35 protein-coding genes (2 of these 35 running past the window's edge) are annotated in these 57,671 nt (G+C 54.3%); 25 read left to right on the top strand and 10 right to left on the bottom strand.

Features of this window, described 5'->3' with window-relative positions; genetic code table 11:
- From OEV49_10055 to OEV49_10040, 4 genes are all read left to right on the top strand, one after another.
- Window positions 1-1,411 carry the 3' portion of a TolC family protein gene (locus OEV49_10055; protein MDH3891415.1) on the top strand. It extends 29 nt beyond the left edge of the window, so 1,411 of the gene's 1,440 nt are visible here — the last part of the coding sequence; the start codon falls outside the window, past its left edge; its stop codon occupies window positions 1,409-1,411.
- A complete protein-coding gene (locus tag OEV49_10050; protein MDH3891414.1) occupies window positions 1,411-4,494 on the top strand; it encodes an efflux RND transporter permease subunit in 3,084 nt (1,027 codons plus the stop codon). Before OEV49_10055 ends, OEV49_10050 begins: the two co-directional genes overlap by 1 nt.
- A gap of 308 nt (window positions 4,495-4,802) precedes the next feature.
- Complete coding sequence (locus OEV49_10045) at window positions 4,803-5,438, top strand: hypothetical protein (GenBank protein MDH3891413.1); 636 nt, start codon at window positions 4,803-4,805, stop codon at window positions 5,436-5,438.
- A gap of 265 nt (window positions 5,439-5,703) precedes the next feature.
- Complete coding sequence (locus tag OEV49_10040) at window positions 5,704-7,083, top strand: sigma-54 dependent transcriptional regulator (GenBank protein MDH3891412.1); 1,380 nt, start codon at window positions 5,704-5,706, stop codon at window positions 7,081-7,083.
- 372 nt (window positions 7,084-7,455) lie between these two features.
- Here OEV49_10040 and OEV49_10035 read toward each other — a convergent pair whose 3' ends face one another.
- From OEV49_10035 to OEV49_10025, 3 genes are all read right to left on the bottom strand, one after another.
- Window positions 7,456-8,013 carry a hypothetical protein gene (locus OEV49_10035; GenBank protein ID MDH3891411.1) on the bottom strand — a complete coding sequence of 186 codons (558 nt, stop codon included), beginning with the start codon at window positions 8,011-8,013 and terminating at the stop codon, window positions 7,456-7,458.
- 21 nt (window positions 8,014-8,034) lie between these two features.
- Window positions 8,035-11,388 carry a tail fiber domain-containing protein gene (locus OEV49_10030; GenBank protein ID MDH3891410.1) on the bottom strand — a complete coding sequence of 1,118 codons (3,354 nt, stop codon included), beginning with the start codon at window positions 11,386-11,388 and terminating at the stop codon, window positions 8,035-8,037.
- 293 nt (window positions 11,389-11,681) lie between these two features.
- Entirely contained in the window at window positions 11,682-13,793 is a 2,112-nt protein-coding gene (locus OEV49_10025; GenBank protein MDH3891409.1) for a hypothetical protein, read from the bottom strand.
- A gap of 341 nt (window positions 13,794-14,134) precedes the next feature.
- On the opposite strand from OEV49_10025, the gene OEV49_10020 reads away from it, so the two are divergent.
- Window positions 14,135-14,656 (top strand): HNH endonuclease, encoded by a 522-nt coding sequence (locus OEV49_10020; protein ID MDH3891408.1) that lies wholly within the window; start codon window positions 14,135-14,137, stop codon window positions 14,654-14,656.
- 532 nt (window positions 14,657-15,188) lie between these two features.
- Here OEV49_10020 and OEV49_10015 read toward each other — a convergent pair.
- On the bottom strand, window positions 15,189-17,915 hold the full coding sequence (locus OEV49_10015) for a MopE-related protein (GenBank protein MDH3891407.1): 2,727 nt from the start codon (window positions 17,913-17,915) through the stop codon (window positions 15,189-15,191).
- A 294-nt stretch (window positions 17,916-18,209) separates the two neighbouring features.
- Complete coding sequence (locus tag OEV49_10010) at window positions 18,210-18,857, bottom strand: hypothetical protein (GenBank protein MDH3891406.1); 648 nt, start codon at window positions 18,855-18,857, stop codon at window positions 18,210-18,212.
- A 312-nt stretch (window positions 18,858-19,169) separates the two neighbouring features.
- Between OEV49_10010 and trpS the strand changes: the two genes are divergently transcribed.
- The 5 genes from trpS (at window position 19,170) to OEV49_09985 (ending at window position 23,934) form a co-directional block, all read left to right on the top strand.
- Window positions 19,170-20,201, top strand: coding sequence for a tryptophan--tRNA ligase (gene trpS / locus OEV49_10005; GenBank protein MDH3891405.1), 1,032 nt, complete (start codon window positions 19,170-19,172; stop codon window positions 20,199-20,201).
- Window positions 20,201-20,998, top strand: coding sequence for a segregation/condensation protein A (locus OEV49_10000; protein MDH3891404.1), 798 nt, complete (start codon window positions 20,201-20,203; stop codon window positions 20,996-20,998). The genes trpS and OEV49_10000 overlap by 1 nt, the downstream gene beginning before the upstream one ends.
- A gap of 2 nt (window positions 20,999-21,000) precedes the next feature.
- On the top strand, window positions 21,001-21,990 hold the full coding sequence (gene scpB, locus OEV49_09995) for an SMC-Scp complex subunit ScpB (GenBank protein ID MDH3891403.1): 990 nt from the start codon (window positions 21,001-21,003) through the stop codon (window positions 21,988-21,990).
- 311 nt (window positions 21,991-22,301) lie between these two features.
- Window positions 22,302-23,039 (top strand): rRNA pseudouridine synthase, encoded by a 738-nt coding sequence (locus OEV49_09990; protein ID MDH3891402.1) that lies wholly within the window; start codon window positions 22,302-22,304, stop codon window positions 23,037-23,039.
- A 424-nt stretch (window positions 23,040-23,463) separates the two neighbouring features.
- Window positions 23,464-23,934, top strand: coding sequence for a hypothetical protein (locus OEV49_09985; GenBank protein MDH3891401.1), 471 nt, complete (start codon window positions 23,464-23,466; stop codon window positions 23,932-23,934).
- Here the strand turns inward: OEV49_09985 and OEV49_09980 are convergent.
- Window positions 23,836-24,738 carry a YihY/virulence factor BrkB family protein gene (locus OEV49_09980; GenBank protein ID MDH3891400.1) on the bottom strand — a complete coding sequence of 301 codons (903 nt, stop codon included), beginning with the start codon at window positions 24,736-24,738 and terminating at the stop codon, window positions 23,836-23,838. The genes OEV49_09985 and OEV49_09980 overlap by 99 nt on opposite strands.
- 331 nt (window positions 24,739-25,069) lie before the next feature.
- Entirely contained in the window at window positions 25,070-25,558 is a 489-nt protein-coding gene (locus OEV49_09975; GenBank protein ID MDH3891399.1) for a ferritin family protein, read from the bottom strand.
- A gap of 223 nt (window positions 25,559-25,781) precedes the next feature.
- Here OEV49_09975 and OEV49_09970 point away from each other — a divergent pair, with 223 nt between their 5' ends.
- The 10 genes from OEV49_09970 to OEV49_09925 all read left to right on the top strand — a co-directional run bounded on the left by OEV49_09970 (window position 25,782) and on the right by OEV49_09925 (window position 39,008).
- A complete protein-coding gene (locus tag OEV49_09970) occupies window positions 25,782-26,777 on the top strand; it encodes a DNA methyltransferase (protein MDH3891398.1) in 996 nt (331 codons plus the stop codon).
- Window positions 26,774-27,442, top strand: a complete 669-nt coding sequence (locus OEV49_09965) for a hypothetical protein (protein MDH3891397.1) — start codon at window positions 26,774-26,776, stop codon at window positions 27,440-27,442. Before OEV49_09970 ends, OEV49_09965 begins: the two co-directional genes overlap by 4 nt.
- Before the next feature lie 75 nt (window positions 27,443-27,517).
- A complete protein-coding gene (locus OEV49_09960) occupies window positions 27,518-28,489 on the top strand; it encodes a peptidase MA family metallohydrolase (GenBank protein MDH3891396.1) in 972 nt (323 codons plus the stop codon).
- Complete coding sequence (locus tag OEV49_09955) at window positions 28,477-29,355, top strand: lysophospholipid acyltransferase family protein (protein ID MDH3891395.1); 879 nt, start codon at window positions 28,477-28,479, stop codon at window positions 29,353-29,355. Before OEV49_09960 ends, OEV49_09955 begins: the two co-directional genes overlap by 13 nt.
- A 375-nt stretch (window positions 29,356-29,730) precedes the next feature.
- A complete protein-coding gene (locus OEV49_09950; GenBank protein MDH3891394.1) occupies window positions 29,731-30,990 on the top strand; it encodes an efflux RND transporter periplasmic adaptor subunit in 1,260 nt (419 codons plus the stop codon).
- A 19-nt stretch (window positions 30,991-31,009) separates the two neighbouring features.
- Window positions 31,010-32,317 carry an ABC transporter permease gene (locus OEV49_09945; GenBank protein ID MDH3891393.1) on the top strand — a complete coding sequence of 436 codons (1,308 nt, stop codon included), beginning with the start codon at window positions 31,010-31,012 and terminating at the stop codon, window positions 32,315-32,317.
- Window positions 32,318-32,749: 432 nt separating this feature from the next.
- Complete coding sequence (locus OEV49_09940) at window positions 32,750-34,195, top strand: TolC family protein (protein MDH3891392.1); 1,446 nt, start codon at window positions 32,750-32,752, stop codon at window positions 34,193-34,195.
- A 214-nt stretch (window positions 34,196-34,409) separates the two neighbouring features.
- Window positions 34,410-35,453, top strand: a complete 1,044-nt coding sequence (gene waaF, locus OEV49_09935; GenBank protein ID MDH3891391.1) for a lipopolysaccharide heptosyltransferase II — start codon at window positions 34,410-34,412, stop codon at window positions 35,451-35,453.
- A gap of 210 nt (window positions 35,454-35,663) precedes the next feature.
- Window positions 35,664-36,014 (top strand): hypothetical protein, encoded by a 351-nt coding sequence (locus OEV49_09930; GenBank protein MDH3891390.1) that lies wholly within the window; start codon window positions 35,664-35,666, stop codon window positions 36,012-36,014.
- A 48-nt stretch (window positions 36,015-36,062) separates the two neighbouring features.
- The gene (locus OEV49_09925) at window positions 36,063-39,008 is read left to right on the top strand and encodes a sigma 54-interacting transcriptional regulator (protein ID MDH3891389.1); all 2,946 of its coding nucleotides are present in this window, start codon (window positions 36,063-36,065) and stop codon (window positions 39,006-39,008) included.
- 613 nt (window positions 39,009-39,621) lie between these two features.
- Here OEV49_09925 and OEV49_09920 read toward each other — a convergent pair.
- Both OEV49_09920 and OEV49_09915 read right to left on the bottom strand, forming a co-directional pair.
- The gene (locus OEV49_09920; protein ID MDH3891388.1) at window positions 39,622-41,865 is read right to left on the bottom strand and encodes a YCF48-related protein; all 2,244 of its coding nucleotides are present in this window, start codon (window positions 41,863-41,865) and stop codon (window positions 39,622-39,624) included.
- Between the two features lie 333 nt (window positions 41,866-42,198).
- Window positions 42,199-44,787 (bottom strand): hypothetical protein, encoded by a 2,589-nt coding sequence (locus OEV49_09915; protein ID MDH3891387.1) that lies wholly within the window; start codon window positions 44,785-44,787, stop codon window positions 42,199-42,201.
- A 1,309-nt stretch (window positions 44,788-46,096) separates the two neighbouring features.
- On the opposite strand from OEV49_09915, the gene OEV49_09910 reads away from it, so the two are divergent.
- The 4 genes from OEV49_09910 to OEV49_09895 all read left to right on the top strand — a co-directional run bounded on the left by OEV49_09910 (window position 46,097) and on the right by OEV49_09895 (window position 53,750).
- The gene (locus OEV49_09910) at window positions 46,097-46,912 is read left to right on the top strand and encodes a hypothetical protein (protein ID MDH3891386.1); all 816 of its coding nucleotides are present in this window, start codon (window positions 46,097-46,099) and stop codon (window positions 46,910-46,912) included.
- Between the two features lie 319 nt (window positions 46,913-47,231).
- Window positions 47,232-50,546 (top strand): TonB-dependent receptor, encoded by a 3,315-nt coding sequence (locus OEV49_09905; GenBank protein MDH3891385.1) that lies wholly within the window; start codon window positions 47,232-47,234, stop codon window positions 50,544-50,546.
- A gap of 14 nt (window positions 50,547-50,560) precedes the next feature.
- Window positions 50,561-51,589, top strand: coding sequence for a PorV/PorQ family protein (locus OEV49_09900; GenBank protein MDH3891384.1), 1,029 nt, complete (start codon window positions 50,561-50,563; stop codon window positions 51,587-51,589).
- Between the two features lie 19 nt (window positions 51,590-51,608).
- On the top strand, window positions 51,609-53,750 hold the full coding sequence (locus OEV49_09895; GenBank protein ID MDH3891383.1) for a hypothetical protein: 2,142 nt from the start codon (window positions 51,609-51,611) through the stop codon (window positions 53,748-53,750).
- 70 nt (window positions 53,751-53,820) lie between these two features.
- Here the strand turns inward: OEV49_09895 and OEV49_09890 are convergent, their stop codons facing one another.
- Window positions 53,821-56,082: a glycosyltransferase family 39 protein gene (locus OEV49_09890; GenBank protein ID MDH3891382.1), complete on the bottom strand. Its 2,262-nt coding sequence runs from the start codon at window positions 56,080-56,082 to the stop codon at window positions 53,821-53,823.
- A 211-nt stretch (window positions 56,083-56,293) separates the two neighbouring features.
- Between OEV49_09890 and OEV49_09885 the strand changes: the two genes are divergently transcribed.
- Window positions 56,294-57,671, top strand: partial view of a S8 family peptidase gene (locus tag OEV49_09885; GenBank protein ID MDH3891381.1) — the 5' portion only. Its footprint extends 1,520 nt past the window's final position; only the first 1,378 of its 2,898 coding nucleotides appear in the window; it begins with the start codon at window positions 56,294-56,296; the stop codon falls past the right edge of the window.

Below are 57,671 nucleotides of genomic sequence, written 5' to 3'. Positions count from 1 at the left end.
GTCGATGGTCGTTGCCACCCTGGCGGTCGGCGCTCAGGCTGAGCCCATCACACAGGAACAGTTTCTCGACCATCTCAAGCAGTCACATCCTTTGTTCGACCGAGAGAAACTTACCGCTCAGATCGAAGCGGAAGAACAAAAGAGCCTGCTGGGGCGAGAGGACTGGAATGTTCAATCGTCACTGTTTTTGTCGCACGAGGAGCCGGCTTTAGCCATCTCCGGCCCGGAGAGAACCGACGCTGTGACCCTAACGGGTGGTCTCGACCGGTTGTTTTGGAGCACCGGTGGTCGGCTTTCGGCATCGTTTTCATCCGGCTATGCCGACATGAAGCTTGATCCCTTTCTCGGTGTGGGTGACTCGTTTTACGAACAGAAACTGTTTGTAGCCTACGAGCATCCTCTGAAACGCAACAAAGCCGGCCTGTTGGATCGCCTGCAATTTGACCTGAAACAGTTCGACATCGATCTGGCCGAAGTGATGGCCACAGAAAACGAAGAGGACTTCCTGGCCGCAGCCGCCTCGCGGTTTCTCGATTGGGTCTATCTGAACGAACAGCATCGGATCGTAGCCGAACGCTTGAGCCTGAGTCAGGAACAACTGGCCAATACGCAAAAGAGGCGTGAGGCGAACTTGATCGATGAAGTCGATGTTATTCGTGCTGAGGATGCTGTACGGATCGCCAGGCAAAACCTCTTCCTGATCGAATCTGAAACCCGGGCGGTGCAAGCCGAATTGGCCGTGCTGGTCCAGAACGACAGTTACAATGAAGGATCGCCTCGCTATGATCTCTACCAAATCGTCCAACTGCCGACATTGGAGGATGCACGCGGACAATTGACAAACGACTCGCGGCTTCTAAAATCGGTCGGCCTCAAACTCGATCAACTGGTCGCCCTGCGCTCAGGACTGGTCAATCGGGAGAAGGCGGACCTGTCGTTGGTGGCCCAGCTTGGCTTGAAGAGGGCTGATGAGAACCTCGGTCAGTCCCTGGCCATGGACAAGCCGGAAGCACGCCTCGGACTTAGGCTGGGTTTCCCATTGGGCAACAGGACGGCAAAATCGGAAATCGCCCGCAACGACCTTCTGAGTCTCAGGCTTCAGAAACGTTATGAAGAACTGACCCTCGATCTGACTTCGGCCACGGCTAATGTGCATACACGCATCAAAGAACTCACGAGGGTGCTCAAGCTCAATCAAGAGCAGATACTATCGGCCCGCACTAAGACCGATCAGGAGCAGAAGCTCTACGATCAGGGGCGTGGCCAGTTGACTTTCGTGATACAGAGTCGTGACTCGGAGCAGGCCGCTCAATTGATCTTTGCCGCCAATGCGCTGACCTACCACAAACTGCTCTTGCAGTATCGGGCTCTTACCGATCAGTTGCACGGTCATGATGCGGGAGATTCCTGATGCAAGCGATCTTCCGGTTTTTCGCAGCTCGAAGTAAACTGGCTACTCTGATTACGCTGATGACCGTGATGCTGGGTCTCAACACTCTGATGGGCATCAAGCGCGACATTTATCCGCTGGTCGACTTCGGCATGATGTCTATTATGACGCGCTACCCAGGTGCCTCACCCGAAGATGTTGAACTCAATGTCACCAACAAAGTCGAAGAAGAGCTCAAGAGCATTATCGGTATTGAGAACATCACCTCGGTTTCGATGGAAAACGTCTCGGCTATAATGGTCACCATCGACATCGATGCCAGTGATCAGGACAAGGTCAAGAACGAAATCCGCGAGGCTGTCAACCGGGTGACTGATCTGCCGCCGGAAGTAACCGAATCCCCCCTGGTCACGGAACTCAGCTCGGCTCTCAACGATGTTATCGAAGTCGGGCTGTCCGGAGATGTTCCCTACCCGGAGTTGCGGGAACAGGCGCGCCTGCTTGAAAAGAAGCTTAAGAACATTCCCGGAGTTGCTCGCCTGGACCCTTTCGGCTACCGATCACGCGAAATCAAGATCGAGGTATCTCCGGAAGCGGCCCGTGAGTACCAGATTCCTCTGCGCGAAATCATCAGTGCCATCCGGGGACGAAACATCCGAGGAACTACCGGTAGTTTTGAATCCTACACCAGTGAGAAGAATCTGGTCACGCTGGCCCAGTTCAGAGACCCCTTGGACGTCGGCGATGTTATCGTGCGTTCAACTTTCGAAGGTCCGACCGTAAAGGTCAGCGATTTGGCCAGGATAAGCAACGACTTTGAGGACGAGCGAGTTCTGTCCCGGCTGAACGGTGTTCCGGCGATTTCGTTCATGGTGTTCATAGGCGAAAAAGCGGACGCCATTCGCACCTGCGATGCTATCAAAGATCTGGTGTCCCGGGAACGCGAAAACCTGCCGGAAGATATCGAGATTCTCCACATCAACGACTCCTCTCGTTATGTGCGTGACAGTTTTGATGTGGTGCTTTCCAACGGATGGATTGGCTTATTACTGGTGTTGATCATGCTGACCATCTTCCTCAATTTCCGCACTGCTTTGTGGGTAGCTCTGGGGATTCCGGTGGCCTTGCTGGGGACGATGTTTCTGTTGCCGCTGTTCGGTATGTACCTGGACACGATTACACTTTCCGGCATGATCTTAGTGATTGGGATAATCGTCGACGACGCGATCATAATAGCTGAGAACATAGCCCGACGACGTGAACTGGGAGACACCCCTCTTGACGCCGCAGTAAACGGAATACAGGGAGTTTTCCAGCCGGTAGTCACGACTATTCTCACCACGTTTTTGGTGTTTGCGCCGATGTTCTTCATGCCCGGTATATTTGGAAAGTATATCGTGCCGATCCCGCTTGCTATCAGCCTGGCCTTGTTCATTTCCCTGGGCGAGGCAATGGTGGCTCTGCCGGCGCACCTGGTTCCGGGCCTGCGTCGTCAGTCGGCCAAGGCGACCGATCATCGATGGTTCGATGCTCTGCGAGATCGGTATCGACGCGTCGTTCACGGTTTGCTCAGAGTTCGCTACCTGCTCATTCCTCTGTTTGTCGCCGTGCTGGCGGTGTCACTGTGGTACGGTCAGACATATATCAAGTTCGTACTGTTTCCCGCGGACACGGCCGATTCGTTTATCATGTTTCTGGAGTTACCGACCGGGACTTCGTTGCCGGCAACTTCGGACAAAGCAAAGGAGATAGAAAAACTTCTGAGTGCGCTGCCGCCTGACGAACTGGCTTCGTACAACACCCGCATCGGCACCAACTATACCGAGATGTTTGTCATGGCCGAAACGGAAAACTACGCCGCCATGAAAGTGCTCCTGACACCATATTCGGAGCGCACCAGAACGGCCGATGTAATTGTCGAGGAACTGCGTGAACAGGTTAAGCAGATTGAAGATGTTGAGAAGATCACAGTCTTCGTCGAATCCGGTGGGCCGCCGGTAGGTAAACCGATCAACGTGCGAGTCATCGGTTCCGATGACGACCTTCGTCGGAAACTCACCGACTCTGTCGAGACCTGGCTTGCTTCGGTCGACGGAGTGAAGGATATCGGTCGCGACGACCGCCCCGGCAAAGACCAGGTTGAGATTGATATCAACTATGATCGACTATCTCGCCTGGGTTTGACGGTGGCCGATGTAGCCCGCAATGTTCGGATTGCTTACGACGGTGAAGTTGTTACCGCCGTGCGCTACGGGGACGAAGATACCGACTTCCGCATCATGATGCACGAGAAGGCGCGCACCAAACTGGACTATCTCAATGAACTGCCTATCCCCAATCAACGCGGCCGGCTCATACCTCTCAAAGATGTGGCCCGACTCAAAGCCGGTCCCGGACCGTCGAACTATAGACACTTTGATGGTGAAAGAGCAGTGACCATTGAAGCGGATATCGACACCAGGTCCACAACTTCACTGGAAGTTACCGACGCCCTACTGGCTCATTTCGACATCGACCGGGATTGGCCCGGGATGCAATTGACGCTCGGTGGCGAAGCGTTTGAAACCGAGGAATCGATGGCCGGACTCTTCCGCACGTTTATTATAGCTATCATCGCCGTCTATTTCCTGCTGGTCATTCTCTTCAACTCTTTCACGCAACCTATTCTGGTTATGATTGCCATTCCCTTCGGGATCATCGGGGTCGTAGCGGCGTTCGGGTTCCACGGTGAGCCGTTCAGCTTCATGGCCATTATGGGCATTGTGGGTTTGTCGGGGGTAGTGGTCAACGACTCATTGGTATTGGTTAACCACATCAATGAGCTGAGAAAAAGGAAACCGGAAGAATCCATTCTGAAGGTTGTCGCCGAAGGCACCTCGGACCGACTGCGGGCCATAATCCTCACCACCCTGACCACGGTTTCGGCACTCTTGCCACTGGCTTATGGAATAGGTGGTACAGCGGTGTTCATGGCGCCAATGGCGCTGGCGCTGGGCTGGGGATTACTGCTGGCTACCCCCTTGACCTTGGTACTGGTGCCGTGTCTGTACGTAGTTGGGCAGGACATTGGTCGGCTATTCCGCCACAGTTCGAAACCGATATAGGTGGGTTTGACCAGAGAGTCTCCGTTTGTTGTTCGGTGGGTTCTGCCGAGTCGGATTAGCGACTCGGCGTGATCCGCCGCTATTCCCTGGAGTGGGGCAGTCCGCCGCGGCGGACTGTAATCCTGCCAGTATCGGCGGCATCCCTCCTGCGGCGGACCTTCGGCGCAGGGACGCCGCCCTAAACAGGCTGCATAGGAGGACACCGGTTATCTCAGCAATCAGTCGTTTTTTGAACTGGCCGCCGTCGCTGCATTGTATAATATTGGCCTATGTATTTTCTGAAATCATTGTGTCGGTGGACGACAATTGTGGCCATACTCGCCCTTGCTTTCAATTCGTCTGACGCTGTTGCCGAGGACAGCCTGGTGGTGCAGACCATGGCCGAGCTGTCTTACCCGCCCGCCGACACGGTCGACGCCCAACGGGTGCGTATCTGGCTGCCGCTTGAACGAGGTGGCAACTGCCGGGTTAGGATCAATGTCCTTGATAGTCTCAATCATATTGTCCGCTCCCTGGTGGACCGGTTAATGTCCTCAGGCTACTACAATTTCTACTGGAACAAAAGAGACGATTACGGCCGTCTGGTTGAGCCCGGACATTACCGTTATGTGGTCGATGATTGTGGCGACCGTTCCGATGGGGAATTGGAGGTGCTCTATCACCGCTGGGAGTTGAACAGTCGAATCGATTACGTGGATTCTATCTCAGACAAACTGTGGCTTGAGTTGGATGACGATTCGGCTTTGGTCTCGATCAGCATATTGAACCGCCGTGGGCGGTTTATCGTGCAATCAATGGTTGATTCGCTGATGGCTCCCGGGCGCCACCAGCTTATGTGGATACCAACAAAGTCCGGCTACACCGGTGTGTACCAGATGCAGGTGAATGTCGGCGGCTACACTCATTCCCCGGTTGGCATCCGAGCTGCGAAAAGCCTGAAGTGATTGAGAGCTTGGTCTATCTAACCCCCGTATAAAGTGCGGTAAGGCGACTCGCCTGACAGCCTTGAAACAGTAACCGGTGTCCACTTTGCAAAACCTGATACAGGGGGGCGGCACCAGGAAGCGACTTGTCGCCTGACCTGTCTTCTGTTCTATTATTGCGCAACGGTTGGCTCATAAGCAGCCCACGTTTATCCGATAAAGCTCAATAGTAGGCGCTTCTTTGGCCGCTGCAAAGAAGCCGGACCATGCTTTGAGGTGAATAAACGTGTCCAGTATTCTTGTTGTTGATGACAAAGATTCCATGCGCAACATGCTTCGAGAGACGTTGGCCGAAGAAGGACATCGCGTCGACTCGGCCGGCAACGGGCAGAAAGCTCTCGATCTGATCCAAAACAAGTCCTACGATGTTGTCGTCACCGATCTGAAGATGCCCGATGTGGACGGCCTGACGGTGCTCGATGGGGTCAAGAAAACCGACCACGACACATCGGTTATTGTGATGACCGCCTACGGCACTATTGAAGATGCCGTGGCCGCCATGAAAAAGGGCGCCTTCGATTTTATCACCAAACCTTTCGACACCGAGCATCTTTGTGTGCTGATCAACCGGGCAATGGAAAACCGACGCTTGCTGGCCGAGAACAGCCTGCTGAGAGAAGAACTGTTCGCGCAGGAGGGGTTCCAGGATATCATAGGCAAGAATCCGAAGATGGTCGAGATTTGCAAACTGATCCAGAAAGTGGCCGGAGCCGATGCTGCCGTACTATTGAACGGTGAAACCGGAACCGGTAAGGAACTGTTTGCGAAATCGATCCATCTGCTTTCACCGCGCAAGGATCGTCCCTTTGTCACGCTCAACTGCGCGGCCATCCCGCACGAACTTCTGGAAAACGAACTGTTTGGTTCGGAGAAAGGTGCATTCACCGGTGCGCACGCCCGAAAGATGGGTAAGTTCGAAATCGCCGATACCGGGACAATATTCCTGGATGAAATCGGCGACATGGATATATCGTTACAAGCAAAACTCCTGCGCGTCCTGCAGCAAAAGAACTTCGAACGTCTCGGCGGCACCAAGTCCATCGACGTGGATGTCCGGGTCATCGCAGCCACCAACATGGATCTCTCCGAGCAGATCAAGATCAAGAAGTTCCGCGAGGATTTGTACTATCGGCTGTCGGTGTTTCCGATCCTGATTCCACCCCTTCGTGAACGGCCCGAAGATGTCAAGGAGTTGGCTGAGTATTTCTTGGCTCGGCACACGTGCAACAAGAAGGGAAAGCCCAAGAGCTTCTCGCGTGATGCTATTGGTCTGCTTGAGAAATATCACTGGCCGGGCAACGTGCGTGAGCTTGAGAACACCGTCGAACGTGCCGTTATACTGGCCGAAGGCAAGAAAGTCACGCCGGAGCATCTGGCTATCCGTATTCGTTCAACCGATGAGATCAGACTGCGGGAGGGAGCCGGGCTCAAGGAGATAGGTGCTCATGCCCAGGCGCGCGCCGAGAAGGCTGCCATCCTGCGCGTCTTGAAAGAGGTGCGCAACAACAAGCGCAAGGCGTCCAAGATTCTCAAGATCGACTACACGACGTTGTTTGATAAAATCAAGAAATACTCGATAGGCAAAGACGACGCAGACGACGACTAGTCTTTCAGATGTCACCCCGAGCGGAGTCCAGGGGCGAGGCCGGGTGGCACCCTCAAAGCCTCTTTGGGGGTGGGGCGGGTGCTGTAAGGCGACTCGCCTGACAGCATCGAAACAGTAGCCAAGGATTGCCTTGCAAACCCTGATACAGGGGGGCGGCGCCAAAAAGCGATTTGTCGCCTTGCCTGTGTCGAGCGGGGTCGCCCACCACCACCATCAGCAGATTCGATAAGCAATAAAAAACCACCCGCGCGAGGGTGGCTTCTTTGGTTTGCTGCGATTGTGACATCCTCAGTAGCGAGTCTCTTGTAGGTCAGGTCCTTTATGGACCTGACCCAAACGTCAGGACCGCAAGGGTCCTGACCTACTGAATGTTTACGGACACGCCAACGGCGCCGGTCCACCGGTAAACATATAGTCGACCAGATAAACCAAATCAGAGATGTCGATGGTCATACTGGCGTCCATATCGGCTTCCTCGAAACAAGGGGGTGCCGGTCCGCCGGTAAACATGTAGTCGACCATGTAGACCAGATCGGAAATATCAGTATTGTCGCTGATGTCGTAATCGACGTTGCCCCGGATGGTTGGCAGGCAGCATGTGCCACCGCCGCCTGATTCCTGCCAAAAACCATGGCTGAGGCCGAAACTCTCGGATTCGCCGTAGCCGGTAGCAGTCTGGCTGACCGTGCCGACCAGTACGTGATTGGGCGAGGAACCGTCGGTCCCGCCATTAGAGACCATTTGCCAGGTGATCTGCTGACCGGAACTGGTCGTGGTCACGGCACTCCGCAGTTGGAGACTTAGCTGCTGATCGACTGTTTGGCTGGTTTTCGCCGGTGCGTCGATCTTGCGGCCATCGCCGAACGCGGAACCGACCAGCAGCGTCGTCATCAGCATCGCCGTAACCATTGTATATTGTGAGCGTTTCATAACATATCCACTCCGTCGATGTCAATTCTTGGCCGCGAGACTTGTACCGTTGACCTTGGTATCGTTCTGTTGAGCCAGGACAGTTTCAAAGAGCTCCTGCAGCTGGGCCATTTCCTCTTTCAAGGTTTGAATCTCGGAACTGTTTTGCTGTCGCAACAGGCTCAGTTCAGTCTTCTGTTCCTCAATTAAGCGGCTTTGATCCTTCACCGTACCCAGAAGATAGAGGGCTACTTTGTCGTACCGAACACCGTCAGGTCTGCCGTTGCTATCGTATACAGCCAGTTCCGGAATCACGTTAGCCACATCCTCAGCGATCAACCCAACGTCTTCGTTACCAGAATCTTTCCACCGGAATCTGACCGGCTCCAACAGGAGAGTCTGGCGCGAGTCAGTCTTTAGCGGTTTGATGTCTTCCTTATACCTTTTGCTTGATGCACCCTTGTACAATACTCCGGTAGCGTCGACCATGACAGAGTACGTGCCCCCAGGGTCAGCCGGCATGTTTCTCAACTTAGCGGTTCCTAACACATCGAGATCCTCTGATGGATCGTCCACGTTAATACCGACGCCACCATCGGCGCGGATGAGAAACTGATTGACATCGGTAGAATTGAACACCGCATCGGTAGCATCACCCCAGACGAATGTCCCCAGGTGTTCGGCGCGCGCTCTCCGACCGGCCGCCAGCGAATAGTCGCCCTCAGCTATGTTGCCCCATCCTCCGGGCACCGTTGAAAAATCCCCGGACGCAGTATCCCAGGCGCCGCCGCCTACCGTGCTTATGCTGCCGTACGCCTTGTTCCAGTAACCACCTGCGATGGTGGAGAAGTCTCCTGTGGCCGTGTCGCCATACCCGCCGCCAACCGTCGATTGGGGGCCGCTGGCCAGATTGCTTCGTCCGCCACCCACCGTGGATAAGTTGGCCGTTGCCTTGTTGTCAAAGCCTCCGCCAACGGTGGCATGTCCAGCCGAGGCGATGTTCCCGTTTCCGCCGCCGACAACGGCGTAATAGTCCTTTGCAGCGCAGGATTTGCCCCCGCCGATGGTGCTGAACTCGCCGGAGGCATAGTTGTCATGGCCGCCGCCGATTGTGGCATGAGCCGCGCTGGCAGTATTGTTCGCACCGCCGCTAATGGTAGCCCACTGTGCATCTTCGACATCTGATCCAACGGTACCAACCCTGTTGGTCATGCCGCCGCCGATGGTACCATAATGATCATAGACAACATGACCGGTCTCATACGCCTCAGGTAAAGGGTTCCCGTCCCCAGCGACCAGGGTGAAATCCCAGCCACCGCCCGAGATGGTCGCACCACTCGCTAAAGTAGAGCAGGCACCACCACCCGCAATGGTACTGTAAAAGCCCTTTATCACATGTTGTCTACCGCCTCCGATCGTTGAATACTTGCCATGGAGATCATTGAACCAACCTCCCCCAATGACTGATGAAAAACTGTAGGACGTGCCTTCTGCCCGTATTACATTTCCTCTACCTCCCGAGATTGTTGCCTGCCGTCCATCCACGGAGTTCTGGTATCCGCCGCCGATGGTAGACCAGGAATCCGTCGCCGTATTGAGATAACCACCACCAACTGTAGTATGACTTCCTGTGGCTTCGTTGCCCTGACCGCCGCCCACGGTGGCGAATTCGGCGCTGAGCATATCGCCGTCATCGTTGCCGGCCAGGTTGTCGCCGCCGCCGCCGATAGTACCCCAACGGTCATAAACAAGGTTGGCTGTGCTCGCGTCACCTGACACAGTGCTGCCGCCGCCGCCGATAGAGCCTAAGACGGCGTATACCCGGTTGTAGGTGCCGCCGACGATACTGGCGAACTGGCCGTCGGCATGATTATTGTAACCACCGCCGATAAACGTACCTTTCTTCCATGCATTGTTCTGGCCGCCCCCGGCTACGGTGGCATAGTGGGCCTCCTGATTGACGCCGTCGTCCATCCCGGCGATATTGTACCGGCCGCCACCCACTACGTCCATGTCATCATACGCGTGACAGTGATAGCCACCGGTTACGACCGAGTACGAGCCCACGGCGCGATTGTGAGCACCGCCGCCGATCACCGTCATCTCGTGTTCAGCAATGTTGTCGTCGCCTCCGAGAACGGACGAGAATCTGCCCTTGGCCCGGTTGCGATATCCTCCGGCCACGACTGCGTATTCCTCCCAAGCTCTATTCCGATATCCGCCCCCAATGCTACTGTATGGGCCGCCGGCTATGTGCTCGAAACCGCCGCTAACCGTGGCAAAGGGATGATCGTTGCCGGCTGTGCCGGTGACGCTGGAGCCACCCAAGTTGATGTGCGTGTTTGCAGCCACTCCGTGCAATGTCGCACCCTGCCGCGCAACGCCCCAATCTCCCATTGTGAACAGCACATCGGGATTAGGATGACCGAGCTCCCAGTCGCCGTCACTGGGCGGGGGCGTAAAGTCGGGTGTGGGCTGCCAAGTGCCGACGCCGCTGCCGTCTGAAGTAAGCACAAATCCATTGGTCCCGCCAGTGGTCAGTTGGAAGCCGGTCATGCGAGCAGTTCCGGCTACATCAAGTTTGGAACCAGGCGTCGCGGTTCCAATGCCGACCTTGATATCATCAAAGGTGCCGTAACTCGGCTCACGTCCCAGCGACAAGGTGGGGCCTGAGGTTCGCACCTGGTTCAGTACGCCGTCGTGGTAAATCGAGTTGCCGATCGCCAGGGTTCCACTGGCATGAATGTCGCCGGCTACGTCCAGAGTATGCTGTGGCGTTCGAGTGCCGACACCGACCTGGATATCGGAAAAGTCGGGGTAATCGGGGCTGTCGGACGGCTGACCTCTCCCCAGGTAAACCTGCCCCTCTCTGGAGATTATGACACCGTCCGATCCGTTGATAAAGATCTGATTGGATGCCGCTTCCATCCCCGGGTCCGGCGGCTGTCCACTGGTTATAGCGCCTGAGACGTTTAGATCTCCGACAAGATTCCCCGCCGTTGCTCCGTCGACCGTACTCACTCGGTGCGAGTAGCCGGCCGAGGTAAGACGAGTCCGAGGTGAAGTCTCCGCGTCGTCACCGATCGTGATCCCTAGCCAGCGCTCGCTTCCGTCAAATACGGCATCGCTGATCGGATCAACAGAGCCCAAACGAACATTTAACCGACCGGCTACTACGATTACATCGGGGTGAGTTTCACTCCATACTGCCTCACCGCCAGTGGCATCGCGGTAAACCGCAAATGAAACCGACACGACAGTGTCACGGGGCTCACCGGACTGATCGGTCAGTCTCCCTTGGTAGTTCATCATCTGCGGCACGTCGGCCATAGCCACCAAAGCCAGGACCGTCACCATGACTACCACCATCGCCTGCATTTGAGTGATGCGTTTCATGCCAAACCTCTTCTGTTACTTTTGTTAGTGTCTTCGCCACACCTACTGTCTACCTATTAGTCTCTTTTACTACAGAAAGGTTCGCGCCAAGTATTGTGCGAGAACGCATCCGGCTGTTTTGTCAAGCTCGCTTGAATGGTCTTTGGTTGTCTCGAAGGTGAAAGCGCGAGGCGAATTATCGGAATCGACGCAACACAGGCTTGTATGCCCATGATAGCATGGCTTTTACAATCCCCGGGGTTGGCTGGGAGTAAAAGGCAGGATCGCCAGGATCCTGCCATTGTATTTCACTTCTACGGACACGGCACCGGCGGCGGGCCGCCGTTGAACATATAGTCCACCAGGTAGATCAAGTCTGCGATGTCGATGTCACCAGTGCCGTCGGAATTCACGTCGGCCTCACCGGGGCATGGCGGCGCCGGTCCCAGGTCGAACATGTATGTCACCAGGTAGACCAGATCTGCTATGTCCAGCACTCCGGTCGGATCGTGGTTGATGTTACCACGGATTACGCAGCAGGGTGCGCCGTCGCCGATCACAACAATGGCAGGGATCGGATTAACGCCGTCATACTCGGCATGCGCGCTGACTGCCATGGCATCACCAATGTAGTCCATTAGGAAGCCGCTCGGTAGTACCGGAACGCCGCCACCGTAGTTTAGCGATGGTCTGACAAGCACTCGTGTGGCATATCCATCGTGATTGTATCCGGCGCTATGCGTCTCGGATTCGAAGTGTAGTGAATCCATAGTGCCGTCGAAAGTGAGGTACAGCATGGCCAGGCTGTCAGGGTAGGTGACAGACAGCGTGTGGGCGATCGTGTCCTGGATGATTATAACAGTGTCGTCAACGGCGCCGGTTTTCCAGATCGGCTCAGTATCACCTACTACAATGCGATAAAAATACATCAGATCGGCCAACGTCAGTATGAGCCCGTCGTTATTGACATCAGTACTGGCGATCTGGGCTTCAATATTGACGTTGAAAACACTCAGGCCGTAGAAGAAGTAATTCGTGAACAGAACCCAATCAGCAACCTCATAAGGCACGGCGTTGAGATTGACATCACCACGATCAGTATCATCCGACGGATTCGAATTAGCGACTTGGATGAAGCCCTGGTAGTAATCGACCGACCGACGCACGGTCGTGGCGGTCAGGCACTCGCTCGGCGCGCCCTGAGTTGTTGGGAAGGGGTCATCAGTAGTTATCAGAAAGCCGTATTCATCATAGACATCGCCGGAGATATAGAGCGAGTCACCACTGGGGGCACTGGCAAAAGTGTTGTCGCCGCAGTCAATCCATTGAAAACTTAGCGATAGTTTCCGTCCGATATTGGCCAGATCATTTCTTACCATGAAGTTGAGCGTTGCCAGTTCACACTCTTGGTCAATCAGATTCGACGGATGGACGTCTCCGTTGTTGATATCCCCAATGGCAACCAAGCGGACCAGCCCCTCTGTTGAATCGGATGCGTATTGGAAGTACTCCCAAGCCCAGGCTAAGAGATCGCTGCCCTGCTGAACAGAGTGGAGCCTCAAGCCATCGGCATCATATCGAACGAGCAGATCGAATCCGGAGGAGGACCACGGCGCCCTGTGGTTCTGGATGACGATTTGCGCGGAGGCCGGCCATCCCAACCAGGTGTAGGGCTCACCAATGATCGACACGGCGGACCCGCCCACATAATCCGAGGGGGCCATCGTGATCAGACCGTTGTAAAAGTCGATCTCGCGAACCGCACCAGGGCCCGAGCATTCGTCGGGTGCGCCGCGTAAGGTGGGCAACCAGGTATCCATAGCCCAGTCCGAGCCGTTCTCGAAAACTGCGTCGGATATATAGAAGCTGCCTTCGACTGTGGCCATACTGTTGTCGCCGCAATCGGCCCACACAAAATGAAGCCCGAATGTGCGGCTAAGATTGTTGGGGTGGTTGCTCGCTTCGAAGGTTAGTATTGCCAACTCCCCCGGAGATGTTGCGTTGCACGTGGGGTGATTGTCCCCGTTGGCCATATCGGCCAGACTCACGACCCGGACCACCGGAATGGTGGCCGGATATCCGTCCCAGTCCAAAGAGTCCGCTCTGGAGTTGAAATACTCCCAGCCGCAGTCAATAAGCAACTGGCCGGGTTGAGCGGCAATAAACCGAAGAGCCCTCCTGTCCCAACTGATCATAAAGTCGAATCCGGCCATGTCCAGACCTGCCGTTACGCTATCCAGGCTGACCGCGATAGATACAGTGTCGCCCGGTTGGACATAGGGGAGATTGTTGATGCGGACAACTGTCTTGGCCCGGGCGCCGCCGACGACGAATGACACCATCAGGATGCACAGGACTATTAAGATACATGAACGCGACAGATCCATCGGGGATTGGGCCCAAGTGAGGTTGGTACGCTTTGACATTTTTCCTCCGTACAAAAGCGTTTTGTAGTACCGTTGTCTAAAGCGTTAGCGTTGGTGCTATGGGCAGCATCTTTCTGGTCGGAACTATCGTATATTTTATCCCGTGCTCCCTGAAGATAGGCGCATGGGTCCCTTTTGTCAATTGGTTTATTTGCTGGTGTGGTTCCAAAAAACATTTTGATATAGGCGCCACTTTTCTTAACTTACGCAGATATGACCCCGTCGGACTGTAGCTCCCGCCGTGGGAGTCGATACTTACAACAAGCAGGGCCACGGGTGGACGAACGGTAAGGCGATACCGTCTTATAGTTGCGACCGAGGAGTCATGAGTGAGTTGAGATATGAGAGCAAACGGTTCCGTTATCAATCGATCTGTTTTGATGCTCAACCAGAACTATGAGCCGCTGACGGTCTGTTCTGCCAGACGGGCCATCGTGCTCATGTTCCAGGGTAAGGCCGAGATGATCGAGACCGCCGACAGCCTAAAAATCCACACTGTCGACGACGCGTTCGATTGTCCTTCGGTTGTGCGCTTGTGGCGGTATCGGAAAGTCCCCTTCAAGCGGATCATGCTCACGCGCAAGAATGTCATCGTGCGCGACGGCCATCGCTGTCAATATTGCGGCCATGCCAAAGGCCCCATGACGGTCGATCATGTCATTCCCAAGACGGAGGGTGGGGGAGATACCTGGGAGAACCTGGTCTGTGCATGTTCGAAGTGCAATAATTCGAAGGGTGACCGTTCTCCTGAAGAAGCCGGCATGAAACTTCTGAAACGTCCACGCCGTCCTACTCTTATTACTTTCATCCAGCGCAACATCTCGGTCGCCGACCACTGGCGCCCGTATTTGTTCATGGACTGATGCAATACTTGTCACCCTGAGCGCAGTCGAAGGGTGCGCACCTACCCAAGGCGCATCAAGTAGGTCGGAACCCCTGACCCGAAGGGGATGACAGCCATTTATGGCCGCGAAGCGAGGTTCCGACGACGCGCGAAGCGCGAAGAGCCCCATTTATGGGTGTCATTCCCGCGAAGGCGGGAATCCATCTTCTCTTTCTGCGTCATTCTGGCGAAGGCCAGAATCCTGTCTTCGATTCGGGTGGCCGCCTCAAACTTTGTTTGGGGTAGAAGTTCATGGTTCGACTCCGCTCACCATGAGGTGAGAATCTGCTTCGGTACCCCACCCAGAGGCTTTGCGGCGGGTGGGTCTCTCATCACCACTCGACGCCGCACGGGGTGACATAAGCAGTAGGTCAGGACCCTTGTGGTCCTGACAATCTGGCGGGTTCACGCCACGGCGGGCAGGCGAGGACTGACCCGCCGTACAAGAATCTCAGCAAGCCGAAGGTGGATTCCGGGTCAAAGCCCGGAATGACGGAGTTGAGTCCGGTCACTCAACAGCCCGGTGGTGCCGGGCCGCCGTTAAACATGAAGTCCACAAGATACACCAGATCAGCAATGTCGATTCCGGCCGGCGGACCAAAGTCTGCTTCATCGATGCACGGCGGTGCGGGACCACCGTTGAACATATAGTCTACCAGGTAGACGAGGTCGGCAATGTCCAGAGGTGGACCGCTGTGATCAATGTCACCACGACTGAAACAACATATCGGGTCACATACATCGCCGATACCGTCGAAGTCCAAGTCCCCCTGGCCCGGATTCGGATCGTTAGGGCAGTTGTCACCGGCACACAGTGTGACTCCATCGCCATCAACATCGGGATCATCGAGCGTTCCCGGATCGCAGTCGTCGTCGATACCGTTACAGGTAGTCTCAACATTACCGGGGAATATACTCGCGTCGGTGTCATCACAGTCACCGGCACACAGTGTGACTCCATCGCCGTCGAGATCGGGATCATCGAGCGTACCTGGATCACAGTCGTTGTCCACGCCGTCACACGTTGTTTCAACATTGCCGGGGAATATATTCGGGTCGTTGTCATCACAGTCGCCGGCGCAGAACGAGACTCCATCCAGATCGTTGTCAGCGTCATCGAACGTACCGGGGTCGCAGTCGTCATCTATTCCGTTACACGGTAGTTCAACATTGCCGGGGAAAACAGTCGGATCGTTGTCGTCACAATCACCGGCACACAGTGAGACACCGTCAGAGTCGGCGTCAATGTCGTCGAGTGTGACCGCATCACAGTCATCATCTATGCCGTTACAAAGAATCTCCACATTTCCGGGGAATCTGGCAGGGTCGTTGTCGTCACAATCACCGGCGCAGACAGATACACCGTCGCCGTCGGCATCCTGATCGTCGAGAGTGCCGGCTACACAGTCATTGTCGATGCCGTCGCACAATACTTCGGATTGGCCGGGGTTGACGGCGGGATCGGTGTCGTCACAGTCACCGGAGCAAACGGACCAACCGTCACCGTCGAGGTCGGGATCGTCATCGCCCATTCCGTTGCAGTTGTCGTCTATCCCGTTACACTGGATTTCTGTATTGCCGGGGAAGACGTTGGGGTCGTTGTCGTCGCAGTCGCCTGCGCAAATAGAGATTCCGTCGCCGTCGGCATCGGGATTATCGAGCGTGCCCGGATTGCAGTCGTCGTCGATACCGTTGCACAGCACTTCCGCGTGTCCAGGATGTATTCCTGCGTTAAGATCATTACAGTCACCGGCGCAGACCGACCAACCGTCGCCGTCGGCATCGGCATCATCGTCGCCATTTCCATTGCAGTTTTCATCTATGCCGTTACACTGAATCTCTGTATTGCCGGGATAGCGATTTGGATTACTGTCATCACAGTCCCCGTTACAGAACGATACCGGGTCGCCATCGGCGTTGATGTCGTCATCGGCTAATCCATTACAGTTTTCGTCGACGCCGTTGCAGAGAATCTCAGTTGCTCCCGGAAATACATTGACATTTCCGTCGTTGCAGTCACCCGCGCAAGATGACCAACCGTCACCGTCGAGATCCTGCTCGTTCGCCGGTACGTTACCGTCACAGTCGTTATCCTGTCCGTCGCAGATCTCTGTGGCGCCGGGATGGGTGTTGGGGTCTGAGTCGTCACAGTCGTTGTTGTTTGTTGAGAATCCGGCGCCACAGCCGCCGATTACATCCGTGCCTGGATCGCTGGCATCGCCGTAGCCATCAGCGTCAGCGTCGACATAACAGACCGTTGTGGGGATCCAGCTTACTGTGCCATTGGGCCCCGATGAATTCGTCGATGAACCACTGCCAGAATTACTACCGACGCTACTAATCTCCCCTCGGCCACCGGTACCGGCACCGCCTGAGCCGCTGGCTCCGCTTTCTTCAGAAGAACTGCCAAGGGAACTGTAGTTGGTATTCACTCCGCCGCCACCGATACCTCCGGATCCGCCGTTGCCGCCGGCGGCAGTGACCGATCCACTGGTCAGAAGCGTCCCGTAATAGAGTTCAATTCGGCCGCCGTTGCCGCCCCTGCCGCCTCGACCGCCGCCGCCGCCGCCGCCGGCCAAATCATAGTTTACGAATAAGACAGACCAGGATCGATAGAATCCACCCTGTCCGTTCAAGCCCTGCAGACCATTAAGTCCTTTAGCGCTAATGAGGTTGTTATTGTCGAGGGTCTTGGCGTAAATCCTCACGACTCCGCCGCCCCTGCCGCCCTTGCCCCCTGTACCGCCATGCCCGCCTCGGGCATACTCATTATAAAGACCATCCCAGGCGCCGCCGCCGCCGCCGCCACCGCCACCACCGGCCCCTCCGAAACCAGCCCCGCTGACTGTGCCGGAAGAACCTGAGACTCCGGGCGAGCCTGTTTGAGGGGGAATGTGCGGACCGTGACCTGTGCCACCGGCGCCACCAGGACCACCAGAGCCGCCTGTGCCGCCCGAGTAGGAGTCGGTAATAGTCCCGTTGTTTATCAAAGTCCCGGAAACACGGATGTTGTAGCCGTGGGTTTCAAAAACCGCTCCGGCGTTGATAGTCAGGTTGACGTAATTCCGGTCAGACGGTACATGGTAGGTCCCGGCGCCGGGGTTGAAGCTCCCGTTGGAGCCGTCTCCAAACAACTGAGCGTTGGCCGGAGTAGCCAGGCCAAGGATGCCAACGGCCACACTTACGAGCAGGAGCATTGACAAACCATTACGAGTGAAGAAACAGTTAGCACTTTGCATCTTATGACCTCAAAACATTTGGGCAGCAAATAGGTCTGCCGATGATAGTTGATTTCTGACTCACATCGAATACGCGGCCGGGATCGGCAATAGTAGCTATAATGTACCGATTTTCTCCAATTTGTCAAGCTGTTAGTCTGTTGGGGGCGTCGATGGTTCGGAGAAAAACTAGAAGAAACCAAGTATTAGGTGCGACCTCAGTTCGATGTCTGGAGATTGGGCTCATGTGATTCTACAAAAAAACGGCCTATCAATTGACAGGCCGTGTGAATCTCCAAGCTCTTGGCGTTGCTACTACGGGCAGTCTGCCGGCGGTGCGCCGCCGGTAAACATGTAATCGATCAGGTGGACCAGATCACTGATGTCCAGAAGTTCCGCGCCGTCGCCGTTGATATCCGCCTCTTCGTGACAGACCGGAGCCAGCCCGCCGGTGAACATGAAATCGATCAGGTAGAGCAGGTCTGAGATATCGATCAGTTCATTCGCGTCGTAGTTGACATCACCCCGCATCGGCGGAATACAGCAGGTACCCGAGCCACCGCTTTCGAAGTTTTGCTGAAAACCGGAGTTCAGAGTCAAGCTACCCATCGTCGACTGTCCGGCCACCGTTTGGCCCACTGTGGAGCCAAGCATCATCGTGCCCATGGTGCTGAGGTTGCCGCCTGCAGCCAGCACCTGCCAGTTGATCTCTTCACCAGCGCGGGGGTCGGCGGTACCAGGCGTGATCGTCACCGGTTGCGTCGTTTCCTGGATGGTCGGTACAGTTTTGGGTGAATCCTGTTCCTTCGGAGCCTGTTTGGTGGCTGGTTTGGTCGGTTGTTTGGTGGTATCAGTCTTTTTGACTGGCCGGGCGTCTCTTTCATCTTTAGCCGCCAACACAGTCGTTGAAAACGCAAGAAACAATACGATCGCGAGGCTTAGTCTCAGTACCTTTGATCTCATCCTAGTTCTCCTGCTCGAAACAGAGCACACAATACGTTGGACCTGCAAATGCCACCGGTCAACCCGCGGTTGCTTTGGTAGCAACTGGCGCGAATCCGGGCAGATAAATCGTTGGAACAGACAATATCGAAATCAATATACTCCATTTATGATCTAAGTCAACCCTGAATTAGACACCTGACCCGGGCTTTAACCTGGCCGACGCCTGATTGTACGGTTCTGAGGGTCGGCCCTTTGTCAGCTGCAAAGTTTTAATTGATTTGACGACCAGATATACGTAAAATCTGCCCGGTATAACTGGAAAGGCGTGCTGTGACCGACAAAAGCGAGAACCAAGCCTCCTCAACACCGGCCCCTAAAGCCGGTAAGCAGACGATTCTGTCCGGGATGCAGCCGACCGGGGCGCTTCATATAGGCAACCTCGAAGGAGCTTTGAAAAACTGGGTAGCCCTGCAGGACGAGTACTGGATGTTTTGCTGTATTGTCGACTTGCACGCCCTCACTGCCGACTGGAAAAACCCGAAGGTGCTGAAGGAAAGGGTCTTTCAGGTAGCCCTTGATTTCATATCGGGCGGCCTTGATCCGGAGAAGTGCGCTATCTTTGTCCAGTCGGAAGTGCCTGAGCATTCGGAGTTGCATCTGTTGTTCAGCATGCTGATCACCGTGCCTACCCTGGATCGGCTGCCGACTTACATCGAGAAAAAGGACACCCTCAGCTCGTATGGTTTTCTGGGCTATCCGGTTTTGCAGGCGGCCGATATCTGTCTGTACAATGCCGACAAAGTACCGGTGGGCAAGGACCAGGAGAAACATATCTGGCTGGCTGCCGACATTGCCGGGCGGTTCAACAACACTTACCGGAAAGTGTTCAATCTGCCGGAGGCGTTGCTGACGAAAATCCCAACGATACCGGGCTCCGACAATCGAAAAATGTCAAAATCCTACGACAACCACATTCCCATAGACGCCACCGAGAAACAGACCGAGAAGATTCTCAAATCATATTACACCGACCCGGAGAAACTGCGCAAGGGCGACCCCGGTCATCCGGAAAGGTGCCCAATCTTTCTGCTTCACAAGGTTTACTCAGAGGAGCCCGAAAACGAAATCGCACCCGGCTGTAAGTCGGGTGAGTTGGGCTGTGTCGACTGTAAGATGCTTCTGAATGGACGGCTCAACGCGAACCTGCAACCGATCCGTGATCGCCGTGCTGAGCTTCTGAAACATCCGGACGATGTCTGGGACATTCTGGCTGTCGGACGGGATCGGGCACGAAAGCGAGCCGAGAATGTCATGGGTAAGGTGCGAGGTGCCATGAAACTCAATTATCGAGGCAAAAAATAATGACCGCTACTTCAGAAGCTGTTGCGTCCGAAGATTACCGGGTCGACCTGGCCGTTTTTCACGGTCCTTTGGATCTGTTGCTGCATCTCATTCGCAAGGAGGAAGTCGACATTTATGACATCCCGATTGCGCGTATCACCCGACAGTATCTGAAGTATATCGACCTCATGCAGACCTTGAATCTGGAAGTGGCCGGTGAGTTTGTGTTGATGGCGGCCACGCTCATACGGATCAAGGCACGTTGGCTCTTGCCACGTGATGAAAACGACCCCGATGAAGCCGATCCGCGCGAAGAGTTGATTCAGGCTCTGATGGAATACAAGAAATATAAAGAAGCGGGTGAGATTCTTAAGGAAAAAGCCATCCTCGAGGAACGCAATTTCGTGCCGGACTCACCGGTTGAAAAAATCGATCCGCGTATCGATGAGTACTCCGATATCACACTCTTTGACCTGATCTCGGCATTCAAGGACGTAATTGAAGCCAAACACGAGGAAACCTTTCACGAGGTGGACGCCGAGGACTTCACCGTGGAGCAGCGGATGGAGTTTATCATGCAGGCTCTGACCGATCAGGAGTTTGCGACATTCACCCAGTTGTTCTCGGATATCCCCCGCAAAATAGTAGCAGTAGTGACATTCATAGCCTTGTTGGAATTGACCCGCGCTCGTCGGGTGGTCCTGGCGCAGTCGAAGCCGTTTGCTCAACTGCGCGTCTATCGCGGTGATCGATTCGCAGCCAAGAAGACGTCGGTCGATCTGATCGCTCACAAGCAACAAATTGAGGTAACCAACTAAGTATGGAAAACTCCTCCAAGCTTTCTGTCGTAGAGGCACTGATCCTGGCATCACCCGAGCCCTTGCCGGCGCGCAAACTGGCCGAAATGGTTCGCGGGCTGACCCCCAGTTCAGCAGGCAAAGCAGTGGCCGAGTTGAACAACCGGTATATGCAGGCCGGCTGCTCATTCCGCGTGCGCGAAGTGGCCGGTGGGTTCCAGTTTTATGTCGTGCCGGAGTTTGCCGGATATGTACAGGAGTTATTCGCACGTCGTCGCAAGATGCGTCTCACTCGCGCCTCACTTGAGACACTGGCCATCGTGGCCTACCGGCAGCCGGTAACCAAGGCTGAGATCGAACATGTCCGCGGCGTGGCCACCGACGGTGTCGTGCACAATCTGCTTCAGAAAAAGCTGATCACTATTCGGGGCCGGGCCAAGACAGTGGGGAAACCGCTTCAGTATGGAACCACCGACGAGTTTCTGAAGTTTTTTGGGTTGGCTACTCTTGGCGATTTGCCAAAGATGTCCGAAATCGAAGAACTGATTGCTGAGCATGAACCAAAGAGCCAGACCCAACTTGAACTGGCTCAGCCTTCGGATGAAGAAGCGGCCGTCCCGAAACTAAACGTGGCCGATGGCACCTACGAGCCCGTCTCCGACGACATGGATGAACCGACGACGGAGCACACTGCCGAATCGGACGGTGAGCCGGTTAGTCAAGAGCCTGAGCCGGTAGTTGATGAGACAGTTGTTGTCTCCCCGGCAGAAGGCCTCGAACCGGATTCTGATGTAGTCGCCGAAGATGTTGTGGTCCCAAGTGTCGAATCCGATGCCGACGAACCGGACGAATTGGACAACCTGGTGACCCCTCCGGAACCATCACAGGCGGAGGAGTTGGAATGTTCAGACCGCACCGAGGCGCCAGTCTCTGTTGATAATGCTGAGATCGAGGATGCTGTGGAGGATGAGACGTCCTCTCCGGTCATTGTGGATATGGACACCACCGGCTGACGAGGCGGCAGGTGGGTGAGTGTGATTCGGGGCTGTATTGCCAGTGGCGACGGGTTGCACCCTCAAACAGGCAAGCCTGTTCTTTCCGCTTCGCGGTGATAAAGCACTTTACTGGCGCTAAGCACCCAAGGTGGGTTGTGTTGCGCGCCTATCCCGAAGAACACAGCTTGACTGTGTCACCCTGAGCGGAGTCGAAGGGTGAATTTAAGATGCTGGTATCCGCCCCAAACAAGGTTTGAGACGGCCACCCAGCGAGATTATCGTTTTAGGCATCCGGGGAGGAAATAAGTATCAGCGGAGGCAAGAGCAGCTTGACCGAGAACAACCCGGTACGGATTAACAAGTATCTATCAATCTGCGGTGTAACTTCGCGACGCGGGGCCGAGAAACTCATCGAACAACAGAGGGTGACAATCAACGATCATACTGCCAAGGTCGGCGAGTTGATCGACAGTACAAAAGACAAAGTGCTGGTGGACGGCACCGAGGTTAAGCCGGCCGACACGCATGTTTACGTGGTGCTGAACAAACCATCGCGCGTGATGACCACGCTGCACGACCCGTTCAAGCGGCGAACGGTGCGCCAATTGCTCAAGCGGCTAAATGCCCGAGTGTATCCAATCGGGCGGCTCGATTATGACACCGAGGGTGTTCTTCTGATGACCAACGACGGCGAGTTGGCCTATCGATTGACTCATCCCAAGTTCCAGGTACCGCGTCTCTATGAGGCCAAAGTAAAAGGCAAGTTCATGGAAAGAGACTCGGCCAGAATTGCCGCCGGTATCAAACTCGAAGACGGCGCGCGCGGTCATGCCCGAGTGAGGATACTTCGTCACGATGAGAAATCGTCGACCATCAGGTTGGTGCTCACCGAAGGGCGCAAGCGAGAGGTGAAGCAATTGTGCAAATTGGTCGGACACCCGGTGGTTACTCTCACCCGTCTGGAGTTCGGCGGCATCACCTGTCGAGGTATCGAATCCGGTCATTGGCGCGAACTGACCATTGCCGAAGTGAACAACCTCAAAGGGTTGGTGGGGTTGGGTAAGTAGTATCGTGGGTGCACGTTGGATGTTCAGCAGGGTCCTGGCTTCACCGAAGGTGGAGATGTGACCCTGCGGTGGCTGTTGCTGAAGCGCCGGCTCTCACCCTGCTTTCGGCAGCCAAGGACCCAGCGCAACGTTCATCTCACCTAACGTGGTCGGTGTACGTCCTCGTGCGCCGACAGTCCTCGTAGGGTGGGTCCGTCTCCGGACCCGCCGCCAATGGCAGGTGCTGTGCAATCATGATCTACAGATCGCGTGGGCCATTGAAGCCGAGTCTGAAGACTCGGCGCGCACAACGCTAGAGGTCCGCCGGGCGGCTGTCTCCAATTCGTTGGCCGAGCTCTTTTCAGCAGCCCTTGGCCAAACCGGGTTTGACCATGCCACCCGGTCGTGTGTATATTGCCATTGTATGAGATCTCGGAAGCGCATTATGAAAACCGGTAAACCGGCGCCCGCGCGCGGTGTCCGGTTGCCGCGTCAGCGTCGGTTTGAAGCCATCCTGCCGACTGAGTCCGGGGTGACGGTGCGCTCGAAGTACGAACGTCGCTGTGCCGACTTCTTCACCAAGCATCATATCCAGTTTCAGTACGAGCCGCTGATACTATTGGCCGGTCGACAGTTTCGTCCCGATTTCTTTCTGCCTGAGCATGATCTGTTTGTCGAGATTTGCGGCTATGGTCACATGCCACACTACCGCGACCGAGTAAAACAAAAACAAAAAACCTACGAACAGCACAGTATGCGCGCCTTATTCATTCATTACTCCGGACAGGGTTCGCTCGAGGATATGTTGAAAGCAGAGTTAGGCAAGGCCGGTGTTGCGCTCTTTGTAGAGTCGACCGATCTCGGCGCCGACAATGAAAACAATGGCACTGTAGTAGATCCAGAAACCAACCGCTAAGAACAGCGCGTAGGTGCCGTAGATTCGTTTCAGTGTTACGAAGTTTGACACATAGTACCCAAACAAATGCTGAGCCACCTGCCAGAGAACCGCAGCCCAGAAGGCAGAGACCAGAATCATCTTGATGTGTGGCCTCTGGTGCGGAATAGCCGTGTACACAATCAAGAAGCTGATAAAAACCAGCACGAACGTAATCAGTTGAAAAAGCATGCCTTCCGGTAAACTGTCGACAAACCCAGCGACTGTTTCACTATTATAAGTGAACTGTTCGAGCATTCGGATAGCGGGCAGGATGGCGATAGACAACAGAAAGTAGATTAGAACCATCAGGATCAAACCCAGGTCGCGCAGTTTGCCTATAAGGATCGATCCCGTGGCGGTGACATTGTAGACTTTGTTGAGCGTCGTTCGCATGCTGCTAAACAAACTGGTTGCGGCCAGCACCAAACCAAAGCCACCTATGACACCGGCGATACGCTTGTGACCGATGAACTCCTCGACCCGGGCGAATACCAGTTGCTTGATTACCTCGGCGTACTCCGAGTAGGGAATGGCCGTGTTGATAAACAACTCGATTCGTTCGCGAATGGTCGGCTCCTGAAGGATCATTCCCAGCACCGCAAACACGATTAGCACGAGGGGGATGACGCAAACTATCAGGGAGAAAGCCAGCCCCGAGGCCATTAGAAAGATATGGTGTTCATCGACGCGATGATACAACCCGCCAAAGTAGTGAACCAGAAACGACTTGGTTGCCTGCCATCGTTTTTGCAGCCAGATGCCGAGATGTAGTTTTGCAGCCAAATCGTGCGTGAACCTCCAAACGCTTTTGTTTACATCTATGGTTCAGGTTTCACAATAGTGTCCCGATTGTCAAGCGGTTTATCACCACGCCCAAACCGAACTTGGGGGTGCCAACCAACCGAACTACTTCGTCGGCTACGGGGACAACGGATGTCGGAACCTCGCTTCGCGAACCCTTTGGGTCAGGGGTTCCAACCTACAAGAACTTACGAGGCTTGAAGGGAACTTGTCGGGACCACAAGAGGTCCCGACCTACTATGAAGGCTGAAGGGAATCATCGAGATCAGTTGTCAGGAGCGCAGGGCTCATGACCAACGAAGAGTATTCTTTACTAGCCCAGGTCACCCCATTCGGCGTTTTCCAACCAACTGCCCGGTTGATCCAGAAAACTGATGACATGATCGATCACGGTCCAGTGCTTGTGTTCTTCGTCGGCTATCTTCAAGAGAATCTGTTTCTGATTGGGGTCATCCACTTCATCCGCCTTCTGACGATAGAAGTCTTCCGCCTTTTTCTCAACCTCACGAGCCTTGGCCCAACCGTCGCGGACAACGCCGACTCCTGAAAACTCATCACCGGATTCTTTCAACTGCTCGAACACGTTTTTCACCGAGTCAAAAATCGTGGTGGCCTGTTCGGCGTCATAACCTGCCGGCTCACCATCTTTCATCGCCTTGAACAGGTTGTAATGTTTCTGTTCATCTGAAGCCATTTCCAAAAGGACCTTTTTCAGTTGTGGAAGGTCGGTCTTTGCGGCCAGATCTTCGTAATAGGCCTTGCCGTCGAGTTCCATCTGCATGGCAAAATCATAAATACTCATCATCACTCCAAATTCGTGCTATCGTTGCCGTCGGTTCAGCTACGTGACTATCATACACAGAATCATCTGTTGGGTCAATCGGTTTGATACAATGGCTGATCACATTTCCATTTTTACTTTTTCAGTAGACAGGGCAATAGAGCGAATGTATACTTATGGCATAGATAAACCAGAGCCATGCTTAGAATGATGGCAAATCGCAGTTGGAAAGCGCACGAATCTGATGGAAGAGAGACTAAACGTGAATCAGCGGGCACCGAGAAACCGGACACTCTACTGCACAGATGAAGAACTCCGGGAGTTAAGCAAATCACTAATCAAGGTAGCAGACGATGTTTGTGTCGAAGACGTTGCAGACACCGTTATTAATCAGGATATGGTCGCAGCCATGCCGTTCTTACCCCATGAGAGCGTTGATTTGTTGGTGTTAGATCCACCCTATAATCTGTCGAAGAACTACAACGGACACTTATTCCGACGAAGGGAAAGTGGGGATTATCAGAAGTGGTTTGCTTCGGTAATCGAGTTAATCAAACCAACTTTGAGGCGAACAGCAACTATCTACGTCTGTGCTGATTGGAGCACATCACTGCTTGTTGCCCCGGTCCTTGAGGAGCACATGGTCATTCGAAATCGAATCACCTGGGAGAGAGAGAAAGGAAGGGGAGCGGTGCACAATTGGAAGAATAACACTGAGGACATTTGGCATTGCACTAACTCCGAAGAGTATACATTCAACGTGGATAATGTCAAACTCAAGAGAAGAGTAATTGCCCCCTACCGCAATCAGGACGGGAAGCCCAAGGACTGGACAGAAGAAGCTAATGGAAACTTCAGGCTGACGTACCCGTCCAATGTCTGGACTGATATAACAGTACCCTTTTGGTCGATGACAGAGAATACTGATCACCCAACTCAGAAGCCGGAGAAGTTGATTGCTAAACTGATCCTCGCAAGCTCGAATCCGGATGACCTAGTCCTGGACCCATTCCTCGGGAGTGGAACTACGGCTGTTGTGTCGAAGAAACTCAGACGACGGTTTGTAGGCATAGAGTTAAACCAGGAATACTGCTGTTGGGCTGTCAAGCGCCTGAATGCGGCCGAAGCAAACCAGTCGATACAGGGTTATTCAGATGGAGTCTTCTGGGAGAGGAACTCGCTTTCTGATCGATCTAAGAAGAGTGAAAGTAAAGATGGTCAGGGGGAGATGTTCTCATGAAGTCATCGTTTTTCTATACCGGTCACTATTCAACTGTCGCGGAGAAAACGAAAGCACATCTCAATTCCGTACCTGACTTCCTTTCTAGGCAGACTGCAGGTAGCACGAGAGCAGCGGGGGATGCGATCGAGGCGCTTATAGCTGACATGTTTGATACCTTGCTAGGTGATTGGTGCAAAGAGTACTCTGCCGACTTCGCACGCAGGGCTATGGCGGATATAGCCTATACGGACACAGAAGACTTCTATTGCGTGGTGGACGTCAAAACTCATCGCGCTGACACTAAGTTCAATATGCCTAACTTAACGTCCGTTGAGCGCTTATCAAGGTTTTATGAAGATGATAAGAACATCTTTGCTCTCATTCTGGTCAAGTATTCCGTCGAAGGTAATCGGGTCGAAGTTACCGACGTAAGTTTCAGCCCCATCGAATTCCTAGATTGGGGTTGCTTGACCGTTGGTGCTTTAGGCTGGGGACAGATTCAGATAGCAAACTCGAATCGTATTGACATTAACCACGGGTTTTCGAGAAAAGCATGGATGTTGTCTCTCTGCGAGACGATGTTCGAGTTCTATCCGAAAGAGGTTTTGAAGATTAACGAACGCATTGCTCGATTCCAGGATGTACGATCATACTGGGAACACAAGCAAGACGTCTGGGCATGAACGTTTCTATCCTCGACCCCGAACGACCTCAACTTGTCCCTTTCGCCAATCGGTCAGACAGTATATATTGCCCCGATGAGCTTGCGACCGACCATTTTCATCACCGTACTGTTGGCGCTGCTGCCCAACATGACGGCGGCAACGGTACCTGCCCGGCCGCAGCCTATCGAGCGTGAGTACTTCACTTACTATCTCGATAATCCACGTTTTCTTGAGATAACCGATTCGGCGCTTACTTACGCACGCTTCCGCCTGGTCGATCTTCTGGAAGACACCCTGACCTACAAACCGTCGATCCATATTGTCGGTAATCTCAGGCAGTTTAATGACCTGATTCGGGGTCGATTCCCAGACTGGGGGGCGGCGGCGGCTTTTGCCGAACGGAAGTTGATCGCCATCAAATCGCCCGACAAGTTCAACCTCGGCAAATCTCTCGATGAACTGTTGATCCACGAATATGCCCATCTGGCCGTGAGCCACAAGACCGGACTGTATTCGGCGCCTCGCTGGCTTCATGAGGGGATTGCGATGTTTGCTTCGATGGAATGGAGTTGGTCGGACAATCTGGCCATGAACCGAGCCGCTGTTTTTGGTGATTTCCTGACTCTGAGCGAGATCGAAAACATGAACCGCTACAACGAAAGCAGAGCGCACGTTGCCTACGCTCAGTCATATCTGGCCGTTAAGTATATCTATGACAACTACGGCGACAACGCACTGGCTGTGCTGCTTGGAAACCTGGCCCGAGGGGCAAGCCTCAACTCCGCTTTGATGGCTTCCACCGGCGCAACGGCGCCGGAGTTTGAAATCGAGTTCCACGAGTATCTAGATCAACGTTTCAATATAGTGATGCTTTTTATGGACACCATGTTCTTATGGCTGGGTTTGGCTCTGATAGTGATTGTCGCAAGTTTTGTTCGCTTCAAAAAGAGGCGGCAGTACTACAAAAAGTGGGAAGAAGAGGAGAAACTGCACTCGACCGATTTCGATTACGGTGATCCCGACAACCCGGAACAAGCCGATGACGACGAACCATGGCGCAGTTGAGCCATGAAATCGAGTACTTCTTCACGCTCCTTGGCGTCCGATTGGCCCAGGCGCTTCCGGTGCGGTTAGCCGAGTCGTTCGGCGCCGCCCTGGGTTCGCTCGCTCATCTGGTGTTGGCCTCGCGTCGCCGGATCACTCATGAAAACCTCAGGCGGGCCATGAGGGAGACGCTGAGTGAGACGGACCGTGACCTGATCGTGAAACAGGTGTTTAAGAACACCGGTCGTACTCTGATTGAGTTTGCCAGGTTGGGACGCACGATCGAAACAGGGTTGGACAGCATTATCATAGGCGACGGTCTGGACCAGATGAAAGCCGTACACGATAAGGGCAAGGGGGGCATTGTGGTCACAGCCCATTTTGGCAGTTTCGAATTGTTCGGCGCATGGGTAGGTTCGCGAGGATTCCCCATGGACTTCTTGACCGGAGTGCAGCACAATGAAAAAGTAAACCGGCTGTTGAACGGATTCCGTCGAGAGATCGGGGTTGGCCTGATCTCAATCGATCGATCGCTAAGACCGGCCTTCAAGGCCTTGAAAGCGAACAGGTTTATCGGCATGATCGCCGACCAGCATGCGCCCTCGGGGGTGACAGTGGATTTCTTTGGTCGACCCGCCGCAACGCCGAAAGGACCGGCTGCTTTTGCCGTCAAATCCGGCGCGCCGCTCTTGCCGTTTGTTATGCGAAGGGAATCGGCCGAACGTCACGTAGTTATGGCCGGTGATCCGATTTATCCCAAGGCCACCGGGGATGACGAAGCCGACATCCACACTCTGACCACCGCCTACACCAAATATTTCGAACATTGTATCCGTCAATACCCGGATCAGTGGCTCTGGACGCATCGCCGCTGGAAAGTAGACTGACCTTAAAAGGCTTTTTGACCGTTTCGCGGGCCACAAACTGCTCTTATGCCGCTTTGCGGGCCATAAATGGCTCTTTTGCCGTTTCGCGGTCCATAAATGGCTCCTATGCCGCTTCGCGACCTCTATTGGCACATTCCCTCCTTTAGCGCTATGTAAATCGGCCAGGCGAAACAGGGACGCCCCAGGCGGCAGCATGCGGGCCGGCAGATCGCGAAAGCCTTGCGTTACTCCCAAGTAATTGAAACTGAACTGATATCGTTGCCTGCCGGTGCAACTTTGTGTACTTTCGGCAGTACATAGTGTAGTCGGATGGCCTTTGAGCAAGCAGACAGCCCTCCGAACGCAGGCGAAAGTAGAATAGGTGAAGGAAACCTCATGAAGAAATATGTATATGGTGCCATCGTTCTGGTAATTGTGTTGGGCGGCTACTATGGTGTCAACGCTGTTTTCTCGACCAGCGCCGACATCCCCACCACCCGAGTGACCAAAGGCGAGTTTGTCATTTCCCAAAAAGCTAACGGCACTGTCGATGCCAAACGAGCTTACACTCTGAGCGCACCGCGCATCCGCGGACTGACCATCACCTGGCTGGCTCCGGAAGGTTCCACGGTGGAGGAAGGCCAACCGGTGATCAGGTTCGATGCTTCAGAGCAGACAGCCGAAGTGGCCAATTTCAATTCTGAGTTGAAGATCAAAAAATCTGCGCTGGAGCGAGCGCGAAAAGAATACACCATACAGGAAAAACAACTCACGCTGGAACTGGAACGGTCGCGACGCAACTACGATGAGAAAAAGCACGATGCTCCTCGCATTGCCAAAGAAGCCGCGATGGAAAAAGAACTGGCCGAACTTAATTTCGATGCCAAGCTCGACCAGCTAAAAGGGGACGTTGATAAATCTGAAGTTGAAGTTCAGCGGGCTCAGGACAAGCGTGATCAGGCCCAGAGAGAACTCGATCAATTGACAGTCATGGCCCCGATTCCGGGCCTGGTTGTCTATCTCGAAATCTGGAAAGGGAGCGGCATGGATAAGGTTCAGGAGGGCGACTCCCCCTGGCCCGGCATGGGACTGGTGAAACTGCCGGACCTTTCTGAAATGATTGTCAAGACGGCTGTCTCCGAAGTTGATGCCAGCAAAGTGGACTCGGCGCAGGAAGTTGAAGTCAGGCTGGATGCTGTGCCGGAGAAAGAATATTCCGGTATTGTGGCCAAAAAGGGAACGTTGGCGCGCAAGAAAGAGCGCGGCTCGAATATCAATGTCTTCGATGTCGAAGTCGCCATCCTCGATCACGATGAAAGCCTCAAACCGGGCATGTCGTCATCATGCGACATCATTATCGAACGACTGCCGGATCTGGTTTCGGTGCCGTTGGAGGCGGTCTTTGAGAATGAAGGCCAGACGGTTGTCTATCTCCGAAACAAAAAGAAACGTGAGATCGAAGTAGGCCGCCGCAACGATGTGGCTATCGAGGTAGTGTCGGGTCTGGAGGGGGGAGAGGATATCTGCCTCCTTAACCCGACTCTGGACGAGCAGGGGATGCCGGGCGATAAAGCGACCGAACCCGAGCTGAACAAAGGCCGCATGGCCAATGGATCGCGGGGCGGCCGAAAGGGTGGCAAGGGAAAAGGTCGCTAGAGTCGATCCGCCGGTTTCTATGGAATACTCACGCGTATCTCAAATCTCGTTTGATTCGCTCCGCGAACACAAGATGCGGACAGCGCTGACTATGCTCGGCGTGATCTTCGGCGTCGGCGCCGTGATTGCCATGCTGTCGATCGGCGAGGGCGCCAAGCGCGAGGCACTGGAACAGATATCGATTCTGGGCATCAACAATATCATCATCAATGCCGTGGCCCCCAACACCGAACTCAGTTCCGATCAGGGTCTGGCCCGTTCGCCCGGTCTGTCCCTGGCCGACGGCGAAAACATAGCATCATATTCAGACCTGGTGGCCAACGTGGTGCCACAAAGATACGAGGCTTTTCCAAAGATATACCACGGTTCGCAGGAAGCAGAGGCGCGAGTGGTGGCCACTTTGCCCCACTTTGTACTGTCTTCATCCATCGAAGTCGAGTACGGCCGGTTTGTCACCGGCTCCGATGTGGAAGCCTTTGCTCAGGTCTGTGTATTGGGAGCCAAAGCCAAGCGGGCCTTGTTTGCCTTCGAGGATGCACTGGGGAAATCGGTCAAGATTGGTGACCTGAGTTTCACTGTCGTCGGCATCATGGCCGACAAGTACATCGCGCGTGGCAAAGTGGAGGGATTCGAGCTCAAGAATTTCAACGAGGATGTCTATATTCCGTATAGTACGGCCGCCAAGAAAATCGAGCGTCAGTTCTCGGGTGGGCCGTCCATTCGCGGCGGCGGACGGTGGATTTCTATCAGTTCCTCCGACGAAGAAAAGTTCAACACGCCGGAGGTCGATCAACTTACGGTTACCGTGACCGAACTCGAACATGTGGCCACCGTTACCAAACTGGTCGAACGCATTCTGGCCCGTCGCCATGCTGGCGTGGAAGACTACGAAGTGGTGGTGCCTGAGTCGCTCTTGCGCCAGTCACAAAAGACGCAACGGATATTCAATATTGTAATGGGGACTATCGCCGGGATTTCACTCCTGGTGGGCGGTATCGGAATTATGAACATCATGCTGGCCACGGTGCTCGAGCGCACCCGCGAGATAGGTGTCCGTCGCGCTATCGGCGCCACCCGCAGCGATATCATGCGGCAGTTCCTGATCGAAGCAGTGACAATCTGCTTGATCGGATGTGTGGTCGGGTGTGCTATAGGCTTGATCCTGGCCAAAGTCATCGCATTCTATGCCGACTGGCCCACGGTGGTGTCGGTTTATTCAATCGTGTTGGCGGTAGGTGTGTCGGCTACGGTGGGGATTGTCTTCGGGCTTTACCCGGCCCGCCAGGCGGCACGGCTGGACCCAATCGATGCCTTGAGGTATGAGTAGGTGGGCGACTTCGATTCAAGTAACACACGCCGCCCTTCGGGCACCTCTTTCGGGAGGCCCACGAATGGATGTCCGGCACTCCGCGCCGTACCGTGGGGCATGGTGGCGAGATGAAGAACCCTTCGACTGCGCTCAGGGTGACACGGCCAACTCCGGCCATGAAGAGCCCCCGACACTTCGCTCCGGGCGCACCGGATCGTGATAGCATTGGATTTATCTTTCTGCAAAGTCCCCTCTTGAGAGGGGATTTAGGGGTGTGTTATTTGAAGCACACGGCGAATTTAGTTCACCCTTCGACTGCGCTCAGGATGACAGGCAAGCCTGTTTCTGGCGCTTCGCGCGCTGTTCACTGGGCGCGGGGTACAGATACTCCACCCAAAGCGCTGCGGGAGGTGGGTACCGCAGGCACTGATTACAAAGGAGCAGAATAATATGAAGCTGTTGGCTAAAACTGTTGGGATTGGATGTCTCCTTCTGATGTTCGTACCATCGGCTTCGGCTGAGGTGCTGACTTTGGACGAGGCAATCGACATCGCCGTCAATCGCACCGGGCGCGGCGGCATCATTGAAGGCAACTTTGAAGTAGCCGAACAGCAGTACTTCGCCGAGAAGATCGGATTCTATCTGCCTGAGATTTCTATCAATGCAACGGCGCCGTCATACGGCTCCAATGAACGCTGGGGATACTTGTACGGTACCGACACCAAGAGCACCATGCGCGAACCGTTCAGGAATCTCGCCGCCGACATTTCATTGAAACAGAGTCTCATCACCGGCGGTGAACTCACTGCCAGAGCCGACCTGACAGACAGCGATGGAGAACATCCCAACCGAGACGGAGTTCAGGTTGACGAAAGCAGTCAGCTCGGTCGATTCAGCTTTTCGCTCACCCAGCCGGTGCTGCAACCGTCACAACCGAAATATGACCTCAGCAACCGTCGCGATGATCTCGAACTGGCCCAACTGAAACGGGCGGAGGAAACGGCAAATCTCAAGACTGAGGTGGTGGAAGCGTTCATCGGTGTGTTGCAGAGCAAACTCAGCCGTGATCGTAGCGAGGCCGAATTGGAACGGGCTCAACTGCAAGTCGGCATCGATTCAGCCAAGCTAGCCGACGGTATTGTCTCCGACGATCAATGGCTGGAGACTCTGGCCGGACGACTGGATGCGGAACTGAAGCAGTTTGAATCTGAAGATGTAGCCGCCGAACAGCGGCGCACGCTGGCCACTCTTTTGGACGTGGAGTCGGTTGCTTCGCAGACTCTGATGCCGCCCGATTCGGTCAGACATATCGATCAGGACACTCGTCAGCGTTTTTTGACCGAGTGGGAAAACAGCGCTCCGCTCCAGAAGGCGAAGTACGAATACGACAAGCAGAAACGGACGGCCGGCTTTACCGAATCGGCCCACGGACTCTCCGGGACCCTGACGGCCAACTATAATATGAGCCGAGGTGAAGTTGAAGACGCGGGAATTACCGACGACCTCAAGACCAACAGTTGGGAGGTCAAGCTGGATCTATCCTACCCACTCTGGGATGGTGGCGCCTCCGGCGCGGCCGTCAAGGCGGCTCGACTGTCGGCCGATCAAGCCAGGTTGGAGTACGAAAAGACTGAGAAATCGGTCCAGGCTCAGATTGCGACTCTGCTCAATCAAGCCGATGTCAGCTTTCGCAAGCTCGATGTGCTCAGGCAGAAAATCGGCATTGCCGAAACCAAACTGGGCATCGCAAAGTCGCGACTGGATGACGGCCAGATTTCAAAGTTGACCTACCTTGAGTCCGAGATATCTTTGTTGGAAGCCAAGAACGATCATCTGGAGGAGTTAAAAAAATACTACTCCACCAGAATCCAATTGGAAGGTAATTACCTCGACTAATGTCTCGGTCGGAGAGCCCGTCGATCACAGGTGGTGTTGGGCGACCCCGCTCGACACCGATAAATCGGTTTCTTTCGCTTGGCGCCGTTCCACTGGCTCATGGGTTACCATGCTGTCCACGGCGCTGGTTTCACGGCTGTCACGAGAGTCGCATGACAGCACCGTCATCCCGGGTCCCTTGTCTCGGGGTAGAGAGGTTTAGCAACAGGCCCTAATGTCTCAGGCGATTATCATCCGCACCCCCAATCACCTGGGGGATTGCGTCATGTCGCTGCCGATGGTGAACGAGACTCGCGAAGCCTACCCCGGCTCCCGCGTTACCGTTCTGACTCCCGAACATCTGGCTGAACTGTATGAATCCAACCCGGGTGTGGATCACGTTCTGAAGATTCCAACCGCGCATGTTCATGGTCTGATCGGCGTGATGAAAATCAAGGACATCATAGCACCGGGGAGTTACGACCTGGGCTATATTCTTCCACCATCTTTCGGCGCGGCGGCCGGCTTCAAACTGGCCGGTGTTAAACAGCGAATCGGTTACATCGCCGACGGTCGCCGAATGTTGTTGACCCGCCCGCTGCCGTTGCCGACTCCACTTAACTCGTCACATCGTAGCGAGACCTATTTCAATCTGCTCAGACGTGGGTCCGGGGCTGAGCTTGAGTTTGTCAGACCCAAGTTGTTTCTGAACGAAGCAGACACTGAGCTGGCCAATCAGATGCTGACCCGCTTTGACGTAGGTGAAACCGATGCTTTTGCGGTTGTGGCCTTTCAAGCGGTGGCGGCCTCGCGGCGGTGGGGGAGTGAGAATTACACACAGGCGATCAAACAGATTATAACACGTTTCGGCCTGAGTGTAATCCTGGTCGGGACTAAAGACAACTCGACCCTGGGCAATGAGATAGCGACGGCGGCCGGGACCCACCAAGTCACCAATTTGGCCGGAAAGACAACGCTGCGCGAATTGGCCGCTCTTATTTCCCGGGCCCGGTTCTTCCTGGGCAACGATTCCGGTCCGGCTCACCTGGCTGCCGCGGTCGGGGCGCCTCTGGTGGTTCTGTCGGGCGCCGACGATCCGAGCGAGACCTCACCAATATCGCCGCTCAAGCGGATGATTTACCGCCGGCAGCTTGGCTGTATCAGTTGTGTTAAGAATGTTTGCCCGCTGAAAGGGGAGAGGCAGATGCAGTGCATGGCCGAAATCAGCGTTGAGGAGGTCTGCACCGAGTTAGCCTCTTTGCTGGAACAAACGGTATGATCGGGCTGTTTTGTTTTATAACGGAGGGTATAACAGCGTGGCGCAGAATCTGCGATTTGTAAATTCTTGCTTGACAAGTGTATACTGAATTGTTATCCTATGCGTGGCAAGATATGCGATTTTTAACCTAAGGTGCGCAAATAGCGCGCCATCCTAAGTTTCGACACCGGACGGCCAATCCGGTGGCGCAAACTGAAGGAGGAAAAGCAAATGAAGGGTTCAAGACTGATTGCAGCGATTATGTTGCTCTCGCTTGCTCTAGTCTGCTTTATCTCCGCTCCTGTACTTTCTGTTGAGGATCCGTGGGATGTGGATGACACCGGTGGCGGTGATGATGGAAACGGTAGTGACGGTGACTCCATCGTTCCTCCGCCCGGCGATTCCCTAAACTTTGAGGGAACGACTTCAATCGGCGACGGTTTTGGTCCCGATTGGCTGTCCGGGTTTGCCTTCCAGTTATCCTACGAGATCGTCACGTATATCTTCGGGGGTGAAAACGAAACCTCCGATGAGAAACGGGTAGTGGTAGAAGAAAGCAGCGGCAATGTGACCGCCCAGTAGAAAACGATCGACCGAAGAACAATCGAAGCGTAGGGACCGGAAGAAACGATGAATCTTTCCTCACCGAAGATCAGTTTTGATCCCAGACTGCTGGCCATTGAGGAGCAGTTTCGCCAAAGAAGGCATCAGCACTCACTGCGTGAATTGCGGCAGTTGAGTGAAGATGACTTTGGGACCCATCTTCACGAGCGCGCCCTCTATCTGTTGCTGTCGGCCGACGGCAGTCTCATTGAGGGTAATTATAAAGACGCTGTCGAAGATGGTCTTAAGGCGGCTAAGATTCTCGGTGAATTCCCACTTAATAGACGCTATGGTCGTGCGCAGTTGGTGCTTTCTAAAGCCTACCGCATGTTGGGAGACCTGAAAAACGCTGAAATCCGAGGGCGTGACGCGGTGGCCGCATATCGTCGAGCCACCGACGTCGACGGACAGGTAGACTCTCTCAACCAGTTGGCAGGTATTGCCTACCTGCATTGTGATTATTCCGCTTGTGTCAATTTCCTGGAAACCGCTCTGGGTATGATCGGCGACAACCCGCGCAAAGTTGCCCAGCTTACGGGTAACCTGGGACGGACACGCATTCGCACCGGCCAATGGGTGCAGGCCGAAAAGGACCTGGAAGCAACGGTCAAGAGAAACCACGACAATCACGAAGATATGTCCGAAGCGATGAACCTGCTGTCGCTCGGGTTGCTCCAGATGATCAAGCGCCAGTTCCTGGTGGCGCAGCGCAGCCTGGATTGCGCCCTGGAGATTATTAACCGCATCGATCTCAAGTACGAACGTGTCATTTATCTGGAATACGCCGGTGAACTGGCTTATGAAAAGGGAGACATCTTTAAGGCCAAGGCCATTCTGAGCGAGGCATACCGGGCTGGTCTTACCCTGTCGCCGGGTTCCGCTCTGGTCTCTCAGTCGGCCCGTCGATTGGCCGAAGTGGAACTGACGCTGGATAATTTCGACGAAGCTATGAAATACGGCCAGAAGGCGTTGGAACTCGCGCTGGCCCTGGGTGAGAAACTGGAGATCGGTTTATCGCGAAGTGTCATAGCCCGTGTTTTCGCGGCCCAGGCAGATTACGAAGCCGCCCTGGAGCATGGCCGAACGGCCATTGAGGTGCTCAAAGATGTGGGTGACCCGTATGAACTGGCTCGCACCTTGTTGGTCTATTCCGATATCTGCATGGCGGCGCAATGCGAGGATTCGGAAAAGGTCCGGGCTTCTTTGGATGAAGCACACCGCCTTTTCCGTCGCCTAAAACTGAACTACTGGATGAGCGAAGCCAATTTCAGGGCCGGAATGTTCGCCTGCCGGCAGGGTGATCTCGCTTCCGGATTCAGAAAACTGAGCCGGGCCGAAAAAGGCTTTGCCGCTCTTGATGCCGCCACCAAAGTACGGGCGGTAACCAAGTATCTCAGGTCACTATCCGAACAGGCAGTAGCCCTGTCGGTCTCAAATGAAAACAACTTTAAGATTTTCGGCACACTGATCAGTCCGGACGAACTGTCCAATCTTCAGGGTTCCCAGATGGAAACCATACTTTCGGTGTTACTGGAGAAGACAGGTGGAGACCGCGCCTTGATTTTTGTGCCGGACGCCTCCGATGAGACGGTGCTGTCGTCATTCCCGGTAGATGGTGCTCATATCAAGAGATTCACTGAGCGCTTTGGCGGCTTGATCGGTGAAGAGATCGCACCCGACCGGCCGACGCTTCTTCTGGACTGCCGTCGTGATCCTTTCATTAATGAACTGTTCAGCGATGTGGCCGATGTTGTCGCAAGCGTTATTGTCGTACCGTTCCAAACCAGCGACGGCGCTGTGGGCTATCTCTATCTTGATCGGCTATCAACCGATAATTGTCTCAGCCCGTTCAATCAGATACAACTGAACTTTGCCGTCGGGTTCTCAGAACTGATCGCGTTCAAATGGGTCGAGATTCAGAAGAACAAACTGCTTGAGGATAATCGTCGTCTCAAGAGTCAATTAATGAAAGAGGCGGCTTTCCCGAACATTATTACCTGCAGCCCTGAGATGTTGTCGATGCTTGCTCAGTTGCGGCAAGTGGTGAACTCAAACATATCTCTCTCAGTGGAAGGTGAAACAGGTTGCGGCAAAGACCTTTTGGCCCGGGCCATTCATTACAATTCGGATCGCAAGGACCAGAGATTTATATCGGTCAATTGTGCCGCCCTGCCCGAGTCGCTTCTGGAATCCGAGCTTTTCGGATATCGACGCGGTGCCTTCACCGGCGCCGACCGTGACAAACCGGGTCTGTTTGAAGAAGCCGACCGAGGGACTTTCTTCCTTGATGAGATCGGTGATATGCCCCTCTCAATACAGGCCAAAGTACTGCGCATTCTCGAAGAAAAGGAGATTGTCAGGCTGGGTGAGACGACACCTCGGCAGGTGGATGTCCGAATTGTGTCGGCCACCAACCGAGACCTCAAAGAACTGATGACGGCCAAACAGTTCCGGCAGGATCTTTACTATCGACTGTCGGCCATGACATTCCGCCTTCCGCCCTTGCGTGATCGACGTGAGGACATCCCGCTTTTGATCGAACATTTCCTGAACCAGAGCGGCAAACAGCTATCCGCTGAGGTGCTGCGTGTGCTGGTGGCTTATGATTGGCCGGGCAACGTTCGCGAATTGGAAAACGAAATCAAGAAACTGATCCTGTTATCCGGTGACAGTGCCGAAATCAATATCGAGTTGGTGTCCGAGAAGATTTGCAGCCAGCCAAGAGTAGAATCGGGCGGTAATGGCGATGCGGAAGCAGCAACCGCTTCGATTGATGCCATTGAATTCAATGATCGGTATGGTTTGTATGATTACCTGGCCGGGCACGAGCGGGTCTTTATTGAGAAAGCTCTGGCCGCCAAGCGCGGAATCAAGAAACATGCAGCCGCTTTTCTGAACATTCCGGAGTCAACTTTGCGGCTTAAGATCAAGCAGTACGACATCGATCTGGATCAGTTCAAACGAGCGACATAAACTCACCCCCGACACTTTAGATGACAACGCGCGGATGGATTCCCATCCGTTTTTTTGTGGACAGCCCACGCTTTGTCATGCCGGACTTGATCCGGCATCCATCTTCACCACGTCACCCCGAGCGCAGTCGAGGGGTGTATTGGTGCCCGCATGAAATTAGTGACTGCGTGGCCCGGACTTCAGTCCGGGTTTCAGAAACCTAATCCTGAGTCCAGCCAACCTCAGCCTAAGCACACCCAACCTCATCCTGAGCGGAGTTGAAGGGTGATAAATCACCATCTCGCGCTACGCGCGTCCCCTCTGTCATTCCCGCGTAGGCGGGAATCCATCTTCACTTGACACGGGTGACCCATCACCTTGGGATATGTCGAAAAAGGCTTGGCTCACAGGTGGTGTTGGGCGACCCCGCCCGACACCTGCCGCCCAACCCAATGGCCGTCAGGCGAGTCGCCTGACAGCACCAACACTGCAACACAGGTCACCTGACGGCTTCAGGGGTATGTCCACACTCCCCTTGCTGTGGGTTGAAGCTTTTGATTTTGCCGGTCCGCTATGCACAGGGTCTCATCCCCCGCCCATGGCGGGGAAAAGGAACATGTGCAACACTGCAATGTTACTTGCAGCCGCTCGGACAAACTAATGGTGCCGGACCACCCTGGAACATGTAGTCCACAAGATACACCAGGTCACTGATATCAGGACTGTCGCCGCACGTAGGCTGGCACTCGGCATCACCATCGACATCAGCGTTGCCCATACAAGACGGAGCAAGCCCGCCCGCGAACATGAAGTCTACCAGGAAGGTCAGATCAGCAATGTCGGGTGCAGGCAAGGTGCCGGATTGATCCACATCCCCGCGCAGAGAACAGCAACATTCGCAGGCATCCCCAAGGCCGTCCTGGTCATTATCTGTTTGCGGGCCGTTGGCCGTATTGAGGCAGTTGTCAAAGGCATCACAGACCCAGTCGGCATCAACGTCCGGGCACTCAGTCAAGCGGTAAACGCCCTCACCCCAGATACCGGCAACTATGTCGTCGGTGAAACTGATGGCGAGAGCATGGAGTTCTAAACCGGGAAGGCCATAATTGAGCGCCATCCAGGTATCTCCATTGTCCGTAGAACGTAGAACGCCGTCAAAAGAATTCGTGATAAACAGATCATCGCTGGTATTGACTACGATTGCCCGGATCGAAGGTAGACTTGCATAATTGTAGATTTGTGTCCAGGTATCGCCGTTGTCAGTAGAACGATAAAGGCCGTCTGCACTAGTGCCGGCAAAAATGTCACCGGCCGAGTTGATGGCCAGTGATCTGACACTAAAAACCGTCGGACTCAGCTCGATCTGCGTCCAGTTATCGCCATTGTTGGTAGAACGGTGAACACTGCCGGCCCGCGTCCCGGCAAAGATGTCACCGCCTGAGTTGATAGCCAGAGCGTTGACATACAGGTTGATCATCCCATCGTTGATCGGTATCCAGTTGTCGCCATTGTCATTTGAACGAAAGACACCTGAACCTAAAGTACCGGCAAAAACCTCACCACCTGTGCTTATGGCGAAAGCACCGACCGTGGGGCTCCCCAGTCCATTGGTTGTCTGTGCCCAGTTGTCGCCGTTGTCTGTGGAACGATAGACACCACCAGAACTGACGCCTGCAAATATGTCACCTCCGGAGTTGACGGCGGCTGCCTGGACCGAAGTATAGCCCGTACTTAAACTGATCTGAGTCCAGGTGTCACCGTTGTCGGTCGAACGAAAGAAATCGCCGATTGTACCGGCAAAAATGTCGCCGCCTGCGTTAAATGCGAGGGCCGAGGGTCTGGTAGCTGTCAGGCCATTGTTGATCTCGACCCAGTTGGCACCACTGTCACCCGACCGAAAAACACCACTGCCCTTTGTGCCTACAAATATGTTACCGCTGGACCCGAAGGCCAGGGCCTGGACAGCTGTCGTCGATAATCCACTGTTGACCTGTGTCCAGGTATCTCCATTATCAGTCGAACGATAAACACCCGTAAATGAGTTAGTGATAAACATGTCGTCGGTGGAGCCAATGGCTATTTCAGAGACCGTACCATTGCCCATGCCGCTGTTGATCTGCGACCAATTATCGCCGTTGTCAGTAGAACGATACACACCGTAGGTTGCAGTTCCGGCAAAAATGGCATCGCCGGAGTTTACGGCGAGAGAGTAGATTCTCAGGGCTGACGACAAACCAGTGACGATCTGTGTCCAGTTGTCGCCATTGTCGGTAGAACGATAAACACCGTCATTACGAGTACCGGCAAATATGTCACCGCTTGAGTTGACGGCGAGAGAATAGACAGAAGTAACCGGCACACTACCATTGACCAGCGTCCAGGTGTCGCCGTTGTCGGACGATCGATAAATGCCGTGATACCAAATCCCGGCGAAAATGTCACCGGTGGGGCTGATGGCCAAATCCTTTGCGGATAAAACCGTCATGCCAAGGTTGAGCTGCGTCCAGTTGTCGCCGTTGTCAGTGGAGCGATAAATGCCGTCACCATCGGTACCAACAAAAATGTCACCGGTGGCGTTGACTGCGAACGCACTCACACCGGCATTCCAGTCAACGCTGAGCTGCGTCCAGTTATCTCCATCGTCGGCAGAACGAAAGCACTTGCCGACATAGCCGCTGGTAAACATGTAACCGCTTGAGTCGCTGGCAAGGAAATCGACTCCCCCCCCCAGCGGTCCGCTTGTATGTTCCCAGACCCGGGCGTCGGCTCGATCCGTGAGAGTGAATAATGCCAGCAGTACCACTGCCCACATCACAATGCTGCCTTTGCCGCTTCTGGAAACGCCGAGGACGTCCAATGTCACATTGATGTGTCTCATAATTCCTCCGGAAGTCAGTCTTCGTTGCTGATAGAACCCGTCTGGACGGGTCGCTTGACGCATCCATAATATACGATTGGAGTGTCCTTGTTCCAAACTGTTTTTGGCTGCTTTTGGCAGCACGAGTCTGGACTGCGCTCAGCGCACTTAGGGCTATAAAACGCGTTCAGTTTTCATGCCCGCGTCACACATGTCACACCCGCGAAGGCGGCAATCTTAGTTCGCGGCACACGTGTCATGCCGAGCGGAGTCGAGGCATGAGATTGCCGCGTCCGCCTTCGGCGTCCTCGCAATGACGCCAACCGGGACCTTTTCAATACTCCCTATTGAGGTCTAAGGACACGCCGGCGGTAGCGGTCCGCCATTGAACATGTAGTCAACTATGTAAACGAGATCGGAAATGTCGATCCCGCCGCCGGCGTCAATGTTTGCCTCCTGCTCACAGGGCGGTTCCGGTCCGCCGTTAAACATGAAGTCTACCAAATACACCAGGTCCGATATGTCGGGACCTGCGAAGTCGCGGTTGATGTCACCTCTTAGCGTGCAGCAGGTCGCTTCGCATATGTCGCCGACGCCGTCTGCATCGGCATCTTCCTGCCCGGGGTTGTAGTCGGTCGGACAGTTGTCGTTGCCGTCGGATGTGCCATCGTTGTCAGCATCCGGGGGGGAGGTCCACTCCGCCATATAGGCCGAGACCTTGTTTCCCGCGAACGTGAATGTACCTCCTGCAAACAGTTTACCGTCATGTGTGGATAGGGCGCGAACCTCAGTGTTCATTCCCGATGCCAGTGGTGACCAACTGTGGCCATTCCAGGATGCTATCTTGCTCACCTCAGCGCCGTCGGCGTGCGTGTGTCGTCCTCCCGATATCAGGTTCCCTTCATGTATTGTCAGAGAGAGGACTCTTCCTGAGACCCCCAACCCAAGAGAAGACCAACCGCTTCCGTCCCAGGCGGCCAAACTGGTTCCTGTCACACTTCCGGCCGTCGTGAACGATCCGCCCGCAATCAGTGTCCCATCGTACACGTTTAGGGCAAAGACCCATCCGTTCATCTGCGACAGATCGGACGACCAGTTGCTGCCATTCCATGAGGCAATGTATTGTGCTTCCACTCCTCCTGCCGTGTCGAAAAACCCTCCAGCTATCAGCTCCCCGTCGTAAGCGGCCAGCGAACGGACAGAACCATTCATCCCCGAATCCAACGGCAACCAAGAGATCCCATCCCAAGAGGCTATATGGTTCACTTCCACGCCGCCGGCTGTGTCGAACCGACCTCCTGCTATCAGTTTCCCGTCGTAGACAGCCAGGGCACGGGCATCGGGGTACTCTCCCGCCATCCCCGATCCCAGGGGCGACCAACTGCTGCCATCCCAGGAGGCAATAGAGTTTGCTGTCACACCTCCGGCCGTTGTGAATGAACCCCCGGCTATCAATTTCCCGGCGTACAAGGTCACGGCAAAGACAGTCCCGTCCATTCCCGATCCGAGTGAGGCCCAACTGGTTCCATCCCAGGCTGCGAGAAAGTTCATCGGTACACCGAAGGCCGCCCGGAACTCGCCCCCCGCAATAACTTTGCCATCGTATACAGCCAGGGCATTTATCGCACCACTTATTCCCGACCCCAGCGCCGACCAACTGTTTCCATTCCAGGAGGCCACCCTGGATGCCCCGGCTCCTCCGGCCGATGTGAACTCACCCACGGCTATCAGATTTCCCTCGTACTGGGTAAGGGCATAGACAATGTGGTTCATCCCCGAAGAAAAGGGTGTCCAATTGATCCCATCCCAGGAGGCTATCTTGCTCGCTTCCACTCCACCGGCTGTAGTGAAATTCCCTGCTGCTACTAACTTCCCATTGTACTCAAATAGAGAAAAAACGGAACTCTTGTTCATCCCGGATCCAAGTGGTGACCACTCGGTACTGTCCCAAGAGGCAATGAATGTCGCCTCCACGCCGCCTGCCGTTAGGAATTTGCCTCCAGCTATCAGTTTTCCATCGTAAGAACCCAGCGAGTAAACAAGATGATCCGTCCCTGATCCCAGTGGCGACCAATTGGCGCCATCCCAGGAGGCTATGTTGTTTGCCGCCACTCCTCCTGCCGTAGTGAAGCCCCCACCCGCAATCAGATTTCCGTCGAAGACGGTCAGAGAAAACCCGTATGCGATTCCATCGCCCTCCAAACCCGATCCCAGTGGTGACCAACTACTCCCATCCCAGGCAGCTATCCTGTTTACTGGTGAGCCTCCAGCCGAAATGAACCATCCTCCCGCTATCAATTCACCGTCGTACACGGTCAAAGCGCTGACCCAACCACCTAATCCTTGACCCAGGGAAGACCAAGTACTCCCATCCCAGGCTGCTATGCAGCTTGCCTCGACACCGCCAGCTCTTGTGAAAGAGCCTCCGGCAATCAGCTTCCCATCGTAAACGGTCAAAGCCTCGACCCGAGAATTCATCTGGGCTCCCAGGTCAGACCAACTGCTGCCATCCCACGCAGCTATGTGATCCAAGATCACGTCGCCCGCCAGATAGAATCGACCGGCGACAACAAGCCGTCCATCGTAGACTGTCGCCGTATAGATGATGTCATCTACACCGGCGAGGGTCGGTGAGATACTGTTGTCCCAGTAGATGTCTTCCGGGTGGTCGTCGGTTTCTCTGGTTCCGGATGGCTTGAACATCGGTTGCCCGGTGATCGAATCTATAGCCGATTCAAACCCCTTCATGTCCAGCGGTCCTTCAAAGCCGGAAAGTCGCGCATCCTCCAGATCGAAACTACCGTCCGGGTTTACGAATTCCTCGATACTTCGCCCGTTTGTCTTCACCTCGTTCGCATTCACCGACGTGAGGCCGGTAGCTAGCACACCGGCGACAACCAGACACGATGCAGCGAGTACACACGATCTCATGATGCGTTTCATGCTTCCTCCTTATGTGATATTCGCGCCAGACAGAACCCGCCCCGACGGGTTCTATGACACAGGGGCAATATACGACCGATAGGCCTGCGTTTCAAGGTTTTTTGATCGATTGATTGCGGGGCAAACCGGGAGGTCTGCCGCCCACGAAGCACACGGTCGACGGTAATCGACGGCCTTCGTCATTTTCTGAGAGTGACAGTGAGTCTCAGACAGCCGGTCGCCCAGCACTCCCCGTGGAAGAGCAGGACGGCCATGGCCGAACGACCAGGAACGCGCTGCCGGTGCCCCGATATTTTTTTGTCAACTAAGGGTTGACAACCAGTCTGATTCTACTATACTGAGATCAATTAAGACGAGGACCTGGGTAGGTCGTCCACTGGTAGCTCCCTAGCCCCCTCTACCATCGATCTACCCGCCCTCTTTTTTTTTGTATTTTTCCCCCAATATAAGGACAGAAGCTCTCTCCAGCCGGTATTCAGCCGGAGGCTCGCCGAGCACAGTTGAGAAAACTACCCACTTTGATACCTGCCGTGCAACTTGGAATACAGGAGAATCACCAAATCCCCACCCAGAGAAACGCATGTAACTTCCGCCTACAATCCAAAAAACACAAAAAAAGAGGGCAAAAAGGTCCTTCGCGAACTTTTCGCCCCCTCTCCCTAGCCCAAATCGATCACAGAGCGCAACATAATCTACGAACAAATATAGAAGGGCCCACTGCCAGTGTCTGTCAGTGCAAAATCGGCGGCCGGCGGCTTTTTTTGCATATTTTGAGTTGCCAGGCCGGGCGGCTGGGCTAGCCCCAAACAATGAGGCTGTATCAAAATGTGGTTTAGCAGCGTTCTGACCACGCCCTGGGCGTGGTCGTTACCCTTCGAATCTCACTAAGGCGTTGTGTAAAAGCAGCTTTTGAGGCCTCCGGTACATACGCTCGCCTTCGGCCAACGCAGGAACCGGAGAAACTTGCCATTGCGACCCAGCCTGCACGGGTGGCCGCCTCAAACCTTGTATGGGGCGGTGACATAACCACCCCCAAAGCAACTTTGAGGGCGCCGCCCGACAATGAGCACGCGTCGACTCCGCTCAGGGTCAGGTTGGGGTGCTCAGGGTGAGATTGGGGGTGCGCTCAGAATGACGTTGATTTGGCTCATGCTTCGACTGCGCTCAGCATGACATGAGAAGGCCGCGAAGCGCAAGACCCATTTATCGGTGATTTATCACCGCCAACCGCTTGTCCAGGTTTACCCGCCGGTCGGCCGACCGGACGATCCCGCTTGCGCCACACCAGCCTGGATCGTAATTTGACACCATGAGCAGTGCGGTTTTCTACAATCAGACAGAGTGCGATCCGTACTACAATATGGCCTGCGATGAATGGATGTTCCAGCAGGCTTGTCGTGGTTCGGGTACGCTGTATTTGCGGCTGTATGGCTGGGAGATGCCCACTATCACTTTCGGGGTCAATCAGGCGAAGGAGCGGGCGCTGGATTTTTCGCAGTTAGAGAACACTCCGGTGATAAGGCGTATTACCGGTGGGCGTGCCTTGTTACACGACCAAACAGAGTTGACCTATTGCCTGGCGGTTAATCTCGGCGAGTGGGATGGTCGACCCTGGACAGAGGCTCCTTCGCACCTGTTTCGTGTGGTGGCCGAGGCTTTGACTGAGTTTGCTACTACTATGGGCAAACCGGCAGATTACTGTCGCAGGTCAGGTGCTTTGGATTCCCGGCCGGATTTTTTTCATCGAGCTCCCTGTTTTGCTTCGCGATCCCGCTATGAAGTTGTTGCCGATGGAAGAAAAATAGTCGCGTCGGCTGCTCGTAAATATGGCGATACCATTCTCCAACACGGTGCGATCAAACTGAACGGAGTGGTTGCACATCCGGCCTTGTATCGTCCGGGCGGTCCGGTTGCATCCTACTCGGTTGATTCGCAGCCGATTAGCGATGAGCACAGATTACATGGGGGCCGTTTGTTGGCCAAGGTTTTGGCTCGAAGTCTAAACGTCGAATTCAGATCCGGCTCTTTCTGTCATGCTGAACTAACCGAGCAAAACGACTTGGCTTCGGCCATAAAACTCTCACCATTGAATCGACGATTTTTTTTGCACAACCAGGGTACGTAATCAGTCTATAAGTGTGGCATTATATGGCTCTGTTCCGTGCGGGTAACGGGAAAAACCGCTTGACTTTGCCGAGGCCATAGGCCTATTTTGTAGGCTTGAAAGCTGGTTCCCGCTTAGGCGAAAGACCCTGGGAATCAAAAGATACTGGAGACTACAGGCAACTATTAGCTAATGCATAACGATCGAATCGGTTGAACGGTTCACACGTTGTATCAAGCTCTGTCTGTAGTGTCATGATTAAGGTTGGTTGGGAAAAAATATAAGTGATACTACATAGACCGTAGGAGGAATGGTGATGCCTTTTGGGCTCAGGAAATTTTTGATTCCATTAACGGTTCTGGCTTTGTTGATTGTAATTGGGCCGGTGAACCTCTACGCAGCGGCTGTCGGACAGATCAAGGGTACTATTACCGATAAAGAAACAGGTGAAGGGGTCGTCGGTGCTTCCGTCTCGATTGCGGGCACCAGTTTCGGCGCTATGACCAACTTCGAGGGAAAGTACACCATCCGAAGGCTGGAACCGGGCAAGTACACGGTGAAGATATCGCATCTCGAATACAATGTGGTCGAGGTGACCGATGTCGAAGTCAAGTCGGACCTTACCGTTGAGGTATCTCAGATACTGGACAAGAAAGTCACCGACATCGGTGAGGTTATCACCGTCCGGGGCGAGGTGGATATCATCGATAAGTTCGAGACTTCTCACCAGCTCACCATCACCAAGGAACAGATCATGACCCAGCCGGTAACCTCGGTCGATGAGTTGTTGACCCAGGTGGCTGGTGTTGTGACCAACGCTTCCGGTGAGATTTTCATTCGCGGTGGACGCGCCGGTGAGGTTGCCTACATCGTTGATGGTGTGCCGATCGGTGATCCGTTGGGTGGTCTGGGTGAAGCCGGGGCCAATCTTTCGTTGGTGTCAGGTTCCATCCAGGAGTTTACGGTTATCAAAGACGGATTCGATCCGGAGTATGGCAACGCTTTGTCGGGTATCGTCAAGATTACCACGCAAACAGGTTCGAAAGATAACACCCGGATCAATTTCCAGTTTATCACCGATGACTTCGGTAACAACTCGCTTAACAAATACTCGCGTAACAACGATTATGTTCGTGCATCCGTCAGCGGTCCGGACCCGATTTTCAAAAACAAGATCCTGCCGGCCCTCGGATTGGGCTACATGGCAGACAAAGAGTTCACCTACTATTTCTATGGCGAGGTCGATAAAGACGACGGCATCTACCAGTACGAGTCATACGACTCTCCTTTGACTCGCCGCAATTATGGGTCGTTCAATTTGTTCGGGCTGGATGTTCCTGAACGTAAGAACAATAAGTACTACTGGATGGCCAACCTGAAGTTCAGGCCTCTGCAGAACCTGAAGCTTATTTTCTCATACAAAGATTCTCAGAATCGGTGGACGCACTTCAACTGGAGTTATCGTTATTCACCGAACACCGCTCCGGTTCAGGTTGATCGCTGGAAGTCGGCCTCGCTTGAGGTTTCGCAGTCAGTGTCGCGCAACATGAACTACGAGGCGGTTATTTCTTACACCAAGAACAGTCTGAACCGCCGACCGGGCGATCCGGCCAGTCCCGGGCACGGGCTTGATCCCGAAGACTTCATGCTGAACACGGAGTGGGAAGATTACGATGACCGCAACGGTAACGGTGTCTACGACCCGCCGGAGCCGATCATCAATTTGTTCCCCGACACCGCGAGCTATGGTTTCGACTTCACCGGACCCGCCTACACTTATGGTGAGAGCGGCCTTATCGAGATCAACCAGCAAGGTGGAACATTCACTTTTTCGGACTTTCGCTTCAATGAGAACGGCATAATCGACAATCTGGAAGGCGAGCCGTTCATTGATCTCAACGGCAACGGTGTCTGGGACCAGGGCGACTTCCTGAGAGATAAAAACGGCAATGGAATCCTGGACGAGGGTCGTGTCAGTCGAATCAACAATCGTGACCCGGAAGTGTATCGCGATGGAGACTCGATTGTCGGTGAGCCGTATGTTGACATTAATAGCAACAACCTCTACGATCCCGGTATTGATCTTTTTGTCATGTCGGTCGGCGCCGACAATATGGACTACAACGACAACGGGAAACACGACGGCCCGCTGGATCCCTGGGAGCCGGGCATTCCATATATCGATCTAAACGGCGACGGCGTCTACAGCCCGCCGAACGCTCGCTATGATCAAGGTGAGCCGTTTGTGGATCGAAACGGAAACGGCGCCTACGACTACGGGGGCAGTTCCAACTTCCTGAACCCGGGCAACTACGACGAGACGGCAGTGTGGCATTTCCGAAGCACCGACACCTACCGTCTGGAAGGCAAGGTCTTCTGGCAATTGGGTTCGCACGAACTGAAAGGTGGCATCTCGATGGAGTCCAATCAGTTCGACTACGAAGAAATCGAAAAACCATACTATCCCTACAGTGGTCGTGAGGATGGCGGTCCTTACCCCGGCCGCGGATCGTTCAGAGATATGTTTGAGTATGAACCGTACCGCGGCAGTGTCTACTTCCGTGACAAGCTTGAGTATGGTTCCATGATCGCCTCGCTTGGATTCCGCTGGGACTTCTTCCTGCAGGATCGGTACGGTTTGGTGGATGTGGCCAAGAACGACGATCTTGGGTCCGGAACGATCCTTGGTGACCGTCAGAAATTCTCACCCCGAATCGGATTCTCTTACCCGATTTCGGACAAGGCCAAAATCCATTTCAACTATGGTCACTTCTTCCAGCTTCCGTCGCTGGAGTATATGTACAAGCGGAACACTTCGTCGGTGGCTCAGAACGTTGTGATCGGCAACTACAACCTGGACTACCAGAAGACGATTCAGTATTCATTTGGTGTCAAGTATGCCATGTCCGAAAACTACTCGCTGGACGTCTCCGGTTACTTTAAGGACGAATTCGACAAGATTAACTCGGCTCAGGTTCGGGTCGGTGGTCTGACTCGCCAGCAGTATCAGAACTCAGATTACGGTCGCAGCCGTGGTTTTGAGTTGACTCTTGAAAAACGTGGCGGTGGCTATGTGAACGGTCAGTTGAGTTATGTCTACGCCTTCGCTTTCGGCAAGGCATCGCAGACCAATCAGAACTACATGAGCGACTTCGAGCTTTCGCGTGAGCCCCTTTCCGAGGCGGCTCTTGACAACGATATCAGACACCGTATCAACGCTAACATCCAGGTGTTTGTGCCTACTTCGGTCAAGCCGCGTTTGTTCGGCATACCGATTCCCAACGGTTGGTCATTGGCCATGAACCTGATCATTGAGAGCGGCCGTCCGTTCACACCCGATCGATCCTTCCCCAACCTGGCCCTCACCACGGGCGAGGACATCCAGCGCAACTCAATGCGCAAACCGGGGATATTCAATGTCGATGTCCGGTTCACCAAGGACTTCGAGTTTGTTGGGCTCGATTACAGTATGATCATGTGGGTCGAGAATATATTTGACAGTCGTAATGTCAACACTGTGTATTCCAACACCGGTCGTCCGGACACGCGACAGAATCAAAGTCAGATCATTAAAGGTGGTACGCCTTATGATCTGAATCCATACAACTGGGACTACGGTCGTCAGATTCGATTGGGGATCGAGGTCAACCTATAGGCAACCTTTGTTTGATGAAGAAGTCTGAATTTACAATAGATGAGGATGAGATGCTTGTGAGACATAATAGTTCGTTTCCGATGAAGCGGGCGAATCATTCCCGAATTGTGCTGGTGGGACTGCTCTTGCTTTGTGCCACTGTGGTATGGTGGCCCAGTGAGGTCAGTGCTCAGGCCAAGGTCGGAACGACCGGCGCTCAGTTTCTGGAACTCGGTGTTTCAGCTCGGGCCATGGGAATGGCTGAGGCCTTCACGGCCGTCACGGATGACATTTCGGCCGTTTATTACAACCCGGCCGGATTGACCTCGCTCTACGGGCGCGAGGTGGCCGTGACATATATTGACATGCCTGCCGACGTCGGATATGGTTTTTTGGGCGCCGGTATGCCGCTTGAGGCCATCGGTGGCGTTCTGGGAGTCAGTATGTACGGGCTGTCGTCGGGTGAAATGATCGAGCGCACCTGGGGTAGTGGTGAGCCGGGGGGAACCGGAAGGACCTTCGGGTGGAATGATTTCGCCCTCGGTCTGAGCTACGGAAGGTATCTGACTGATCGCTTTTCGGTTGGCTTCACGGTTAAATTCGTCGGTCAGTTCGTGCATGATTACAGCGCCAGTGGCTGGTCGGCAGATGTGGGAACAGTCTACGATACGGGCCACCGTGGGTTCAAAATCGCCATGGTGATTACCAACTTCGGCCCCGACTTGACCATGATCAGCAACTCATATCCCCTGCCGATCAACTTCAAATTCGGCGGCTCGATCAATATTCTCGAACAAGAGGATCATCTGGTTACTTTTGCCGCCGAGGGTGGCCACCCGTCGGACAACCTGGAAAAATACAATACCGGCCTCGAGTACACGTTTAACGACCGATACTCGCTCAGAGCAGGGCGCCGGTTTAACTACGACGAAGACGGCTTCACGGCCGGCGGTGGTTTGGCCGTGCCGTTTGGAGACGACGCTGAGATTCACGTTGACTACGCCTTTCAGGATTTCGGTATCCTGACACAGGTTCACCGTTTTAGTCTCGCCTTTGCGTTTTAGATAGAGGGTATGTGCAAACATGAATAAGAAATTCAGTAAAGCAAGAATAGCGGCGGGACTTGTCCTTATGGCCCTGGTCGTTATTTCCATGTCGGTGATACTCTCCATTGGTTGTACCAAACGTCTTGATGGTGAGTTGAACCCCAACCAGAAACCGGTGGTGTATTTCGTCAATATCCCACCAGAGGGACACAAGTTCTCGCGTAACCCCGAGATTCACTGGGTTGGGACCGACCGTGACGGGCTAATCTCCTACTTCCGTTATCACGTTGCAACCGCGGAAGAGTTGGGCGGAATAGACCCGATGGACTACATTGAACTGGTAGCCGCCAACGCCTGGGTCAGGCTGGATGTTGACCCCAAGGGTCCTGATCCGATGACGTCCAATATTGTGGCCATGTCGGCCAATCTGACCGATCCGGTGTTGACATACGTAGACCAGTTTGTCTTCCTGCAAGCCTACGATGAGGAAGGTCTGGGCTCTGATATCGTCTACCGTGTCTTTTCACGAAACGACAACCCACCCAACTCGTTTGTTTTTGGCTTCCACTCACGCGATATACCTTTCGTTAATTCCGTCGAGCCGGGCGGAATCATCACTGGTGTCAAACTGCACTGGCAGGGTGAGGATCTGATCGATTATCCAAGCGATCCACCGCCGTTTGAGTTTGATTGGCGTCTGTACGGTCCGTATTTTGACGAAGACATGGAAGTCATCCGTGATTCTTTCCAGGATTCGGTCTACGTCACCAACGATGGCGGAGTGTATCGCATGGGTGACACGGTGATTCGGTGTGACACGTTCTACCTCGACACCTCCTTTACCGAAACGTGCGACACGCTGGTTGTGAATCCGTTAACACCCACAACGGCTTTCGGCGGCTTGGAACCATACTTCCGGATTGATGATCCGGACTTTATTGGTTCTAAGTACAACACCATTCAACAGAGCGAGGGTTGGGTAACCAACACCTACGACACTTTGTGGAATGTATTCGCAGGCAAAGAGTCCGACACCACCGTTCAGATGACCTTCATCTTCTGGCTCAGGTCGCGCGATGATGCCCAGGTGCCGGACCTGGTGCCGTATTACCGAGAGATTCCTGTTATCGATCCGCGCTACGAACGTGATATCGCCGTCATCGATTTCAGTAAGCCGACGCCGGCTGGATTGAACGATCCCATTGACATCGATACCTCCAAGGCATATTGGAAGACTACTATTGATAAATGGGGTGCCAACACGGGACGGCACATAGTCTTTGACACTACCACCATCCGTGAAGGTCCTCTGAGGACCAAAGATGTCAGCCCCGATTACCTCTATATGGGTAAACTACTCGAAGGTGCTCCTATTGCCGAGCTACTGAAACACAAAGTGATGATCATTTATGACGATGTGCCCGGTATGCCGCAGCCCGACCAGTGGCTGACCATTTACAAGTCCATCGATGCCGGTATCAATGCCTGGATGACCGGGAGAACGACTACCATCGCAGGTAGTCCCCAGCAGCCGCCAACCGGCGGAGCGCCGTCATTTCAGTATCAGTTCTACTTTGGTGTAGACTCGGTAGGTCACTTCGGTTGGCACAGCTACATTCCACCTTTCGGTCGCCAGGAGCCTTCGGGTCTCTGGCAGGACTTTGTCGGAACCTACTCGAGAAAACCGGGTGAGTGGCCCGATCTTGAGATTGACTCAGCACTGTTGCACCAGCGATACAAATGGGTGCTGGAGGGGACAAGTTTCTCGATCCCTTACTGGAATGAGGACTGTCCGGCTCTTCCGTATGTTGACTGGAGTGTCCGGTCGTTCGGGACTGAGATCCTGTACAAGTATAAATCTTGTTATGGACCCTCCCATCCGCTGGGTAATGCGCAATCCTTCAACGGCCGCCCGGTGGCGCATCGTCTGACGACCAGTCTCTTCAAAACGGCGCACTTCAACTTCACGCCGATGGCTATAGACTCAATCCAGATGCAAGTGGTCGTTGACTCACTGCTCAACTGGCTCTACGACCCTGATCTGGGAAGTATTCTCATTTCTGAGAATCGCAATCCGGATGCCCAGGTTAAGATGTCGCTGTCCGAAGCCCGCGAGAATCTGAGAGTTCGTGAAGAGGCCTACCGTAAGAAGGACCAGGGATTGATGATTATCGAATAATATTCACGCACCCTCGGGTGCCGGATATATGTCAAATGAGTCACGGGACCGAGTTACTCGGTCCCGTTTCTTATGGCTGTCGGAGTTGAATTGTGCGGCGGACCAGTTCGTTGTCGGGGAATCTTCGGTTCGCTACTGTCAATATGCTGTCGGCGATTTCGAACTGTCCGAGCAAACGGTGGCCGCCGGCCAGGTTGAGGTAGGCCTCAATCAGACCGGAGTCGGCAGCTATGGCTTGACTGTTGTGGCTGATGGCCAGGTAGTATCGCCCGGACAGTCCGGCCAGCAAACCAAGGTGGTAGTGACTGATGGCTTTCTCTTTCAATCGCCTTAGATAATGATTCGGAAAGTCACGATCGAAGGCGCCGTCGTCGGTCTCAATCGGTGGCGCCTCAGTATGCAGTGCCCGTTGCAGCATCGAGACAGCTTCGAGAGTGTCCCCCCGGCCAAGCAAAAGCATGGCGGCGTCATTGAGCAAGTATAGATCGTTGGACGTTCGGGTGGTAGCTTTCTCGATTTCTGTTCGCAGGATGTCGGTGGCTACAGAATCCAAACCGGCCAGCGAACGCAGGTAGATCATGTTGTTGTTGGCGTCCCAGTGGGCCAGGGTGAGTGCTTTCCCGGCTTGAGTTGCCGCCTGTTCAAACTGCCTGTTGACCAGATGCAAAGAAGCCAGGTTGGAATAGGTTTTGGGTCTCTCAGGGTGCAAACTCCGTTCTTGTTCAAAGTAGAAGCGGGCGGAGTCGGCCTGACCGAGACGCAAGTAGCAGGCGCCGATATTCAGGTTGGTCTCCGGGAAGGATGGGTCGAGCATACGAGCAGTGTAGAAATACTGGAGCGCCTGCCGGTAGTCTTGTTCGACATAGAAATGTATCCCTCGTGAGATATAGTCCTGATTTGGCGATCCCTTAGGCAGGTTCACTATTGGATAGTATGAGCACGCCCAGGCGACGATAACCACGCCTAGCGCGATGAATCCTCGCTTGATCTCAGTTGCGAACAGATTAAGGACGGTCAGGGCGCCGACAGCGGCCAGAACAGTCAACAGCGGCAGAATCGGCAGCCGAAAACGACTGTTGAAGAAGAACAGCGCCACCACCGGTGGGTAGAACAGGAGCAGGCAGATCAGTGATTTAATTCGGCTGTCACCAGAGCGCCAGGCCACGAATATTCCCATCACTCCGAAGCCAAAGAGGATCGCGAACGAGATTGGGTTGTATTGCAAAAGTGGCATAGCCACAAAAAACCTGCGAAGCTCTCGATTGTTAGACACTTCACGATCACCCAGAAAGTAGTACAGCTTTTTCATGAAAAGAGAGGCCGCCCTCCCTGGGTTGTCGGCTATCCAATCGATTGTTCGCCAGGTCCAGTAGCTTGAGACCTCGCTGGGCTTCAGTGCCCGCCCGGAGGCTTCTTCGGCTATGCCGGCCACCTGCCTTTGTCGCCAGTTCAGACCGAGAGGTTCGGGCAATTGTGACGAGACGCCATCGGCCAGTTCGTTGTTGCCGATGTTAAAGTTGATCCCGCCCTGTGAGGCGATCAGGGCCGGATCATCGGCCACCAGCAGATTGCGCAGAAAGATCGGTCCAATAACCAGTGCAAGGCCGACTGCAAACAGGGCCATACGCTTCATTCTGGCCAGGGCAGACCCGGACATCAGGGGTAACCACAGGCCAACAATGACAGCTAAAACCAGAGCGGTAGGGCGGCAGATTGCGGCCAGACCGGTGACCAGCCCGGCCATCAAAAGTTGACCGGGCATGCGACCTTTCAGCCAGCGCCAGAGAGCCAACAAAGAAAGTTGAAGAGTGAGGGTAAAGGTCATATCCAAAAGCAACTCGAACTCAAAGTACAATATGACCGGTGTCAGACTATGCACGGCTGCCGCGACGAGGCCGACCTGGTGCGAGAAAGCTCGACGTCCCAAGAGATAGGTGCAGTAGATAGAGGTCAATCCGATCAGCAAGCCCAGAATGCGCGCCACCCACACGGAGACACCGAACAGGGCGTAGGCCAGACCCAGGATATAAGCGTACAGGGGTGCTCGAAAGTAGGTCGCGTCGCCCAGAAGATTGCCGCGAGCAATCGACTCCGACCAATGGTGCTGGTAGTAATTATCCACGGTAAGCTGGTCCCACTGAAGCATATCCTGATACAGCCATAGGTAGACAACGCGAATCAGCAAGGCGGCCAGCAACAAGATCGGCAAGGCCCAGCGACTGGGTCTACTTTTCGTTGGAAGTGAATCCATTTGCCAAATATAGGCACAGGTACCCTGGATGGCCTGTAAAACTTTGCGATCAGAATCGACCAGATTTGCAGTTTCCAGCATACTGCGCAAGGCAGGTCATATACCGGTCTTACCGGCGGTCGGACCTGAAGGTCTTTTCGAGGTCCAATCCACTGTTTTCTTGTCACTTAAGTATGCGGTTGATCACCCTGGTGCAAACCGATGCAGGCGTCGATGAGCGGACGGTTAAGATCGGACACGGCACAACCTTTGCTCAAACGGGGTAGGATCAGGACAAGGAACCAGGAAGCTTATGAGACGAGTATCAATTATAGTCATAATAGCCCTCTGCTGCGGATCGCTCAACCTGGCGGCAGCGACCGGGGAAGCCCTCGGTCCCAGCCTGGAAGACAAGATAGCAGTATCGGCTTGGTCCGGCGCCAGGGGTCCGATTCCGGTAGTCGTATTCCTGGAAGATGAACTACCCACAGGTTTGGTTCAACTGGAATCCATGGCCGGTTTGAGACGAGGGCAGAGGATCAAACGTGTTTTGGGCGAACGGTTGCATGAGTCCAAAGAATCAACCGAGCGTATTCATCGGTTCCTGATCGAAAGTTCCAGCCAACCGGTGCTCAGGCACTGGGTCGTGCCTGCTTTCACGGCCACTCTGTCACCCGACCGGATTCTTGAGTTGACGGCCCAGCCGGGGGTGAGATTAGTGGTGGAAAACCTCACCCTGGACTACGTGACACCGGTGTCTGAATCTCCGGCCTCGGTGGCTGTATCGTCGGTGTCGAATGAGTTGGCGCTGTTGAAAGTTCCCACGTTGTGGCAGCAGGGTCTGAAAGGCACCGGTCGTTTAATCTGTTCCTTTGATACCGGTGTAGACTGGGACCACCCGGCGTTGGCCGACAAGTGGCGCGGAAACTCAGAGCCTTTGTCCTCGACCTGGTTTTCCAAGGTAGCCCCGAATGAGCTGCCCTATGATGCAGCCGGTCACGGTACTCACACCATGGGTCTGATGGTTGGCGCAACCGAAGCAGACACTTTTGGCGTAGCGCCGCATGCACAGTGGATCACGGCCGGTGTTATCGACCAGGGACGTCCGCTCCAGACCACTCTGTCCGATATTATCGAAGCCTTTCAATGGGCGCTCAATCCGGACGGTGATACCAGTACGACCGATGATGTCCCGGACGTTATTCTGAACAGTTGGGGTGTGCCGAAAGGACTCTTTGCCCCCTGCGATGAAACTTTCACACAAATCGTAGACGTTGTCGAAGCAGCCGGAATCGTCACTATCTTTGCCGCCGGCAACGAGGGTCCCGACCCGATGTCACTTCGCAGCCCGGCCGATCAGGCTTCCACCCCCACCAACTCGCTGGCGGTGGGAGCGGTCAACATGGACAAGGATATAGCTTCCTTTTCCAGCCGGGGACCTTCATCGTGCGATCAGACTCAGATCAAGCCCGAGCTGGTAGCACCCGGCGTAAGTGTCCGTTCGTCACAGAAAGGTGGCGGCTATACTTATATGAGCGGCACGTCGATGGCCGCCCCTTACATCGCCGGACTAGTGGTGCTGATGCGCCAGTACAGCCCCGATGCCACGGTCGAGGAAATAAAGCAGGCTCTTTTGCAGGCGACCGAGGACCTCGGCGCCACCGGTGAGGACAACATTTACGGCAATGGCC

The organism is Candidatus Zixiibacteriota bacterium (assembly GCA_029860345.1).
In the GTDB taxonomy this organism is placed as follows: Bacteria; Zixibacteria; MSB-5A5; order GN15; family FEB-12; genus JAJRTA01.
This window is presented reverse-complemented; position numbering and strand designations above follow the sequence as displayed.

Coding starts and splice junctions, on each gene's coding strand:
- OEV49_10050 (MDH3891414.1), top strand. CDS start 1,411: ATGCAAGCGATCTTCCGGTTTTTCGCAGCTCGAAGTAAACTGGCTACT.
- OEV49_10035 (MDH3891411.1), bottom strand. CDS start 8,013: ATGAAACGCTCACAATATACAATGGTTACGGCGATGCTGATGACGACG.
- OEV49_10030 (MDH3891410.1), bottom strand. CDS start 11,388: ATGAAACGCATCACTCAAATGCAGGCGATGGTGGTAGTCATGGTGACG.
- OEV49_10025 (MDH3891409.1), bottom strand. CDS start 13,793: ATGTCAAAGCGTACCAACCTCACTTGGGCCCAATCCCCGATGGATCTG.
- OEV49_10020 (MDH3891408.1), top strand. CDS start 14,135: ATGAGAGCAAACGGTTCCGTTATCAATCGATCTGTTTTGATGCTCAAC.
- OEV49_10015 (MDH3891407.1), bottom strand. CDS start 17,915: ATGCAAAGTGCTAACTGTTTCTTCACTCGTAATGGTTTGTCAATGCTC.
- OEV49_10010 (MDH3891406.1), bottom strand. CDS start 18,857: ATGAGATCAAAGGTACTGAGACTAAGCCTCGCGATCGTATTGTTTCTT.
- OEV49_10000 (MDH3891404.1), top strand. CDS start 20,201: ATGACCGCTACTTCAGAAGCTGTTGCGTCCGAAGATTACCGGGTCGAC.
- scpB (MDH3891403.1), top strand. CDS start 21,001: ATGGAAAACTCCTCCAAGCTTTCTGTCGTAGAGGCACTGATCCTGGCA.
- OEV49_09985 (MDH3891401.1), top strand. CDS start 23,464: ATGAAAACCGGTAAACCGGCGCCCGCGCGCGGTGTCCGGTTGCCGCGT.
- OEV49_09975 (MDH3891399.1), bottom strand. CDS start 25,558: ATGAGTATTTATGATTTTGCCATGCAGATGGAACTCGACGGCAAGGCC.
- OEV49_09970 (MDH3891398.1), top strand. CDS start 25,782: ATGGAAGAGAGACTAAACGTGAATCAGCGGGCACCGAGAAACCGGACA.
- OEV49_09965 (MDH3891397.1), top strand. CDS start 26,774: ATGAAGTCATCGTTTTTCTATACCGGTCACTATTCAACTGTCGCGGAG.
- OEV49_09960 (MDH3891396.1), top strand. CDS start 27,518: ATGAGCTTGCGACCGACCATTTTCATCACCGTACTGTTGGCGCTGCTG.
- OEV49_09955 (MDH3891395.1), top strand. CDS start 28,477: ATGGCGCAGTTGAGCCATGAAATCGAGTACTTCTTCACGCTCCTTGGC.
- OEV49_09950 (MDH3891394.1), top strand. CDS start 29,731: ATGAAGAAATATGTATATGGTGCCATCGTTCTGGTAATTGTGTTGGGC.
- OEV49_09945 (MDH3891393.1), top strand. CDS start 31,010: ATGGAATACTCACGCGTATCTCAAATCTCGTTTGATTCGCTCCGCGAA.
- OEV49_09940 (MDH3891392.1), top strand. CDS start 32,750: ATGAAGCTGTTGGCTAAAACTGTTGGGATTGGATGTCTCCTTCTGATG.
- waaF (MDH3891391.1), top strand. CDS start 34,410: ATGTCTCAGGCGATTATCATCCGCACCCCCAATCACCTGGGGGATTGC.
- OEV49_09930 (MDH3891390.1), top strand. CDS start 35,664: ATGAAGGGTTCAAGACTGATTGCAGCGATTATGTTGCTCTCGCTTGCT.
- OEV49_09925 (MDH3891389.1), top strand. CDS start 36,063: ATGAATCTTTCCTCACCGAAGATCAGTTTTGATCCCAGACTGCTGGCC.
- OEV49_09920 (MDH3891388.1), bottom strand. CDS start 41,865: ATGAGACACATCAATGTGACATTGGACGTCCTCGGCGTTTCCAGAAGC.
- OEV49_09915 (MDH3891387.1), bottom strand. CDS start 44,787: ATGAAACGCATCATGAGATCGTGTGTACTCGCTGCATCGTGTCTGGTT.
- OEV49_09910 (MDH3891386.1), top strand. CDS start 46,097: ATGAGCAGTGCGGTTTTCTACAATCAGACAGAGTGCGATCCGTACTAC.
- OEV49_09900 (MDH3891384.1), top strand. CDS start 50,561: ATGAAGAAGTCTGAATTTACAATAGATGAGGATGAGATGCTTGTGAGA.
- OEV49_09895 (MDH3891383.1), top strand. CDS start 51,609: ATGAATAAGAAATTCAGTAAAGCAAGAATAGCGGCGGGACTTGTCCTT.
- OEV49_09890 (MDH3891382.1), bottom strand. CDS start 56,082: ATGCTGGAAACTGCAAATCTGGTCGATTCTGATCGCAAAGTTTTACAG.